The 57,671-nt window shown below is 53.0% G+C and carries 49 protein-coding genes (1 of these 49 only partly in view); 6 read left to right on the top strand and 43 right to left on the bottom strand.

Annotated features, from left to right (window positions below; genetic code table 11):
- Positions 1 to 49 precede the first annotated feature (49 nt).
- Positions 50 to 1,105: a phage recombination protein Bet gene (gene bet, locus ACW73I_RS00500; protein ID WP_458027232.1), complete on the bottom strand. Its 1,056-nt coding sequence runs from the start codon at positions 1,103 to 1,105 to the stop codon at positions 50 to 52.
- A 144-nt stretch (positions 1,106 to 1,249) separates the two neighbouring features.
- Complete coding sequence (gene ssb / locus ACW73I_RS00495) at positions 1,250 to 1,678, bottom strand: single-stranded DNA-binding protein (RefSeq protein ID WP_458027231.1); 429 nt, start codon at positions 1,676 to 1,678, stop codon at positions 1,250 to 1,252.
- Positions 1,679 to 2,089: 411 nt separating this feature from the next.
- On the opposite strand from ssb, the gene ACW73I_RS00490 reads away from it, so the two are divergent.
- Positions 2,090 to 2,758, top strand: coding sequence for a hypothetical protein (locus ACW73I_RS00490; protein WP_458027230.1), 669 nt, complete (start codon positions 2,090 to 2,092; stop codon positions 2,756 to 2,758).
- Positions 2,759 to 2,935: 177 nt separating this feature from the next.
- Here the strand turns inward: ACW73I_RS00490 and ACW73I_RS00485 are convergent, their stop codons facing one another.
- The 28 genes from ACW73I_RS00485 to ACW73I_RS00350 all read right to left on the bottom strand — a co-directional run bounded on the left by ACW73I_RS00485 (position 2,936) and on the right by ACW73I_RS00350 (position 37,140).
- On the bottom strand, positions 2,936 to 4,771 hold the full coding sequence (locus ACW73I_RS00485; RefSeq protein WP_458027229.1) for a DUF262 domain-containing protein: 1,836 nt from the start codon (positions 4,769 to 4,771) through the stop codon (positions 2,936 to 2,938).
- 41 nt (positions 4,772 to 4,812) lie between these two features.
- Positions 4,813 to 6,114 (bottom strand): hypothetical protein, encoded by a 1,302-nt coding sequence (locus ACW73I_RS00480; protein WP_458027228.1) that lies wholly within the window; start codon positions 6,112 to 6,114, stop codon positions 4,813 to 4,815.
- Positions 6,114 to 8,897, bottom strand: a complete 2,784-nt coding sequence (locus ACW73I_RS00475; protein ID WP_458027227.1) for a DEAD/DEAH box helicase — start codon at positions 8,895 to 8,897, stop codon at positions 6,114 to 6,116. The genes ACW73I_RS00480 and ACW73I_RS00475 overlap by 1 nt, the downstream gene beginning before the upstream one ends.
- Positions 8,897 to 9,568 carry a DUF4276 family protein gene (locus tag ACW73I_RS00470; protein WP_458027226.1) on the bottom strand — a complete coding sequence of 224 codons (672 nt, stop codon included), beginning with the start codon at positions 9,566 to 9,568 and terminating at the stop codon, positions 8,897 to 8,899. The genes ACW73I_RS00475 and ACW73I_RS00470 overlap by 1 nt, the downstream gene beginning before the upstream one ends.
- A complete protein-coding gene (locus ACW73I_RS00465) occupies positions 9,565 to 10,635 on the bottom strand; it encodes an AAA family ATPase (protein WP_458027225.1) in 1,071 nt (356 codons plus the stop codon). Before ACW73I_RS00465 ends, ACW73I_RS00470 begins: the two co-directional genes overlap by 4 nt.
- A gap of 6 nt (positions 10,636 to 10,641) precedes the next feature.
- Positions 10,642 to 11,154 carry a hypothetical protein gene (locus ACW73I_RS00460; protein ID WP_458027224.1) on the bottom strand — a complete coding sequence of 171 codons (513 nt, stop codon included), beginning with the start codon at positions 11,152 to 11,154 and terminating at the stop codon, positions 10,642 to 10,644.
- Positions 11,154 to 14,363 carry a DUF1156 domain-containing protein gene (locus tag ACW73I_RS00455; RefSeq protein WP_458027223.1) on the bottom strand — a complete coding sequence of 1,070 codons (3,210 nt, stop codon included), beginning with the start codon at positions 14,361 to 14,363 and terminating at the stop codon, positions 11,154 to 11,156. The genes ACW73I_RS00460 and ACW73I_RS00455 overlap by 1 nt, the downstream gene beginning before the upstream one ends.
- Positions 14,363 to 16,993 (bottom strand): S8 family peptidase, encoded by a 2,631-nt coding sequence (locus ACW73I_RS00450; protein WP_458027222.1) that lies wholly within the window; start codon positions 16,991 to 16,993, stop codon positions 14,363 to 14,365. The genes ACW73I_RS00455 and ACW73I_RS00450 overlap by 1 nt, the downstream gene beginning before the upstream one ends.
- The gene (locus tag ACW73I_RS00445) at positions 16,993 to 18,009 is read right to left on the bottom strand and encodes an AAA family ATPase (RefSeq protein ID WP_458027221.1); all 1,017 of its coding nucleotides are present in this window, start codon (positions 18,007 to 18,009) and stop codon (positions 16,993 to 16,995) included. The genes ACW73I_RS00450 and ACW73I_RS00445 overlap by 1 nt, the downstream gene beginning before the upstream one ends.
- Positions 18,010 to 18,043: 34 nt before the next feature.
- The gene (locus ACW73I_RS00440) at positions 18,044 to 19,063 is read right to left on the bottom strand and encodes a hypothetical protein (RefSeq protein WP_458027220.1); all 1,020 of its coding nucleotides are present in this window, start codon (positions 19,061 to 19,063) and stop codon (positions 18,044 to 18,046) included.
- Positions 19,063 to 21,867 carry a DUF499 domain-containing protein gene (locus ACW73I_RS00435; RefSeq protein WP_458027219.1) on the bottom strand — a complete coding sequence of 935 codons (2,805 nt, stop codon included), beginning with the start codon at positions 21,865 to 21,867 and terminating at the stop codon, positions 19,063 to 19,065. Before ACW73I_RS00435 ends, ACW73I_RS00440 begins: the two co-directional genes overlap by 1 nt.
- Before the next feature lie 61 nt (positions 21,868 to 21,928).
- The gene (gene mads1 / locus ACW73I_RS00430) at positions 21,929 to 22,123 is read right to left on the bottom strand and encodes a methylation-associated defense system helix-turn-helix domain-containing protein MAD1 (RefSeq protein ID WP_255188580.1); all 195 of its coding nucleotides are present in this window, start codon (positions 22,121 to 22,123) and stop codon (positions 21,929 to 21,931) included.
- Between the two features lie 375 nt (positions 22,124 to 22,498).
- Positions 22,499 to 25,276, bottom strand: a complete 2,778-nt coding sequence (gene traN, locus ACW73I_RS00425; protein ID WP_458027218.1) for a conjugal transfer mating pair stabilization protein TraN — start codon at positions 25,274 to 25,276, stop codon at positions 22,499 to 22,501.
- A gap of 4 nt (positions 25,277 to 25,280) precedes the next feature.
- Positions 25,281 to 26,312: a TraU family protein gene (locus ACW73I_RS00420; RefSeq protein WP_458027217.1), complete on the bottom strand. Its 1,032-nt coding sequence runs from the start codon at positions 26,310 to 26,312 to the stop codon at positions 25,281 to 25,283.
- Positions 26,309 to 27,517, bottom strand: a complete 1,209-nt coding sequence (locus tag ACW73I_RS00415) for a TrbC family F-type conjugative pilus assembly protein (protein ID WP_458027216.1) — start codon at positions 27,515 to 27,517, stop codon at positions 26,309 to 26,311. The genes ACW73I_RS00420 and ACW73I_RS00415 overlap by 4 nt, the downstream gene beginning before the upstream one ends.
- Positions 27,504 to 28,049 carry a signal peptidase I gene (gene lepB / locus ACW73I_RS00410; RefSeq protein ID WP_458027215.1) on the bottom strand — a complete coding sequence of 182 codons (546 nt, stop codon included), beginning with the start codon at positions 28,047 to 28,049 and terminating at the stop codon, positions 27,504 to 27,506. Before lepB ends, ACW73I_RS00415 begins: the two co-directional genes overlap by 14 nt.
- Positions 28,027 to 28,344, bottom strand: a complete 318-nt coding sequence (locus tag ACW73I_RS00405) for a hypothetical protein (RefSeq protein WP_458027214.1) — start codon at positions 28,342 to 28,344, stop codon at positions 28,027 to 28,029. Before ACW73I_RS00405 ends, lepB begins: the two co-directional genes overlap by 23 nt.
- The gene (traC, locus tag ACW73I_RS00400; RefSeq protein ID WP_458027213.1) at positions 28,334 to 30,748 is read right to left on the bottom strand and encodes a type IV secretion system protein TraC; all 2,415 of its coding nucleotides are present in this window, start codon (positions 30,746 to 30,748) and stop codon (positions 28,334 to 28,336) included. Before traC ends, ACW73I_RS00405 begins: the two co-directional genes overlap by 11 nt.
- On the bottom strand, positions 30,745 to 31,002 hold the full coding sequence (locus tag ACW73I_RS00395) for an RRXRR domain-containing protein (protein WP_458027212.1): 258 nt from the start codon (positions 31,000 to 31,002) through the stop codon (positions 30,745 to 30,747). Before ACW73I_RS00395 ends, traC begins: the two co-directional genes overlap by 4 nt.
- A gap of 12 nt (positions 31,003 to 31,014) precedes the next feature.
- Positions 31,015 to 31,314 (bottom strand): TraA family conjugative transfer protein, encoded by a 300-nt coding sequence (traA, locus tag ACW73I_RS00390; RefSeq protein WP_458027211.1) that lies wholly within the window; start codon positions 31,312 to 31,314, stop codon positions 31,015 to 31,017.
- Between the two features lie 126 nt (positions 31,315 to 31,440).
- Entirely contained in the window at positions 31,441 to 31,941 is a 501-nt protein-coding gene (locus ACW73I_RS00385; protein WP_458027465.1) for a TraV family lipoprotein, read from the bottom strand.
- Positions 31,942 to 31,946: 5 nt separating this feature from the next.
- Positions 31,947 to 32,771, bottom strand: a complete 825-nt coding sequence (locus tag ACW73I_RS00380; RefSeq protein ID WP_458027210.1) for a DsbC family protein — start codon at positions 32,769 to 32,771, stop codon at positions 31,947 to 31,949.
- 27 nt (positions 32,772 to 32,798) lie between these two features.
- The gene (locus tag ACW73I_RS00375; RefSeq protein ID WP_458027209.1) at positions 32,799 to 34,178 is read right to left on the bottom strand and encodes a TraB/VirB10 family protein; all 1,380 of its coding nucleotides are present in this window, start codon (positions 34,176 to 34,178) and stop codon (positions 32,799 to 32,801) included.
- Positions 34,178 to 35,155: a TraK protein gene (locus ACW73I_RS00370; RefSeq protein WP_458027208.1), complete on the bottom strand. Its 978-nt coding sequence runs from the start codon at positions 35,153 to 35,155 to the stop codon at positions 34,178 to 34,180. Before ACW73I_RS00370 ends, ACW73I_RS00375 begins: the two co-directional genes overlap by 1 nt.
- Complete coding sequence (locus ACW73I_RS00365) at positions 35,152 to 35,763, bottom strand: TraE/TraK family type IV conjugative transfer system protein (protein WP_458027207.1); 612 nt, start codon at positions 35,761 to 35,763, stop codon at positions 35,152 to 35,154. Before ACW73I_RS00365 ends, ACW73I_RS00370 begins: the two co-directional genes overlap by 4 nt.
- Positions 35,760 to 36,041 carry a type IV conjugative transfer system protein TraL gene (traL, locus tag ACW73I_RS00360; protein ID WP_458027206.1) on the bottom strand — a complete coding sequence of 94 codons (282 nt, stop codon included), beginning with the start codon at positions 36,039 to 36,041 and terminating at the stop codon, positions 35,760 to 35,762. The genes ACW73I_RS00365 and traL overlap by 4 nt, the downstream gene beginning before the upstream one ends.
- Positions 36,042 to 36,241: 200 nt before the next feature.
- Positions 36,242 to 36,562: an integration host factor subunit beta gene (locus ACW73I_RS00355; protein ID WP_458027464.1), complete on the bottom strand. Its 321-nt coding sequence runs from the start codon at positions 36,560 to 36,562 to the stop codon at positions 36,242 to 36,244.
- A 44-nt stretch (positions 36,563 to 36,606) separates the two neighbouring features.
- Entirely contained in the window at positions 36,607 to 37,140 is a 534-nt protein-coding gene (locus ACW73I_RS00350; protein WP_458027205.1) for a hypothetical protein, read from the bottom strand.
- Between the two features lie 211 nt (positions 37,141 to 37,351).
- On the opposite strand from ACW73I_RS00350, the gene ACW73I_RS00345 reads away from it, so the two are divergent.
- The 3 genes from ACW73I_RS00345 (at position 37,352) to ACW73I_RS00335 (ending at position 40,845) form a co-directional block, all read left to right on the top strand.
- Entirely contained in the window at positions 37,352 to 37,900 is a 549-nt protein-coding gene (locus ACW73I_RS00345; protein WP_458027204.1) for a hypothetical protein, read from the top strand.
- A 6-nt stretch (positions 37,901 to 37,906) separates the two neighbouring features.
- Entirely contained in the window at positions 37,907 to 40,102 is a 2,196-nt protein-coding gene (recD2, locus tag ACW73I_RS00340) for an SF1B family DNA helicase RecD2 (protein WP_458027203.1), read from the top strand.
- Between the two features lie 458 nt (positions 40,103 to 40,560).
- Complete coding sequence (locus ACW73I_RS00335; RefSeq protein WP_458027202.1) at positions 40,561 to 40,845, top strand: hypothetical protein; 285 nt, start codon at positions 40,561 to 40,563, stop codon at positions 40,843 to 40,845.
- A gap of 123 nt (positions 40,846 to 40,968) precedes the next feature.
- Here the strand turns inward: ACW73I_RS00335 and ACW73I_RS00330 are convergent, their stop codons facing one another.
- The 11 genes from ACW73I_RS00330 to lexA form a co-directional block, all read right to left on the bottom strand.
- Positions 40,969 to 43,275 carry a heavy metal translocating P-type ATPase gene (locus ACW73I_RS00330; RefSeq protein WP_458027201.1) on the bottom strand — a complete coding sequence of 769 codons (2,307 nt, stop codon included), beginning with the start codon at positions 43,273 to 43,275 and terminating at the stop codon, positions 40,969 to 40,971.
- Positions 43,276 to 43,279: 4 nt separating this feature from the next.
- The gene (locus ACW73I_RS00325; RefSeq protein WP_458027463.1) at positions 43,280 to 46,414 is read right to left on the bottom strand and encodes an efflux RND transporter permease subunit; all 3,135 of its coding nucleotides are present in this window, start codon (positions 46,412 to 46,414) and stop codon (positions 43,280 to 43,282) included.
- 102 nt (positions 46,415 to 46,516) lie between these two features.
- Positions 46,517 to 46,852, bottom strand: a complete 336-nt coding sequence (locus ACW73I_RS00320) for a YnfA family protein (protein ID WP_350308558.1) — start codon at positions 46,850 to 46,852, stop codon at positions 46,517 to 46,519.
- An 86-nt stretch (positions 46,853 to 46,938) separates the two neighbouring features.
- Entirely contained in the window at positions 46,939 to 48,210 is a 1,272-nt protein-coding gene (locus ACW73I_RS00315; protein WP_458027200.1) for an efflux RND transporter periplasmic adaptor subunit, read from the bottom strand.
- Entirely contained in the window at positions 48,207 to 49,568 is a 1,362-nt protein-coding gene (locus ACW73I_RS00310) for a TolC family protein (protein WP_458027199.1), read from the bottom strand. Before ACW73I_RS00310 ends, ACW73I_RS00315 begins: the two co-directional genes overlap by 4 nt.
- A gap of 90 nt (positions 49,569 to 49,658) precedes the next feature.
- Entirely contained in the window at positions 49,659 to 50,114 is a 456-nt protein-coding gene (locus ACW73I_RS00305; protein WP_458027198.1) for a hypothetical protein, read from the bottom strand.
- A 491-nt stretch (positions 50,115 to 50,605) separates the two neighbouring features.
- Positions 50,606 to 50,914 carry a hypothetical protein gene (locus tag ACW73I_RS00300; RefSeq protein ID WP_458027197.1) on the bottom strand — a complete coding sequence of 103 codons (309 nt, stop codon included), beginning with the start codon at positions 50,912 to 50,914 and terminating at the stop codon, positions 50,606 to 50,608.
- 108 nt (positions 50,915 to 51,022) lie between these two features.
- Positions 51,023 to 51,652: an SOS response-associated peptidase gene (locus ACW73I_RS00295; RefSeq protein WP_458027196.1), complete on the bottom strand. Its 630-nt coding sequence runs from the start codon at positions 51,650 to 51,652 to the stop codon at positions 51,023 to 51,025.
- A gap of 58 nt (positions 51,653 to 51,710) precedes the next feature.
- Positions 51,711 to 51,947 (bottom strand): TIGR02450 family Trp-rich protein, encoded by a 237-nt coding sequence (locus ACW73I_RS00290; protein WP_458027195.1) that lies wholly within the window; start codon positions 51,945 to 51,947, stop codon positions 51,711 to 51,713.
- Complete coding sequence (locus ACW73I_RS00285) at positions 51,940 to 53,346, bottom strand: exonuclease domain-containing protein (RefSeq protein WP_458027194.1); 1,407 nt, start codon at positions 53,344 to 53,346, stop codon at positions 51,940 to 51,942. The genes ACW73I_RS00290 and ACW73I_RS00285 overlap by 8 nt, the downstream gene beginning before the upstream one ends.
- 9 nt (positions 53,347 to 53,355) lie before the next feature.
- Positions 53,356 to 53,982, bottom strand: coding sequence for a transcriptional repressor LexA (gene lexA / locus ACW73I_RS00280; RefSeq protein ID WP_458027193.1), 627 nt, complete (start codon positions 53,980 to 53,982; stop codon positions 53,356 to 53,358).
- Between the two features lie 106 nt (positions 53,983 to 54,088).
- Here lexA and ACW73I_RS00275 point away from each other — a divergent pair, with 106 nt between their 5' ends.
- Together ACW73I_RS00275 and ACW73I_RS00270 are read left to right on the top strand one after the other, a co-directional pair.
- Positions 54,089 to 54,574 carry a LexA family protein gene (locus ACW73I_RS00275; protein ID WP_458027192.1) on the top strand — a complete coding sequence of 162 codons (486 nt, stop codon included), beginning with the start codon at positions 54,089 to 54,091 and terminating at the stop codon, positions 54,572 to 54,574.
- A 2-nt stretch (positions 54,575 to 54,576) separates the two neighbouring features.
- Complete coding sequence (locus ACW73I_RS00270) at positions 54,577 to 55,866, top strand: Y-family DNA polymerase (protein ID WP_458027191.1); 1,290 nt, start codon at positions 54,577 to 54,579, stop codon at positions 55,864 to 55,866.
- 9 nt (positions 55,867 to 55,875) lie between these two features.
- Here ACW73I_RS00270 and ACW73I_RS00265 read toward each other — a convergent pair whose 3' ends face one another.
- The gene (locus ACW73I_RS00265; RefSeq protein ID WP_458027190.1) at positions 55,876 to 57,024 is read right to left on the bottom strand and encodes a hypothetical protein; all 1,149 of its coding nucleotides are present in this window, start codon (positions 57,022 to 57,024) and stop codon (positions 55,876 to 55,878) included.
- Between the two features lie 112 nt (positions 57,025 to 57,136).
- Positions 57,137 to 57,671, bottom strand: the 3' portion of a protein-coding gene (locus ACW73I_RS00260; RefSeq protein WP_458027189.1) for a DUF4400 domain-containing protein. It continues 98 nt past the right edge of the window; 535 of the gene's 633 nt are visible here — the last part of the coding sequence; its start codon lies beyond the right edge, outside the window; it ends in the stop codon at positions 57,137 to 57,139.

Raw genomic sequence — 57,671 nt, 5'->3', positions numbered from 1 at the left:
AATCATGACGCCCTAGCGGGTGGTTAGGAAAATTGAGATTGCAAAGCCACTAGGCGGCGTTACCCAAGGTTTGACGGGCCTGATTCATGGCCATTTCTTTGGGTGACAATGGCGGCATACCGGTACTGTCGGTTTGGCTCAAGGCTGCCGTTGCTCTGGGGTCGACCTCCGATACCTTGTCCAACTCGGCCAAGGCAAAGGTTAGATCGATGCCTTTGAACTTCTGGTTGGCATAGTCGTAGGCCGCTTTCCAGGCACCAGCTGCCGCAGTCCGTCTAACCAGTTCAGCGACTGCTTTTTGTACCTTGGGATGGATTTGCGACAGATCGATGACGCGGTTTGCATTACCGTCTGAAACATCTCCCAAAACATACTCGTCACTGCCAAATTCGGCTGCATTCACAACACTGGCACTGCCATCGATCACACGACCGTCTGCAATGTCGTCTAAGGTTTTGCCATCCATTTCTTCTGCGGCATAACCGCATTCCTCCGGAAAAGCTGCCCTGAGCGACGCCGCTTTACCGCATTTGGCCAATTGCCCCTTAGGGCGTTTGATCCACATCGCGGTCGGCACTTGAGAGTTTTTTCCACCGGCGGTGCTGTAGGCTTCGAGCCAATAGACTTCCTCGGTAAAGGCACAACGTTTGCCGGCGACAATCCGATAAACAGTAACCGCCACCCATTCGGGAAAAGTCACGGTGACACTGGATTCTTGCCATTGCTCGTTATCGTCCTTGTAGCGACCGGTAAAGGTCTTGGTGACATCCGGGCCCCAGGCAGGCCTATCCATGCCGGCCCAAACACCGGTCCGAGACGCGGTCGTCTGAATTTCCATAATGGACGGCCAGACGGTTTCGACATTGCGGCCCAAGGCGGCACTCCACATCGGCACGATATGCACCGGCTTTTTGAAGATGTCTAGCTTGCGGGCCTTGCAATAATCCAGCGCCATCAGAATGGCTTCCGGGGTTTTCGCCGTGGGAAAGGTGACTTCGGTCAGTACCTTCCAGGATTGCTCAGAAATGCCATAGCCTTGTTGGGCTGCCATCGGCATGGGTAAGTCGCGAGACTTCGCAGGATAATTTCGATTTTGATTGCTCATGGGTGATCTCCTTAATAAATGGGAACGCCATGGCCCCAACGGGGATAGTCGTCCCCTTTGGGTTGGAAAGCCGAAATAGCAAAAGCTGGTCGGCAGTAAGTTAAAATTTATCCGCGGTTGCGGCCGTTCATTTATCGCCTGGGTTTAGTTGAGCGGCATGTCGGCATACTCGTTATCCCAATCGCCGTCATCCGTTACCGGGCTCGATGATGAACCATTTACAGATGCAGGCGCTGTTGGGCGATCGAGCAGTTGCAAGTCATGCACCACCACTTCCGTGCGGTAACGCTTTTCGCCGTTCTTATCCCATTGCTGGGTACGAAGACAGCCTTCCACATAGATCTTGCTGCCTTTGCTGAGATACTGCTCGGCGGTATCGGCCAATTTTTTGAAAAACACGACCCGATGCCATTCGGTACGTTCCTGTTTGGCGTTTTTGGCATCTTTCCAAATCTCACTGGTTGCCAAACGCACCGCCACGACTTTGCCGCCGTTGTTCGGCATGAAGCGAACATCCGGATCGGCACCGAGATGGCCCAGCAAGATGACTTTGTTTACACCACGACTGGCCATGATGATGTCCTCCAATCGGCCGCGCCCGACTCAACGATAACAATACCCAGCGGCGCGGCGATGGGCACGCCGGCCGTCGAACCCCGACTGGGAATCGAGACGCCCGGCAGGGTTAAAAAATAAAAAACTCACATCAGGCTTGACGCACCTAACACGCCGATGGAACACCACCGTCGCCGCTTAAAAGCGGAACGCCGACCGAAGTCGGATCAAGGCGATCATGAAAAATCAGCCGAGAAAGTATGAGAAGAAGCGAAAGGCCGATGACCAACCGATTCCGTTGGTGGGTATTGAAGCAAAGATTTTTTGAAGTGATCTTGCAATAAAGGACGAATTCGACCTTTATTGCAGAAATGTCGAAAAAAAATTGGCATACGATCATGAACCATTCGTCCACATCAGGAAACGGTCATGTCCGAAACAGCTCCACAGCCCAAACCAGCCCAGCGTCGCGCCATTAGTCGCCCGATATTTGAGCGTACGTTTAGCATCAACAGCGAACAAGCCATTCGGGTCATCCGTGATAGCTATCATCGACTGATGGTGTCCTTGTATGCGATCGACGTGATACTGCGCATCATCGGCCGGGAGGAAACGGTCGATGAAATCGAAAGCATCGTCAGTCAAATGATTACCGAATGCGCTGAGCAACTGCAGCAGGAAAAGAGTCGGCTAGAAAAACTCAAGGCTGACAACGGCATCAATGAAACGCCGACCTACACGCATCCCAGGGAATTCGTGGCGAAGATTGCCTCGCCGCAGATTGCGCAATTCGTCGAGTTGATTCGTTTGCTGGATCAGCTGATGATCGTGATGGACACCTTGTGGCTGTGCCAGGTCATCTCCAACAAACATTGCATTGCAGCACGCCTAGAGTGGCAGCAGCGGTTACAACGGCTGGCGAATAAAATTGTGACGATGGAACGGCATGCGCATCAGGCGGCTTATGAGCAGGGGCATGGGGAGGAAGTGCGACTGGCCCGGCAGGAATCAGGACTGTTAGATGAGCCAACGAAGCATTCCGAGGATGAGGAATCATTGGTTGATGAGACCGACTCGGATAAGGCTGGTGACCAATGAGCGTTCATCTGGATGAAATATCAGTGGACCCCAATTATCGAAGTGACTTTCCGACTATCCCTATACTTTAGATTGGCATACGGTTTGGCGCTTCGAGAAGCACCAACCAGAGATTTTGCAATCTGCACACATTGAGATAGGGGGCTCTGTGCTTGCCATCTTGATCGACCTTTCTTGTCAGACATCAATTGGATTAGTTTTCCAAACATCCAGAGCCAAAGCGATGAGCATGCCGTGCCGCTTTTCAATAGCTGCCGCATTCCATGCAGGGAAAGCCTCAAGCTTTGAGTTGATCCGCGAGATGGACGTGTTTTGCCCAACATTGGTCAGCGCCACCAGACTGCGAGTCAGGTAGTTACCGCTCTTGCTGTACTCTACCTTCTTGACCGAGTAATAATCGTTCCCCGCGACAATGTTGATGGGCTTCTCCAGCAAGGTCAGATTGCCCAACCGGTTCTTGAAGTCTTCGTAAACCATTCCCGGATTCTCGGTGGCCCAATTGGTGCGAAGATCGTCCTCTGGCTTGTTGGGCAGAATGTGCTCGATTTCTAGATTAGTGAATGGCTCCAGATTGCCCGGCACCTTCAGTCCGCTGAAGGCCATCTCGACGTGTTGCGTCAGCCGTGCCAGCAGGTAACGTGTTCGGTACTGCTGCATCGAATACAAGGTGAAGCGTTTGAGGGCATCGGCCAGTTCCTGTGACTTGCCCGACATGTTGTTCTCGAAACGGTCGGTGACAAATGCGTTGAGCTGAACCTTCTGTTTCACTGGATCTGTGGTCCCTGCAATTGCGCGTAGCTCGTCGGCCCATTGCGAGAAGCTGCGCTCCAGATCCTTGGTCGGGGTCTTGGTGAAGATGTAGTAGAAGAGGAAGCTCTCCAGCTGCGCTACGAAATGGTCGAACAACGGCTTGGGAAAGTTGGCCGCCGCCAGCAGTAGAACGTAATGCAAGCTGAACGCGCCACCGGCCAGACGCTTGAGACTGTCCATTACCAGGCTAGGCTTGCCGTCATTACCCAGCCCATTGGCAAAGGCAAGGTAGTGCTCAACATTACGGATCACTTTGCGGACGAACTCGAAGGGCTTGTTCGCATAATCGCACAAGGCGGCGTTGTCTTTGGCCACGAACCAATCGTAAATTTCGTCCTCGCGAACCACCGAGTCACTGCGATCGTTTTTGATGACGTAGTTGGCCATCAGGAAGTAGCGCAGGAAACGCAGCGGCTTTTCCTTCTCCTTCTCCAGCGGCTTGGTGATCTTCTTCCACTCGTCCTTGAGCTGAGTGAACTGGGCTTGTTTGACCTGCGTGAACAGCAGGTTCTTGAGCAGGTCCATCGGGTTCAAACCGACACCACGCTCGTTGATGGTCTCAAAGATCTTCAGCGCGCTACTAACGTCAGTGGAGATCTGAATGAACACCACGTTGTTGGCCAGGTAGCCCCAATACTTCTTGAGATTAGCGATGTCGTCGTAGTTGTCCTTCAGATAGCGATACAGCGTGCCGTAGGCGTTGACCAGATTTTCGAGCGAGCCAAAGCTGGCGATGCCCGCTGACTGGATGCCCGTGCGCACGGTCTGTGGATCGGCATCCAATTCCACCAACTTGGCCATCACTTCGCCCGCATTCTCGTAGCGAGGCTCTAACTTTAGGTTGGTGCGCACCTCACCGTCGCTATCCACATAGCTGGTCGAGATCAACCCAGAAATCATCTGCCGTTGCGGCTCACCCTGGAACAGATGCTTCAATGCACAGAGCAGCAAGAAGAATGTGGTAAGGCGCTGCTGGCCATCGATGACCTCGTAATGATTCTTCTGGTCGGTTGGTGACACCAGCACAGTGCCAATGAAATATTCTCGTGTCGTGCCCGCATCGATCTGCTCACCGATGTCTTCCAGCAGCTGATGCACTTCCTTATCTGTCCAGACGTACTCGCGCTGGTAGTCCGGAACGATATAGAAGCATTCCCTGAACGCTTCCTCGATGCTGTATTTGTGGTTTTCGATGCGAGCCATGCTTGTCTTGTTCCTGTCTCGTTCTTTGTCGTGCTACGGCTTCAGCCGAGGTTACGATTGAATACTTGGTATTCGGTTAAATCTGCTGCCGGGTTTATCTCCAGCACACGGGCGCGAAGATCTCGGTGGTCTATATAGGCTCCGCGTCGCTCCCACGTCTGACCGTTTTGTTCGATGCAGCGAATCAGCTCGATGCATTCGTCCAGATCAAATACCGGAAGCAACGGCCGGATTGCCTCATTGAAGCGTCTGTCCGCGGTGTTGTAGCTGGGGCTTGCCGTGTAGTACGCGCTTGCAAGCCGCACTACGGATTTCTCCCATTCCAGAGAGTCCGATATTTCCAGCAAAGCATCCCAGGTTTCGCGACCGACCTCCGGATATGCATCGCCAACAATCCAAGCTTGTAGCTGCTGGGCATGCTCCGGTAAGGACGCTGCCGTAAACCAAGCCAAGCATCGGGACGACACGTCGTTATCGACGACGTGCTGAATCGCGGTTTTGGCGTGATCAGCCAACAACTCGTAGATCGCGCCTGACCGCGATAGAAAGTGGATCAGGCAGACCAGCGCTGTGCCGCCAGTCGCTATTGTGCTGAAGTAATCCTTGTCGGCTTCGATCTGCGCCCGAAATTGGCCGGGGTTGCGGCTATGGAGTAGTGCCAGCGCACTGTAGTTGATGGGACGATTCTTCTCGCATTTTTCGTCCGTCAGCCGGAACACGAATTTCCAGAGGGCTCTGAATACGGCTTTTTCAACCTCCGGATTGAAGCGCGAGAAATACTTGCTCTGCAAGTATGCCTTCAGCTTCTTATCATCGATCAGAATGCCGGATGCCTGTTCAAGGTCTTCGACCAGATCACCCACAATCTGCTTCGACAGGATCGGGGCCTTCGTGAGGAGACCGTCAAGTGCGTTGCGGATCAGGGCACGGGCAGTGTCACGATTCGGGCGATGCAACTGAAAGTTCGCGTTGACTACCGGGTGTGCTGCAAGATGACGCTGCCGTTGCAGGTGGAGCAGATTCTCACGTTCGGCAATATCCAGTAACTGAGTCTGCTCAGCCACCGATTCCACCAGTTTCGTTTCCCACACCGGCGACCGTTCGTTATCTTGCTGCATCTGCCCAATCTCGGCCAGAATACCTTTGGCCTTGTCATCCCCGTAGAGATCAACCAAGTGCTGGAGCTTAAACAGCAGATCGCAAACCACGACGGACCAGAGCATCACGACCGCTGACCGATGGTTGCCTGCCGAATAGCAGCTCAACACCTCGAAAAAATATTCTTTGGTTCGTGCATCGAAAATTTGCGTTGCGCGCTGCTCAATTGAATACTCGTCCAGCATCAATCCACCTGATTAATAATCTCTACATAGCCGATCAGCTCCGCCGAATAGCTGCCATCCCCATTCGCTGCGCCCTTGTGCTTCAGTTCCCGCTGCAGTGTCGGCTCAACCACATGCGAGAACAGTTCCTGCCGTTGTTCTGGAGTAAACCTAGGAGACGTTGCTGGTGCCTGTAGGTATTGCTCAGCCTGACGCTCGACTACCGGAACCCGTGTACCATCCTGCTTGACGGCAATGGGTTGAACGACGACACGGCGTTCGCCGTTGCCTGCGGACGCCTCAACAATCCAGAGAGAAAGCAGAACTGGCGCGTCTACGTCCCCTGAAACCGCAATTCCAATATCCTCGGGCGGAACGCTGCGCCAGCGTCCAAGCTCTTCCTGTATCAGTGGATGATCCAGGCCCATCAGTTCGACGTTATCACTGCTCGTAGCCGTATTGCGGCTCAAGGTAAATCGTGCCCGACGTGCGCCATCAACAGTCACGAGGTCGTAGGTTTCGTTGTCGATCTTGACCAAGCGCTGCTGACGATCCACTACCGCTGCCGACAGGAAACGTACTAGCCGATCCAAACTGGATGACACGTCGGAAAAAGGCTTATAGTCATCGAGACTGAAGCCTTCGAGGTCTTGGAACAGATCGAACACCACCTGCCGCGCTTCGCGTGAATTCGAGAGCGCCGCTTCCAACTCCACCTGTGTGCGTTTCAATTCAGGGTCGGACAAAGCCTCCTGGTACAAGCGATCGTAATTGAGCCGCTCGGATAGCTGACCAAGAATCTGTGCACGCAGGTCTTCAGCGACGTTGCCTTGGTCATCGACCTTGCCGACCGTCTTGGCAATTTCCGTCAGCTTCTCATCCAGCATCAGGAAAATTCGCCCTTCGATGGTGTCAGACAATACGAGGTTGTACACCTGGGCAGTGTGATTCTGTCCATAGCGGTGGATACGCCCGATGCGTTGTTCCACATCCATCGGATTCCACGGTAAATCGAAATTGAACAGGATTCGTGCAAATTGCAGGTTTAAGCCTTCGCGGCCAGCTGCTGTACACACCAGAACACGAGGCCCGTCTTTTAGGCGGAATTTGCGTTCAGCCGCCAGCTTGGCACCGTGATCACCGCCACGCAGCACCACCACACCCTGGCCGGGATATGCCCGCTCAATCTCTCCAGCAATCAGGTCGACCGTGCCGAGGTAGGTGGCGAAGATGACGATCTTCTCGCTTGAATTTTGTCGCCACAGATAACCCAATCCATCCAGCAACTTCTGTGCCTTGGTCTCCCGTTGCTGTGGGAATACCTTTAATAGATCACCAATTCGTAAGCGCTCTTCTGGCAAATGGATTTCCACGACTGCAGAAGCAGCCTCTTCTGCATGGCTTGCAGAATATTCGCTGCCGTATGGATCTGATGCCAATTCCAATGCTTCTTCATCTAATCGTTTGACCAAACGGTACTTAAGGTCGGCGAGCACACGATCAACTTCGCTACGCCCAATACTGTCATAAGCTAGTCCGTATTGTTCATGGATTAGCTCTCTAGCTTCCTCAGTGAGGCGCTCCCTGCCTTCGATGTCGAGCTCCTTATCACGCAGAAGGGCCTCATGCAGTGTTAGCATCAACAATCGGCGCTTCAATGTCCGCCGAACAGCAGCAAAGCTTGATGCAGCGATTTTTTGGAAGATCGCCATAAGGAAACCAAGCGCACGCCCTTTATTACCTTGTCGGCGAGCGAGATCGAAGCCGTCTTCTAAATATTCGCGCAGCTTTTCATAGAACAGTCTCTCTTCTGGATTCATCAGAAAAGATTCTGTATGTACCCAACGACGTGCAAACAGCGGTGAACCATCAGGCTGACAAGCGTCGGCTTTAGTGCGCCGGAACATCACCGTGTTCAGGCGATGACGGTTGTCCAGCATTTCTTCGGGGCTATCAAATAAGGTCGGGTTTAGCAATCGAGCCAGCATCCAAAACTGGAAATGATTACCTTGGTGAGGAGTGGCAGACAGTAGCAGCAGATCACGCGAATGATCCTTTAGAGCTTCAGCTAGCTTATAGTTCTCTGTCTTTCTGACCTTGCCACCAGTACGATGGGCGGTCAGGTGGTGTGCCTCGTCGAAGACCACCAAATCCCAGCGTGGCGCATCCAGCATACGCCGAATCCGCGCAGGTCTCTTGAGCGTGTCGATGCTCGCGATCAGCCGGTCGTGCTTGGCGAAAGCATTAGTCTTGCGGTCGGTAATGTCGCCCTCGGAGCCGAACACCTCAAAATCGAGGTTAAACACTTGGTTCAGTTCGCGGTGCCAGTTATTCACCAGACCGGCAGGCACCACCATCAGCGCGCGGTTCAATTCACCCCGACTAGCCAACTCGCGCAAGATCAACGCGGTTTCGATGGTCTTGCCCAAACCCACCTCGTCTGCAATCAGATAGCGCCGAGGAGATGCGGTGGCAATGCGATGGGTTAGCACTACCTGATGCGGCAGCAGGTCGATTTTGGCGGAGGTCAGCGACGATGCGCTTTCCATCACAGGCAGCGCATGAGCCTCGTAAGATAGCCATGCCTTGCGTGCTCGTTCAATTCCTCCATCCACCGCTCGCAGAATGCTCTCGGTGCGCGATAGCTGGCGACGTACCGCGCCAACTGGCACACGGCGCTCACCAACGCCGAAGAAGGCGCGCAAGTAGCCATCACGCGCCGGGTCAAGAACGACGCCTTGGCCGAATTCGTAGTGGGTGATTCGGTCGCCTGGAGCAAAGCTGATGCCGATGTCTTCCAGCATCAAACCTCCAGCGCCAGTGCTTCGAGCCGATCTAGCCAACCAGCAAAATGCGGACAGGATGCACGGATGGCAGGGATACCGATTTTGTCCATCAAGGTTGGGCCGTCGGAGGTTTCCTTGTAACCTCCGACCATCGACATCAAACGCGCTTTGGGGTGAGTGGTTTCCCCGTGATTGATAAGTTCTGGTTCACCGGCTAGGGCGATGGCCTGCTGCACCTTTTGCTCCAGGATTGCCCGATCAAAATGCTTGGCTACGACATCCGGGGCACAAAAAACCCATGCTTCAAATTCATGCAGGGCCAGAAAGGGAATAAACCTTGGGTGGTTGATCTCAGCGCTCAACCGTTCTTGAACTGCAACTACATTGTCGCGAGGATTCCCCGAGCCGCGCGCTTCCTGATAACCGGGTACATCCTCCGGCAAACCGTAGAAATCGAGCAGCGTTGTAACCCAAGCGTTGCCATCCCGGGTCAGTGGTAGCAGACTGTCTTGAATTTTTTTCCAACTAGATACGCCGCCGCGATAACCGCCGCCACTCGGCAAGCGTTTAGTCCACAACACAATCGGCCCTTCGATAAAGATACCCCGCTCCGCAAGGTAAGGCTTCAAGGTTCGATTAACAAAAATCTCCTCCGACTGGCCTTCTACCAGCATTAGAAGCCGCGTCATGGACGGCCTCCCAACACATTCTTCTCCCACAGCTCGCCGATGCTAAATTCATCCAGCCAGTGCTTGAGTTTCTCCTCGTCCAACCGATTAAACGTGGTCTTAAGGCCATCGTTTTCGGCCACAATCACACTTTTGGGCTCGAAGTTATTTAGCAACGTGACTGATTGAGTTGCCAGAATCACCTGTACGCGCTTTGACGCGGCCTCGATCATTTCGGCCAGGATGCGAATGGCAAATGGATGCAGGCCAAGCTCGGGCTCATCCATCAAAATCAGTGCAGGTGGGCTGGGTTGTAACAACAATGTTGCCAGACAAATAAAGCGGATGGTGCCGTCCGACAGCGAATAGGCATCGAAATAGGCATCCGAGCCTTTTTGTCGCCATTCAAGCTTGATTTTCTGTTCGTTCAGGCGAGAAGGCGCGAGCTCGAAACGATCAAAGAACGGGGCCACTAACCGAATATGTTCTTCGATATGGCGCAACTGCACCGGGTGTTTCTCCTGCAACCAGTACAGGTAAGCCGGTAAATTGGCTGCATCGGGACGGAAGTTGCGGTTATCCGACACGTCACAGGTTTGTTTGGCCGGAGAGGTGTCCGAGGTGTCATGGAAGTGATACACGACCAGATTGCGGACCTTGGGGAATACAAATTGCGGAATCTTGTTATGGTACGACTTCGCCGCTTCCTCGAGCTTGCTTTCCTTGTGCCCCGTAGCAATTGGCTCGCCATAGTTCCAAAAACCGCTGTATTCCACGCGCTCGTACTCAAAGATTAGGGTGTCTTGCGCGGCCTTGAGCCTGAAGCCATAAGAGTTCTGGTCAAGGGCAAAGTCGAGTGCCAGCGCGGGCGTGGTTTTGCGCCCGTGGTGTAAAAACCGATCCGGCTCGCTCGCCACATACACTTGTAGGTTGTGCGACAGCACGCGCTCAAGGAGGCGGAACACGCCGATCAGATTCGATTTCCCTGATCCATTCGCACCGATGACCACATTGAGGTCACCCAACTTCAGCTCCGCGCTGGCGATGGATTTGAAGCCCTCGATTTTGACCTTGCGTAAGGTTTTCATCGCATCCTAGGTGATTCGCAAATGGAAGAGGCCCGCCGCTTTTGCGCTATTGCGCAGCATAATTTCCTGCGGGTATTCGTTGGCCTCGCCCCATAACAGGCGACCAAAGTCGAGTAGGCTGCCACGGTGCGGCGCTTCGCACAACCACGACACCGCATCAGTGGACGTCTGCACCTTGAGACGACTATCTCCTTGTGGCAACCAGAAGATCAGCGCAGCCTCGCCTGCATAGGCGTCCTGGAACGAGAGGATGGCGCGTTTGATCGTGTCTCCCAACCAGATTTCGCCCTGATCGGGAGCAAGAAGATCCAAGCTGCCTTCCAGGCCGGCCACCACCAGCGTCTGGTTGTCGTTACTGGGTAGGTCTTCTGGCCACCCATTTCCATTTGGCGCGGCGGCCAGTAAGAACTGCCTCAAACTCCACACCTCGCTAGCCTTACACACCGTATTACGTGCTTCCTCATCCCACAGCCAACTGGTTCCGCGCCGTTGCCACACCGTATCAAGCACTTGCCTCATTACGCATACTCTCCATCGTCATCGAACAGCGAAGCCTGCACAGGCTGGGGTCCCTGGCTAGCTTTCCATGAGTTGAAGATCGACACTGCACGCGATGCTGCGTTGCGAGTAGTTTGATCCGGCCCATTTTTCTGTAACCACTCCAGCAGCGGCTTGAGCGCCACGTGCGGCTTAAAGTTTTCGTTCTTCAATGTATCCAAGGCATTGATACCACTGCCATCGACGCATGCACCAATTAGCACCAGTGCCTGATCGAGATCGGATGTGAGTTTGCGTTTGTGCTTGCCGGACCAATCGCGGGCAAAGTCGAGCGGATTGGTGCGCGTGAACACCTTCTTAACCTCAGCGCACCAGCCACGCTGCACGAATTCGTCCGGCGTGGTGATGGTGCCGCGCAGGAACTTCTGCAACTGATCGCGCTTCATCTCGGTAGCCGTACCGAAAGTGCGCAAAAACTGGCGCGTCATCGGCTCGGCATTCACTGGTGGTGGCTCATTGCCCTTGTCGGCGTCTTCGTCGATGAGTTGGTTGATGCCGACCAGCGCATCCCTGACCGAAATCGTGCGCCCATCATCGACATAGACCTTGCCGTAGTGGCGAGAGAAGTATTCCAGCGCCTTGCCGCGCCGAATCACCTGGAGGTCGGCCGCGGGCAGGCCCTCCTTGGCGTGATTTTCCAGCATCGCCTGTAGTTGGCGTACGTCAGCCATCACTTCGCGGCGCATCCTTCCCCAGCTCACTGGTTTGGGTTCTTCCGTACGCTTACGACAGACGTGGATGATGTCGTACTCGATGGTCTTGGAGCCGAACTCGCCTTCGCCCTTGGTCTCGTCGGAGCGGATCGGATACGTCGCTTCGAGGTAGTACCCGGCGTCGAACAACGACTCCAGTACTGCCACCCACGGTTCGTCCTCGCTGTGGTGAAAGGTGAAGGCCAGGATGCCGCTGGGCTTCAAGAGGCGATGCGCCTCGCGCCAGCACTGGGTGAGTAGGCGCTGGTAGAAACCATCCGGATCTTCCGGCTCGCGAGCGCGGTTGGCCACTGCCTCCAGTGATTTGGGCGTGTATTCCGTCCCGAAAATCTGCGGGTACTGACCCTTGAGCGCCAGACGCAGCCAGACATAGAAGAAGTCAGACAGTTCCGAGTAGTGCAGCAAACCGCCGAACGGAGGATCGGTGATCACCAGATCGAGGCTGCTGCTTTCAAGCTGTGCCAGATCAGTGGATGAGCCCTGATGCACGGCCACATCCAGCACAGGATCGCCAGGGAAAACCTTTTCGCTCTTGCCACTCAGTTGGTCGGCCAATGCGGGATCACGACGCTTCAACGCTTCGATGCTGACCGAATCCCACGGTTGAGCTGCCCATTCGCGGCCTTCATTGATCCCATCCGTGCAAGAAGCCCAATTGCCACGTCCCAACACCGAAAAAACGCAGTTTTCAACGACATTGTTCTTCGGGTGATAGTTGTTGTTGCTCATGTGAGGCACGAGCTTGTCGTAACCACTGTCCCAGAAACAGAACAGGTTTTGATTGCGCAAATACTGCTGAAAGGCCCCGACTACAAACTCACGCACTTTCCAGTCGTAGTTCCCGACTTCGACTATAGCCTTGAGCAGTTGCGCGTGCACCAGCAACTGGCGTGGATTGAACATCGTCCACCAATGCGTGAAGCCGTGGTTCGGGACGCCACCTTGCAGGTGGTGGGTCATGAAGCCGTAGGGAAGTTCAGAACGCGGCCAGTAGTCCTTGAGGTCGTCATCCTTGCGCGCTTCCCATTCGGCGAACGCGGTGTCGTACTGCCGCGTGTGCGCTGTGCCATAGGCCGCGAAGAAGCGACCGCTGTACGGTTTGCCCGCCGCATCGCGCTTGGGCGCGTAGCCTTGCACCGCGTAGGCAGCCATCGGCCCGGTTTTGCCGGTGGCCTTGATAGTGGTCAACACATCCTGCACCGTGCCGCAGGCTGCGCAGGCGTAGTGCGATTTTTTCGGCACCGTTCCGTTTTCCGGTGCGAAGGTGATTTTCGTTTCTGGGCACTTCACCTCTTCCGGCAGTGCTCCACGCACCTCCAGCAGCCGAATCTTGGATGCGCGCTCACTGTCCCAACGCGTGGTCGCGGCCACATTGTCCTGCGCGGAGCCGCCGTAGGGCTGGCCTTCCGCATCCTGCTTGGGCGAACCCGCCAGCCATTGCGGATGCACTAGCAGACTGAATTCGACCTTCTTGTTCTTGCCCTTGCCGAGGTTGACCATCGCCGAATGACCACAATGCGGGCAAATAACACCCTTCCTTTGGTCGAGCACGGAGAATGGGAGTTCGGAAGGTCCTACATACAACGGCGCATCCGGGGCCATTCGGGCGGCGTTCTCCTCAACATGGAATTCGCCGCCGCATTTGCCGCAGGTGTGTTCCCAGTGCTTGACGCTGATTGTCTTCACTGCCATCACCGGACTGGTCATAATTGGTGTGCGGTGGCCGCAACCAGTAACCTGACAAGGGCCGTGTTTGGCCCAGAAGGTGTAGATGATCTCCGGTCCTTCGTAACGGTAGTCCTTGCGCTCGTCGCGCGGGATGGTCAGCGGGTCGAAATCGGCGGGCATCACCTTCCTGGTCGGCAAGTGCGTCCACGTCCCTTTCTCGCCTTCCGGGCCGTCGCAGTAGTAGTAGGGCATGATCTGCGGCTTGACTTCCGCCTCGATGTCAGAGAGCAGATTCTTCACTTCCTCAAGATCAACGTTGGCCAGCTCCTGCTTGACCACAAACCATGCGACCGGGTTGAGGTCGTTGCCGACCATCTGCATGCCGAGGCGCGAGCCTTCGACTAGTGTGGTGCCACCGCCCATGAAGATGTCGGCCACCTTCAGGTGCTTGAATGCGCCTTTCTTCTGGTGGTTGGCGTAGTAGTTGTCCCACACCAGCTTGGCGGCGTGCGATTTGTCCTCCGGGGCCTTGGTGGCCGCCGCGATCAACATCGAGCGGAACACACTAGAACGCCGCCGCGCCCACCATTTCGACATCTGATAAATCGGCTTGCCCGCATTGCCTTCGATAATCGCCACCTGATTGACCGGCAAGATCGGGAAATCGACCTCCAGGCAGGTCTTGGGGCGATCTGGGTCGTTGAAGTCAACGGTTTCAAGAGCAACGGCCTTGCCAGCGCCGACGGCCTTGGCGACTTCCTGAGCGAGTATTTGTTTTTTTGTTGCCATTAACGTGTTCTCCCAACTGCACCGACCGCTATTTGCGGCTGGAGTCTGGTGCGAAGTTGTTCGTAAATTGGTATCGAGATGTCTTCGGCCACCTCCAGGGTAACCGCAAGGCCATAAGGGATGGCGTCGTCAAGCCTTGCCGTTGCATCTTTTTTGCAAGCGATCTGTAACGAAATACTGTCGCCATCCTGATATGCGGTGATCTGCTTTGTGCCTTCAACCACCTCGTGTTGCACTGTGCCGCGCAACACTTGGTTGTGGTCTGCATCTTGGCGAGCTAGTTTAAGGGGCAAATCGCCCCAACCACCGACCGGGGAAAGTTCCAGTTTCGCTTCGCGGAAGTTCCGGTGGTCTGGATTGACAGGGCTGAACCATGCCAATGTCACCACCATTCGACGCCATACCTGGCTGCTGGAAAGCCCGGGAGGTAGCGGAAGCCGATACTCGTGAATTTCATTCTCACGAATTTCGCTACACCCCAGTACCGTGGCGCGCTGTTCAGTACACGCCAAGACTCGTTCAATTTCAACAGAGCCATAGCCAAGATATCGAGCCACCACTTCTTTGATCTTGCGTGAGTTTTCGGGGGTTTTCAGTGCGGCAGTGATTGCATTGCAAGCGTCCTCATCTTGCTTCGCACCATGTACCAACAAAGCCTTTATGAGTACTGAAATCAGCCCTTGCGGAATGTCCTCACCATGCTCTGTGCGGAGCGCATCAAGCACTTCGTAAATGCGTGCAGCGCTTCGTGTTGCCAAAGCAGCAGCGTTGCTGGTGCCCCGCAAATAAACGGTTTTTGAAATATCACCGGGCTGACTGCTATCCCAAGCTACTTTTTGCCCTGGGGCGCTGTAGCTTTTATCAATGTTGTAAACCGAATCTCGGTCGATCCGAGGTGTTGAATATAGTTGCCGACCGCCCGGCATAAGTATCTCTGGCTTGACCGAACGACGAAAACCGTGTCCAAGCCTTGCAGAAGGACTAAATAAAGATGTGCTTGGCAACAAGTCTGTACGCTGCCCTTGGTAATAGTTTCCGCTGTTGTCCGAATGCGTTGCGCCAACCGAGATGGCATTGATGGACTCTGCTGGAGACAGGATTCGCCGCCCAGACAAATCGGCCTGAATACATTTCAATACGTGCTCGACCTGCTGTTCGTTGGTCAGAGCACGAAAATCAGGCACGGACAGGCCTATATCAATTCGTTCCGGATAATTCCCGGCACTTACGCAGAAAAGCACCCGGTATTTCCATGAAAGCCAGTCAAGCAGCCTCGCCCAAGGGCTAGGGGTGTGAATAAAAGGGCGTGCAGGATCGCCGATGGACAAATTGATGACGCAAACACCAGGCGCTTGTGCGGGTACTGCACCTTCACCCTCAAACATCCGCCTGACCGCGCGTGCGATGCGGTCCTCAAAGAAAACCTCGTCGGGAACGTGTTCGCTCCGATTGCTTGGATCAGAGTGGGGGTCTGGCTGCATGATGGGCAGCACATAAACTAGGCGCGGCAAAGGATCAGACTGGCCGTCCACCATCTCACCATGCACTACTAAAGATGCCATTGCCGTGCCGTGCTTTCTCTCACCCGGCTGATACTGCGCGGAAAGATTATCCGGGTCGTCAAACAACAAACGCCCCTTCAGCGCCTGATGCTGCAAATTGGGAGCGCCATCAAGAATGGCCGCAACCGGCGGTAGCTCAACCATACCCCCGGAAATTTCAGTTTCAACACCATCATCAGCTTCTGTTGCAGCAAGACTTTGCCCAGTAGGTCGGAAGTACATAACACCATGAAATTTGAAGAGCTGGATGTCCGTGTCGTGGGTGTCTGAATTCAGATCTATCAATAGCTGCTGGATACGTTCTGCTGGTAATTCAGCCTTTACCGCGTGAAACGCAATTTCCGGCATGTCGATAAAACTACCCAACGCCCGGCCGCCGGCAGCTTCTAGCAACGAAGCTACGTTGTGCTCAGCTTGCGAACGCCTCTCTGCTGATTTGTGATAAAACAGCTCAATCTGACAATGGATCGGCTGTCTGGGATTGATGGGGTCAAGCAAATCCCGCCAGCGATCTAACATGCCCGTCTCGCGCAGTGTTTCTTCGATACCCCAGCGACGGATTTGTACCATCTGGTTGAACACATCTCGCCATTTGGTTTTGCCAGTTGGCAGAGTCTGGTTGTTCTTCCATTGATCCCATAGCGACAAGAGTTCCCTCATTCCTGCTTCATTGCTAAGCGACAGGAATATTCGGCCCTTTACGGTTTTTCCTGTCGGCTCCCCTTTGGTATTGCGCTCGAAGAAATCTTCATTGGGAGGAATGTCGTCAACATCCCATTCACCCAACCATTCCAGACCAATGGCTTCTAAGGCCTGTCGGAAATCGTTAACGTTGCCTGCTATTTCAATCACCAGAACAGTTTCCGGTTCTAGCCCAGCTACTGAACCACTGACATTGGCTTTGTAGCGGTCGAACTCCTGCTGTAGAGACGTCAGTTGCGCGCCGAGACGAACCACCTGTTTTCCGTGTCCGGGAACATTGGGCTGGCTTGATGGAAAGCCATTGCCCTTGGGCGGAGCTATCGTTTTTGCCTGCGGGAATACCAGAAGGGGAAGAGAATTTGCCATCAGCGATCTGCCCCTTCTTTGGCCGTTGCCGTGCTCTCATCTCCGGTTGGCTTCAATCGGCTTTTCCACTGCTCTAGCTTGAGTTTGGTTACTTGCTGGGCATTTTCTGCTTTCATGTCGAGCACAGCTCGGCGAACAACGCCAAGACAGAACTCTTCGGTTTCGGCAAAATTCAGTCCGAGCAGATGTTTTGCCAAGGTTGCTGGCTCATACCCAAAATTCACATTGCACCGCTGACCAATCGAAGTGATGTATTGCGTCAGTTGCTCGCGTGTCGGAGTTGGCAGCGCAATGCGCAATTGGAAGCGTCGCCAGACGGCTCTATCCAGAAGCTCAGGATGATTACTGGCTGCGACCACAACCACGTAGTCAGGCATTTCGTCCAGCTGCAACAGCAATGTACTGACAACGCGTTTTATCTCCCCCGTTTCATGGGTATCACCGCGCTCTTTTCCCAAAGTTTCAAACTCATCAAAGAACAAGACGCAACGCTGCGTCCTTGCATAATCCAGCACACTCTTCAATCGGCTGGAGGTTTCGCCAAGATAGCTTCCAACCAAGGTTTCATAGCGAATGACGATGAGAGGGTACATCAGCTCAAACGCCAGCGCCTCAGCCAAAGTTGTTTTGCCATTTCCCGGCGGGCCAGCGAGCAAAATTCGGTTTCTTGCCCGCAGATTGTGAGCATGCAGCAGCTCTGCACGATGCTGCTCTTCGACAAGCTCTTGTACCTGATTCCTGATTTTCTCGGGCAGCACCAGGCTGCTTAGATTGCGCTCTGGCGTAATTTCGTAGAATAAATCTTTACTTGCGCTGCTATCGTTTGTTCTTGCGGCGGGAGGTCTCACAGGTTGAACTGCGCTAGTTTGCAACGCTTTTGTCAGCCGCTCAGCCAGTAATCGATGCCCTTTTTGTTTTTCTTCTTGGATCAGAGCTTCAGCCGCTTTCCGAAACGCAAGCAGATCTCCGCTGGTCGCGGTTTTAAGCAGGTCAACCAATAAATCAGCTTGTGCCATTAGATGTAGCTCCAAAAAATACGCAAGCAACTACTCATTTGCTTATTTCAACAAACGGCGACAGCACCTCCAGCAGCGAGAGGCCACCGTGTGTCAGCGTCGGGTACCCGCCCTGGCTGCGCCACTTTCTGCGACCCAGAGCCAACAGGTGTGGCCCGTGCGGGCTGTCGATTTGCAATGCGACCGGTGGAATGAAAGGGCCTGCATCACCATTACCTGCCTTGCTGCGCCCGCTGGAAAAAGTCTGCTTGAGGTGAGCGGCAACCTCACCATCGGCATCGGGAAAGTACCCTGTGGCAGCGTAACCGTGATCCGAGGTGATAACTAGGCGTCGCCCGGTGGCGAGACGCTCAATAAAAGCCCAAAAATCGTCACTGGAAAGATTCTGCGCAGCATCTTTGGTCAGCAGCTCCAAACCCTGGCCTGCACTGTAGTCATGCAGCTTAGCGTCCGGCCAGTGGTGCCAAAATACCCAGTTCTTCGCTCCCGAGGCACTGCCCACCAGGCTTTCACAGTCCTTCCACGGCAGATCGATGGTTTCGGTCTGCGCTGGTTGCAGTTTGTGAACCAAACCGCCGCTGTTGGCCTGCAACTGGCTACGGCTGGCCCAGCCCAGTGCTCGGGCAAATTCGTTGGTTTCACCGGGCAATTCGGAGGCTGTGGCAGTGACGCTGTTCAAGGTAAAGCCACGTTGTTTGGCTCCCTGCAATATCCAGGGCAATTCGCGTAGGCTCAATGCATCTAGAATCAGCACGGCGCGAGCAGCGCTATTGCCATAACTTGGTTCGTTCCACCAGTGCGCAAGACGGTCGGAGGTGCGTTCCACACCGCTGATGTCTGGCTGGCCGAAGCTTTGCCATAAATCCCAGCCGCTCGAGGCAAGAAACAGATCGAGTTCGCCGATTTCGCGCTCGCGCTTGACTACCTCTCCAGGGGCATTGCCCTCCGCTAATGGTCTTGCTGCAATTTCGAATGTACGTTCGATGATGAAACGCCACGCATCTATAGTGGAGCACTGAGTCAGGTGCTGTAATATTCCTGCATCGAGTGCCATCAGTTTTCTTCCTTCTCAAGGCTCAGCTCGAAAGTCATGCCGTCGGGCAGTTTCTTGAGCAGTTCCTTTAGCTGCGCGCCGGTAGCAGCAGACACCTTGATCGTGATCTCACTGTTGGCTTCGCCAACGAATTTCAAGGCGTCCACCAGGCGACTATTTGTACTCCCAATTGAGGCAAGTCGAATCTCGTGTATCGGGGAAGCAGGGCCTATACCCCAGCCTTCAAGCTTACCGATCAGGTTGAGCGGTGAAGTTGGCGGGTTAGAAAGTGGGATGCGTGGTTTTGTGGTAGCACTTGCACCTCCGAAAATACCGCTCGGCGAGGGTGAAGTGCCGGGCTGGGGCTCGTTTACGCCAGGGATAGGAACTGTGCCACCGCCAACTATGACTTCGCCGTTTCCACTCACAGGCGGCTGTGGCGTAGCTGGGGTGGTGCCACCGGTTGCAGGCACCGCCGATGGTTCCATCAGAAACACTTCATCAAGCTGACGCCCAGTGTAGGAGAGTTTGGGTCGCAAGCGTCGCCACGCGGATTCTTCGTCTTCGCCTGCGTGGGTTTGCAGGTGTTCCAGATTTCGCAGGTTGATAGCAATCTTGCCGCGTGCGCACAAACGCAAGATACGTTCTTTCATCGCGGTTTCACCTAGCCAGGGGATACAATCCTGACCTGCCGGGCGTGGCTCCTGCAGTTCGCGCAACAGCTTGCCGAGGGGTGCGTTCTCCGAAGCAGCTTCAAGCACGAGGTCTTCGAAGTCTTCGGGAACGAAGAGATCGTTGGTCAGCGTTTCCTCAATACCTTCAGGGATTTGAGCCCCTTGCTTTTTGATGTGTTCAACACTGAAAAGGGACTGCTGTGGATTCTGGTGGTCGTAACGGTGCAGGACGGCGAACCGGTCAAATCGTTTCTTCAGGTTATCACGCAGGGTGCCTTCGAATTCTTTGTGCAGCTTTTTGTATTCCGGGTTCTGGCCACTCCATTCATGCGCCTTCATTTCAGCGCGGGCGAGGATGAGCAGGTCGCGATCCAGGAATGCATTGGTGGAACCAGATCGAGGCAGTAAGAAGCGAATGGTGTTGCGGCGCTTTTGCAGGTGATCTTTGAGCCAACGACCCAACGTCTGGTCGATTTTTTCTGGTTCCTCCGGCAGTACCAGTACCGGCAAACGCTCATCCCAGCGCTCTGGCTGCTCTGTTTCGTCGAGCGATTTCCATGGATCTGTTTGCCACGTCTTAGGCAATGGAATGACGCGGAATTTACCAGCGGCATCTTCGCTGCCGCCAATGATGTAGCGAACCTGCTTGGCAAGCTGGGCCTGATCAGACCCGTCGGTGAACAGCTTGTCATTGCGGGCACATGCCATCAATTTGGCACGTGGGTTTTCTTCCTCTCGGAAGACTAGGCGGAGGCCCTCTTGATGGATGTTGAAGCTGTTCTCAACAATAGTTGCCAGCTCGACCTGAAAGGCGTTGCTGTCCACTGGTTTGTTGCGGGTAATGTCCACCTGCAAAGTAGCGGGATCGGCCCCTGCGAGGTTGCCGACGGCAATCGACCGCAGCCACAGTGCGCCAACGATCTCTTGCAAGTGTGGCGCAAGGTTGGCATGGTCGTATACCGCTTCGGTCACCGAAATAATGTTGTGCTGTGCCTTTTCACGCAGGGTGCGATGATGCTCGTTGGATACCGAATCCAGTAGCGCGCCAATGCCCGAGGTATCGTCATCCAGCCGGAAATCGGCTGCCGTAAGTACGGGCACAGCTTCGCCTTGACTCTTGTAAAGATTGGCCAAGATGCGAATCATGTCCCGCGTTTCCTGCGCGTCTGTAGCGATCAGCACCTGTTCCTCAAGCAGACGCAGCAGGTGTGGTGCGTAAGGCCAGGATTCGGTGAACTCGCGGCGCTTGCGATCTTGCTCTGCTGGCGGCACATCAAGCAGGCGGAAGTACTCTGAGACGTGCTGGGCGACCAGTGATTCAATGGTGCTGTCTGCAATCTGCAGACGGTTGTCGAACAGACGGTGCAACAGCATTCGCCTCCGGTCCTGCTGGATACGCTCGGCATTGCCACCCGCCTTGAAATCAATCGCCACCGGATTGACGCGGTGCACCTGCTGGTAGGCGTCGCTGCCGCCATTTCGAACGGAGATAACCAGAACCAACAGATCAGGCCGCTCTTTGGCAATCTCCGAAAGGATCTGGATAAAATTAAATGCCCAATTCTTCCAAGGGTACTGCTTTGTGTTGGTCAGGCCGTCGAACCAAGTCTGGAATTCATCAAGCAACAGCATCGTTGGTGTGTGCTCAAGGAGCTCGACGATGAGCTTGTCGGAGGGGATGTCAGTCTTGGCTGCTCCCATACCTTCCCACTTACCCTTGATGAATTCACCGCGAGGATGACGTTCAAAAAGCAAGTCCCATAGGAATTTGTAGCGCTGGCGGTGCAGGCTCTCACCAATGACCAGCATTTCATTGCGCAAGGCAATCTTGCCGATATTGGCGTCTCCCAACGTGGTAGCCCAAGAATTCAGCCATGCGCTGGTCGATTTGGCATCGCTGACGGCGTGATACAATGCAGCCATCAAGTGAGACTTACCCAGGCCACGCTCACCGATCACAACCACCGGACGCCCCTGATTGGGGCCGACGGCCTCAATGCCCTTCAAAAGGTCATGGGTCGGATACGTGATCTCCAAGAACTGCTGTGAGGCAATCTGTGTCGCACCGGTGTTGGAGTCGTTGGAGAGCTCAATGGCGGTCCCTTTGAGGCGCTTGCCTCGAAATTCTTCTCGTAGGGTCAATCCAAGCATTTACTTTCGATCTCCATTGTTCGGTTTGGCCTCAGGCATTACTATCGTGTTCACGGCTTGTTTAAAGTCTATCCATCGACTGCTGCTTGATCCAGCTATCGATTTCGGCTCGCGAAAAGCGCCAGCTCCCACCAACTTTGAAAGCGGGAATTTGCTTTGCAGCCGCCAGTCTATAGATCGTTCGCTCCGTGACCTTCAGGTAGTCGGCGACCTGCTTGATAGTGAGGATTTCGCCCTCGCTGGTACTTGATGACATATTGATGGCCAAATTAGGACAAACTTTGACAGGATAGTGCAAAATTTTCAATGCATCAATTATAGGCGCATGAATTCTCTTCAAACTTTTGTGTGAGAGATACTAGAAATGGTGTATTGGGTTTGATTTAGATGTATGTGCTTGGAGAATGATCCAGTCAGATCAGCACATCTTCATTTGCCAATGAAACTGTCTCATTGACTATTATGGTTAAAGTAAGACTCCTCGGATTCATTTAGGACGCATAGCATTTGGCCCTTAATGCTATCTCTGTAACCTCGTATCAGTAGTCTGCATCGTCTAAATTACCTGTTTCCAAAGTCGGCAAAGGTCTAAAAGCAGTAGTTCAGCGTGGATCAGCATGGTCTAGGCCGCTCATTGCGGCCCCATACCCCAGCCTTCAAGTTCCGATTGCCGTTTGACCGTAGGCACATCCAGATCGGTCATCCTGCCTTGGGTGCGGGTCAAAGTGTCTTGGCGACCGCTGGAGAATGCGCCGTATTTCTGGGGATTGAGTCGGCTGCCGGTGCCGGTGAGTTGATCGAGATTGAGCATCGACGCGGCGTTGGCAGCGGTCGGCAAATGCCCGGTCTGAGCCAGAATTGCCAACCACTCGTCCAGATTGACTTGGGTCCAGTCCACACGATCCAAGTCACCAACTTTGATGCCGGTACAACTGGGACTTTCCGGCGTACCGAAATCCATGCCCAACTGCGGTTTGATTTGTTCGTTGAGAATGCGTGCTAGCGGCGAGTTATAGCAGCAATAACTTTCCTTGCGCACCCAACACACGCCAGCCACCTTGCTTTCGCAAAAGGTACCGAGGTCCGTGCAGACTTTAAGCTGTTTTTTGGCGGCGAGTTCGTATTCCGGTTCTTCGCAGGAGTAGACGATCTGGATGATCATGATGATGATCATCACTACCGTATACGCAGTCATCAGGGTGCTGAGCAGTTCGCCGGCGACCGCGGCACCACCACCCAGCTCAACGCCGCCCGACTGTGCAGCCGGGGTCAAGTTGCCCGCCGAGTCGAAGGCCGCCTGGCCACCGGCGCTGAACAAGGCATTGCCGGCCGCTTCGCCAAAGGTCTGGCCAATCCATTCCGCCACGGACTTCATCAATTCGCCTTTCAGCGAGTCGAGCAAGCCTTGCGAGGCAATATCACTGGTACTGAGCATGTCGGTGCCGACCAGGTCATTCACTGTCGAGGCAAAGTCCGCCTGAAAACTGTTCCAGGCATCGCCGGCCAGCGTAAACGGGGTGCGCATGGTTTCCCAGGCGCCTCGAATGGCCGAAGTGCTATCCATGGCCATGACGGCACTATCCATCTGACTGGTTGCCAACAGTAAATCGATATACCGTCCCAAACCCATGGCTCCCTCCGGCGTTTCGCAGCAATCGACCAGACTCAACGCGCCGCCGACCATCTTGCAACTGGCCGGTTTGCCTTGGAATACCTCACAGGTGGTCGGATCCTTTTGCTGCAGGTCGGCATTGGCATAGTCACAATGTAAATCCATCGCCATTTGCTGAGCGCTGTTGAGTAACGCGACCGCCTTGCTGAAATCCTGGCTCTGGGTGCGATTCACGGTAATGCAATCTTCGCCCATGCAGCGAATCGGCCCGGCACACTGCTGCTGGGTATGGCTTTGGATCGCGGGAATACCCACCGTTTGCCCGCAGTCGTAGGTATCGACGCTGTCCCAGCAAGTGCCGGAGGCCAATACACTGGTACATTGGCTTTTGATGAACGAGCAGCCTTGGGTTTCCAACGAATCACAGGTTTTGTTGGGTATACCGTTCGCTGGCGGCTCCAAACAGTGTGTGCCGGCGGTATCGGTCCAGCATTGGCCGTACTGATTCAGATCGCAGTTCCCAGCAGCCTGGATGTTCATACAGGTATTGCTTATCCCACTTGAGCTGGCCACCGGGGCTTGGGCCAAGTCCGAGCCGCAGACCATGACTTGCGAAGTCGGATCGACGTAACAACCTGAAGCGTTGGCGGGATCGTTCGTGCAACTCATTTGGCTGCCGGCTTGGCAAATACCATCGGTAATTGCGTTGGCCAGATTCTGACAATTTGGCCCACTCCAGCTCCATTCGTCCTGGGTGATCAGTTTCGACAGGTCATAGCGCAGCCGAATTCGCGAATAACCTTCGCCGCGTCCGGAAACGCGGGTTTCTTCTTTGAACACCTTGATGCCGCTACTGTTGAAGGCATACAGCACATTAGTGTTGGGATATTCGTTCCAACTGGTGTAAAGCTCGCAATCCCCAAACCAGCCGCTGGCACCGGTATAGATCAATTGATTATCGTAATAGACCCGAGTGTGGTCATCGTACTTGACGTATTCCAGCGTGGCGCTGGTGATGGCCTCAGGATGCAAAACCTCGTATTGGACCTGCCAAGTAAACAAGCCGCAATCCGATTCCCAGTAATCGTCACCGACTCGGCCGACATACAAATCCATACAGCCTGGCCCGCAACTGGAAAACCCACCATCGCCACTGACGAAGCGGATCAAGGGTTCGACATTGACTTGGTGAGTGGAGGTACAGCTTTGCGGTACCGTCGGTTGCCTGAGACAGAGCTGGTAATCCGGGATCCGCACCGCTTGCTGGGTTTCGGTTTGAGTCGTCGTGGTCGTGCAGTCCGCGAACGACTGTGCCCACGGGGTGAAATCGCTGAACACCTGATCGCCGGCTTGCCAGAGTGAGTCAGCCTGTAAGTCCGGGTGTGACTGGTGAGCATTGTCCATCAGGGTACGATAGGCTTCGCCGGTGAAGCTGGTTTCGCCGTTCAAGACGGTCTGTGCATCCAGACCCGCAGCCAGTGTGCCGGGATTGTTGCCGTAGAGATTGGCAAAGTCGCTGGTTGTGGTGGAAGTGCTATTTGTATCCGGAAACAAGGTACCGATCGAAATGGCGCTTTCCTGAGCCGTCCCTGGATTCAAGGTCAGCGTGCCGTTGCCGGTATCGAGCGGAAACGCAAAGCCGCCGAGGACTTGCTGCCCCAATTGTTGACCATCGCGTCCGGCCGCCTGAATCGCATCCGCCCAGGAGACGCCAAAAGGCGTCCAGGCCAGCGTAACGCACAGTATCGCTGACAGGCTTTGCGTGACAAATGCGTGGGGTTCAAAAAATTCTCTCATCGTCTTATAAACCAACACAACAGTCACGCCAAGACCAAAGCAGATATAGATGATCTTCGCCCGGCCCTGGATAAGTGCGGCCTGCACCCCATTTGAATGTGGTTTCGCCAATGGCGTGATTGGATTCAGTTTCCGCCACTGGATAAAACATCGATAGCCGGTATTGCGATTTGGGAATGAAGGGATAGATAGTGCCGCCGCATAATGCATCGTTACCGGAGGTTTTCCAGGCTAGCCCGCGCCGGTGCAAGGAGGCCGTGGCGCGTGTGGCTAATAAACTGGTAATTCTGGGATCGGTGCCGTAGCTGGTCGGGGAAATGCCGGACAAAGGATACATATGCCCCCAAGCACCGGCACACCAGAACAAAGCGTCCAACGGATTGCCGGTGGCCGCTGCGGCCGCATCGGCGACACAGGCCGATATCGCCACCGGATTGGCAAACAACGCCGTTTCCGGACTGGTAAAAAACGCCAGCAAGTCGCTATTCCAGGTCGGATCCAGTTCCGAAACGTACAACAAATCGAAATCCCGATAGCCATCGCTGTTGCAGCGGTCATCCCAAAACAGGTCCAGCAGGATGGTCAGCGGGAAGGCAAAGTAGTGGTAATTGAAAAACGACATCTCGCTGGCATCGAAGTCGGCCTTGCCGGTAGTGGCAATCAAGCGCACATTCGAAGCACTGAACTTATGGCCGCCCAGTGCCGGTGAGCACCAGGGATTGCGGACGATCTCGATTAGCCGGGCCGGATTCCATAGGCCCATGGTCATGCCCAATTCAGGAATACCCATTGGATCGGTACAGAAGCAAAACTTCTCGTCGGTCGCGATACTCGGCACGTTGCCACCACCCAACGATGCCCCGGCAGCGCGAATCGGAAACAGACAGCTCCAGCAAATATCGGTAATTAGTTTGCCGGACCACAATTCGGCGTCCGAGCACAACGGATCAACGCTATTGGTGGTGGTTTCGGCATAGACCGGGGTCGCCAAAGTCACCAAACCTCCCAACGCCCAAGGTAAAATCCATTGCTTCATGACCGTTCTCCTGTTGAGGCAGGCAATTTTCGTTCACGAACCACTAACTGGTTGCCGGATTGTTCGACGACAGACGGCGCATGCTGTAACTGAAAACGACGGCGCACATCCGGTGTCAATAAGTACACCGGTGCCTGAAGTTCAGTTTCCAAACGCTGTAAGTTGTCCCACCCGGACTGACGCGGCAGCGACGTGGCCAAATACATCACGCGAGCCTGTTTATCCTGGCAGGATTGATGCCGAATCAGCTCGACTTGAGCAGGCACCGTGGCATCGAACACCATCAGGCATAAACCAAACGGCATATTGTCCAGCGGATTGACGGTTTGTCCGGCCCGGATGATCAATTGGCCATTGGGTGCAGTCAGATCGCGCGGGGCGGTGATGGTCAGATCCACGGTCCGGTCGCGATTCTCCTGAGCCGTGGGTAAGTCTTCAAATTTCTGCAGTGCCCAGAACCGAGCAATCGCCTGCTGCTGCTTTTGCTTCCAGTCGATGGCTGCCATCCGGCGTTTGATCTCTTCGAGCAAGTCGATTTCGGCAATCTCGCCGACATCACCCAAGGTTCCCAAATCACCTTGTTTGCCGGCTTTGATCTGCTCGTCCAGCCAAGACAGGCTGCTGACACCCCGAACATGTAGCGGGAGTTTCCCATCCTGTTCGACAACGATGTCTGGCACCAATATCACCGACCATTGTTGAAAACGGGTGGGATCGATGATGATGTTGGGCACCGGCTCGATGCCTTTCAGCAATCGTTTGAGGTCAGCCATCAATGCCGGTAGCTTTTGGCCTGGCTTGGGGCCGCGAAACACCAGCAACACATCGCCCCGGTCTGAGGCCTCTTCAAAGATGTCTTTCAGCGCGGACTCACCCAGCGAGAAGGACACAAATAACAGTGTGAGTGCTTTGTTCGAAGGGGTTGCCGGTAGCCCACTTTCCAATTTTGTGGTTCTTGTTGATAGCGCATCTGCGCGAATCGATTGTGAGGCTTCCAAGGCTTGTTGAGCCTGACGCTTGATGTCCAACTGTTCAGCTTGTCCATTCAACCAGTCGGGTCGAGGCTGGCTTTCCAACGCTTGCATGATGGCCTGAGAACGTTGCAGCCAGGCTTCCTCCGCCTGGACCGCCTGCACACTGAACCAACAGAATAAACAGACCACCGATTGCCGCCAAGGATGTTGAGACCTATCAAAACAACGCATAGGCCCGTCCAATCACTTGATGGTCGTAGACATAGCCCCAATAGCGCGAGTCGAAGCTTTTGTCGGTTTGCCCTGTCACCCAATAGGCAGCGGGTGGAATGGTTTCATGACGTTTGAATTGGGTCGCCGGCTTTTTGAGTTTCTCTGTCAAGGGCAGTCCGTCGATGATCCGTTCACCGTTGATCGTGGTGTGCTGCGGGTCGACGTGAATGGTGTCGCCCGTGACGCCGGCAGCGATTTTGACGATGATCTGTCCATCCTTGAAAAAGGGCGCCATGCGTTCGGCGCGAAAGGCGATCAAATCGCCGCGCCAGATGTCTTTATTGTGGGTATCGATCAGGTAAATCCATTTGTCCGGCAGACAACGGTCGACCTGGTCGTCGCCGCCGATCAGAAAGCGTTGGCCGATATAGCGTTCCGCAGCTAACACCAGCAACAAGATCGGTACCGCCTTGAGCAGAAACTGTCCTAAACGCGGCCGAGAACGGAACCGCGGTTTAATCCTACGTTTAGTGTCCGGCCTGTCTAACATAGACATCCTCCGGAGCAGCCACCACCGCCGTCGAATCGATCACCAGATAACCCGCATCACTGAGTTTCTGGGCCTGACCCTGCCAATCCTCGACGATCTTGGCCATGTGTTCCTGGCTCGCATTGGGTGGAATGCTTTGAATCAGTTTGACGCGATCGAGCACGAACACAGGTGTGACCAGATTCAGGCGCGCCAAGGGTTGTTGTAGCTGCTGTTGTGTCGCCAGCCAACCGCTGACGCCGCCCAGACAGGCTGCGACTAAAACGGTGCTGAGCCATTGCGATTTAGGATCCATAACTATTTTCCCTGGGTTTGCTGCTGCGGTTGTCGATGAGTTGTTGAATGGCATCACCCAAACTCAAGCCTTGCCGGCGGAGCTGCTTCAAGGCGTTGACGTCTTCGGGCTTGGTGGAGAACAGAATGCGTTTGAACGGATCAACGATCAGGCGGCCAATACCGGAACCCATTTCGGTGATGAAGAAAATCTCGGAATAGGCGCCGGGCAAGGTATGCACGGTTTTGAGCAATTCATAGCCGCCATCCGATAGTGGCAATCGCCGATCCTGTTTCATGCCTTCGATGACTTCTGCTTTTTGACCGAGCAAGTACATATTGGCCGAGTTCTCGACGATGGCACGGCCTGCAGCATTGCGGTATAAATCGTTCACCGACTGGGTAATCGTCACCGCCGCGCCGCCATATTTTCGAAACCGCCTGTAGCCGTGCTCCATGAACTTGGCGACATCGCCTTCGGTGAGCAGATCCCAGGCTTCGTCGATGATGACGATCTTGGGCCGGTTGCGTTCGCCAAGATACATTTCCTGCTGGATTTGGTAGATCAGCTGCAGCAACACAACCTGTTGCAGATGCTTGCGGCCCTTGAGTTCTTCGAGTTCCAGCACCGTAAAGTCGTTGGCAAATTTGGCGTTGTTGCGGCCATTGAAGTAGCGACCGTATTCGCCTCGAGTAGTAAAGGGAAACAGCTGCTCGCCAACATCTTTTAAGCGTTGATCGGTTTCTGCACACAGTTGCTTGGCAATGTCGTCCACGGACATGGCCTGTGCTTTTTCGGTCCACAGTTGCTTGAGAATACGTTTCAGACCGGCGGTTTGAAAATCGGTCAGTTTCTCGGTCGGTGCCGCCATCTGGCTGACCAATCCCGCTAACATATCGGCTTCTTCCTCGAAGTTTTGCACGATCTCGAAGGGGTTCATGCAGATGTTGGAACCGTGGGTGAATTTCACGAAATCGCCTTCCAGAACTTCGCAAAGGTTTTCATAGGAGCGGCCAACATCGATCGCCCAGATTTGAGCACCTTCGGTCAGGTAACTGACGATGATCTCGTTGGTCAGAAAGGATTTGCCTTTGCCGGATTCGGCGGCAATGCAGAGGTTGTAGTTACCGGTGGTATCGAACAGCGATACGGCCATGTGTTCGCCGTTACGGGAAACGAAATTCAAGGTCGGCGTACCGGTGCCCGCCCAATCACCAAATAGCGGCAATAACGGAATCGCATGCCGGGTAGCCAGGGTGCGGTAGCGTTTCAGGTCGGCAATCGCCGAACGCTCGGGACCAAAGGGCAAACAGTTCAGGAAAAACGGCAGGCAGAAATACTTGTCTTCCAACAGCTGAAAACCCAGCTCCCGAAAATACACTCGGGCATTGGACACCGCCGCCGCTTCTTCTTGTTCGTCGCAAAACAGCAACACACCGAAATAGGCCCTGATTGGCCGGTCGCCGTCACGGTAGGCATCGAACAACACGTCGAAATGGTGTTTACGCTGCACCAACACCGGCAAAAACCGGGCGATTGGTGTATTGACCTGGTTGGTAATGAATTGCCGCACACCTTCCTGCCGGGTACGGGTTGATTCGGCATCGGGATAATGCAGGGTCAGACTGAGCAAAGCATTCTGGCGAATGCCACGCGTGCCTGAGAGAATGTCGCCCAAGTAACTTTTGGCGCTGCCAAAGTAAAAATGATCGGGTGTGCGTTTTGCGGACAGCGTCTTGACGCGTTTTGAGCCAAGCCAAATCCCTTTTTCGTCGGTCTGTAAGGCGTTGTCGTAATCCAGCAATTGGTCGCGGATCAGTTGGGTCGGATCGCACTCGGGTACGACGCGGTCTTTCCAGCCGGCATCGGGCTGCCAGTTGAGAATTGTGTTCAGGATGCGTACGTACTGATCGGCACCCAATAGTTCCGGATACAAACCGATAGTCGCCAGTGATTGCTGGGTGGCCATTTGCAATTCGCTGGCTCGACGGATGTCTTGTTCACTGGGTCTGGGATAGGCCATCGGCAGTTTGACCGTGACCAGAATGTGGCTGCGTCGAAGGCGTGCCCCCGAAATCGCTTCCGGGGCTTTGGTTGTGCCGCGCCGCAAGAAATCGATACTGGCCTGAGTCATGGTTTTATAGGTCGGCTTTTGTTGTTTCAATCGCCGGGTCTGCATGATGGCCAGCGATTCCTCGATGTCCGGCGAAGTCCACAGTGACACTTGTAATAACGTTTCGGGCGGCCAGTCCTGGTTCAGTAACACATTGACCCGCGCGGACACACTCGCATCGGCGCCGGTCATGGGACGACACAGAAAACCGAAGCCAAGGCTACTATCGGCCAGTAAGAACAGATGATGCTCGTACTCATAAGCCAGTACCGTGAATAACTGATCGGCACGAGGGCGATGCGCAGTGGTCATGGGGTATGATCCTCTAGGTTCAGTTGTTGCAGGGGTTCGACTTGACGCTCACTACGCAGGCGAATCGTAAAGGGATGCCGGCAAACCCGAATCGCGCATTTTTTGCGTAATAATTCCCGTGCTCTGGCCGGATGGCAGGGATTGAGCGGGTGGCCGTTGGCCGCTTGAACCCGAACGGATTTGCCGTCTTTACAGTCGCGCGAGTGGCGACGGTTGCCCATCGTGGTCTCGGTATCGGATGATTGACCGGTCATGGTGAACGATCCTTAAATCGTCGCGGTGACGATGTTGGTAATGATGGTCGGCGCTGCAAACAGGCCGACCCCGCTGGCAACGCCCAGGACAAAGCCCATGATGCTGCCGCGCACGACACCGGCGACCAGACCGACGATGACGAACACGATGGCGATGATGCGGCCGAGCAAACCTTCGACCCAACCGGTCAACAAGGTCCAGACGTTGCTGAACTCGGTACCGCCGGTACCGGCCATGGCGTCGGATGCCATCAACATAAAAAATAACGATGCCAGGGCCAGCAAGACCCCAGTTCGAGTGGACGACTTCATTCAAACGACCTCAAGTGTTAAGAAATAGACGGTTGCCCGTCGAATCTCGGAAGATCAATTCCGGCGTTTGTAAAGCGGTCGCCCGCTGAGTCTCGCAAGGGGTGTGGCCTGCGGTAAAGTGGAGGGTTACTTTGGCTCCAGTCGAGATAACGGGCTGTCATCGTCATTAACATCGACAGTCGGCCGTTTCTCGGGTAAGCGTTGTTCGACTTGTAAAGGAATCAACGACGAACTGGCGGTCGGTGCCGGCTTGCCGATCATCCAACGCCGCGGTTCCAGTTCGGTGTAAACATAGTTGGAGACCATCAAATCGCCGTCGGCATCTTCCCAAGGCGCGATCCAGATACGCATGACCTGCGAGGGCGTGCGAATCGGCGTGGGATCTTCGATCTTGGGTACGGGTTGTTGTAACGGCGGTGCGAATGTCGGTAATGAAGTTGACTCCGAACTCGAGCTATTTTCCGGAGGCGTTTCCGGTAAGGCCGTATTGGTGACCTGATAGGCCTGCGTCGTCGACAGACAGCTGGGTTCGTCAGGCATGCCTTTGCAGGCGTATTCGGTGGTGGCGCAGCCGGTGGTTAACACCATCAGCAACAGACTGATGAAAATCAGGGAATTTGGGTGCATGGGTTTCAAGGCTGTTTCTCCGGTGCGTTGGCGTTTTGGGCGTTTGTAGCGGGTGTTGTTGCCACACTAGGCGATGGTTTCGGTTTGTCGGCCAACCAATCGGCTAACACTTCGGGTGCGCCACTGTGGGTGCGGCCGTCCGGGGCGATCAGAAACGGCACGCCCTTCAAATCTAACAGCTTGGCGGTGACCACGGCTTTTTGCAGCGGCTCTTTATTGCACTGAGTGGGCGGTTCGGTTGGCAAGCCGGTGTAATCCTGTTTCAACAGTCGATCTCGAACGGTATCTTTGGTTTTGGCATCGCTCGCGCCAAGCTGACAGGCCAATTGCACGACGAGGTTTTGCGATTCGGGGCCGAGGATGGGGACCATTACCAGCTTGAAGGTGTATTGGTCTTGCAAGGCTTGCAGGTCATTCATGACCTTGCCGCAGTATGGGCAGCGCGGATCGATGAATACCAGGACTTGGCCTTTGCCGTGACCGACGCTCACCGCGCCCAGATCGTCGGCTTTGAGTTTCATCCGCGACAGATCGATGCGGTTGGCAATCTTGTCGATGTCCGCTAGCTCCTTGATTTCCTGCTGGGTCCAGATGTCCATCAATTTGCCGCCATAAAAGGCAAAGCGGCCGTTGCTGGAAATAAACACGGTTTGGTCTCCGGATTTGACCATCTTCAGACCTGAGATCGGCAAGTCCTGCATGCCGTCGATCTTGATAGACAACAGGCCTGCGGCAATGTCCGAGACCGGCGGTTTGGGTGGATTAGCGGCCAGGGCCATGGTGGCACTAAATAGCGAGGCCAGAAATAATGAAATGTGGCGTAGCGTCATAACGACCTTTGGGTTTGGATTGAGGAATCAGCTCGGCGACTTCAGCTTCAGCGCCGTGCCTTTTTGCACGATGAAGTTGACCTGGCGGGTGGCATCGACTTCGATGACGGGGTAAATCTCCTCGGCCATGTCCATGTAAAAATGCGATAAGCGTTCCATGGCATAGCCCGCGCCTTTCAATGCACCACCTTCCATCGATTGCGAGGAAAAGGCACTTTGGAACGGTGTGGTACCGGATAAGGCACCTATGCCGCCGGTCATCAGTACCGGAATCTGGTTACGGCCGAAGGCATCGGAAAAGCCGCGTAAAAAGCCGGCCATCATGGATTGGGCGAGCAATGCGCCTTGCTTCGACACCACGCGGCCACGCACCCCATTTTTGCCGTCTTCGCCGGTGGCATAGGCATTCATCGGCACTTCGATCACGCCGCCGTCCTGGCGCACACAGGAAAAGGTCTCGCCGCGAAAGTAGGCGCGCTCGGCACTCAAATCGCCAAAGCCCGCGGCCAGCAGAAAGCACTCGCGGACATCGGCGTGGAAACGGTTGGGCAGAATGGCTTCCTTCTTGATCCGGAACAGCACCGGCATGGGTTCTTTCTTGGCTTTGCGACCGGTCGGTGCATCAAGACCATTCAGCAATACGCCGGTTAAAATGCTGCCGGCCGGGATGAAAGCATCGCTGTTGGCGTGTGCTGGCTGTGAATTGCCGTGAGCATTGTTCGGAACAGCGTCTTTGTCTTTACTGTTTGACTGCTCGGCACCTTCTCGAATGACGCGAATCTGCATCGCTGCCGGCGCTTGGCTATTGGCTCGTCCTCCCGAGACGCCGGTATTGCCCTGTGTCGGTCCAGGAATAGCCGCTTGTTCGAATACACGGTTGAGATCGTCCTGGCTGTTATCGAACGGCGTGTTGCTCCGACGAAGGTTTGATGGTCTTCCGGGTGGAGGCTGACCCAATGATGGTTGGTTGATGTCGCCTGTGGCGCCAATCGTTGACGGTGTGGATGCTTTGTTCTTCAACGACTCGACTTCACCAGTAACGGCTTGCAGCTTGGCTTCATAGGCTTCTCGCTCCGCTGCAGTCCATTGTTTGAAACGCAGTTCGTCGGATTGCTGTTCACGCCGCTGCTGTTCTTCAATCGCGGCCAGTCGGCGGGCTTGCTCGTCGTTTTTCTGCAGAAGATCCCGCAATTGCGCGGAAATGCCGTCGATGCCCAGCGAGCGTGGATCGCTATCGGTCAATATATGTTGAATGGTGGCCTGTTTGCTGAGCGGCTTGCTGACTTCCGGGGTGACGGTGGCTAACGCGATGATGACGGCCAACAGCACAGTACCGATACCACCGACGGCCAGATTGCGTTTAGCAGCCGGGCTCAAGCGGGTCCACCAGGTATCGACGCTGGCCATCAGGGTTGTCCTCCACTCAGTAACGAAGGTCGCAAGGTGGACAATGCCTCAGGCGATTGTCGGATCACGACATACAATTCGGTGGCTTCATGGGGTTTCAACACCACATTGGGCCAAACCGACACGGCGAGCACGTCTTGTTGGGTGGTCGCGCAACTGCGTTCGTCGAATTCGAGTATCTCGCCGCCGGTATTCTGGGCAAGCCCCACCAGAATCAGCCGATCCTGCCCCTCCAGAACTTGGCCGGTTTTAATCTGCACGGGGTCTTGCAGGCAGCGAATTTGCTCCTGTGGCTTGGGTTCGCGTAGCGAATAACCGGCTGGGGTCTTTTGCAAACCCAAATCCCGAAACAAGGTTTTCAGTTGGCTAATGTAAGCTTGTTCCTGTTGACCTGAATTGCGGTTGTCGGCATCAGAGCGTTGCCATTGGTTCAGTAATTGGTAGCTGTCTTTATCCAGATCAAGGTGAATTTCTCGGGCCGGAATACGTTTGGGAATCAAGGTCAGCGACAAGGCAATGTCCTGGTTGTCGCCGGGGGTGATATATAACGTCACCGGCGTTTCATCCGCGGTGGCGACATAGACGATTTTTCCTTTGGTACTGGTAGTCGCCTGGCTGGTGGTCGTGACCACTGGATGTTCGAACGGCGTGACCAGACGATTCAAGTGGCCAACGGCAATCGGCATCAGTTCGTTGATGCCGGGTTTGACCGCAATATGCTGTGGACCGAGCGAAGTGGCGGATGCTGAGTTTGCAGCCTTCGCTTGCTGCTTGGCGGCTTTCAAGATGCTGGCATCGACTGGTGGTAACTCGATGCCTAAATCGGGCTGCGATGAGGCAACTGACTGTGATGGCGATGCGGATGACTCTTCGGCCTCGGTGGTTATTGGTGGCAATACCGTTACGGGTAGGTCATCGACGGCCCATGCCGAACAGGCAATCCAAAATAATAGCCAGACAGGTAATACAGGTTTCATGGTTGAGCCTCATGCGGTTGGCCTTGGGTAGCTTGCAAACGGGCCAATGTTCTAGGGGAATCGGGATATACGTCGATGTATTCCAGGCGGGGCCGATAGTTTTTGATAGCGATGATGAATTCGTAGGTACGGGGTTTGACGTCCGGTTTGGAGCTGGGACCCTGGCTTTTGAGTTCGCCGCTGACGAAGACCTTGTTGGTCTCGGCTTCGTAGTCGACATGACGCGGGGTGAAACTGATTGCGACCCGGTCCATTTTGATGGCCTTGATTTGATCGCTCATGGCATCCAGGACACTGCGGTAAATATCCGGCGCCAATAACGGCTCAACCGCGGTTTTCAGAAAGTCGGCATTGGCTGGGGTGGTATTGCCCAACAGTTCCGCCAGGAACAAGCCCCAGGACTCCTTGAACTCGCTGGATGCCTGGCTACGGGTGACTTCGACTTCCTGGGTCAAGGTCGGCGGCACCAGGATAATGCTGCGCTCGGTGCGCCAAGCGGCCAGCGAAGTGATCACGCAAACTACGAGCAGGCCGATGATGACGACGCGGCTAAACCGGTTCTCGGTCTCGTGCCCGTCCCAAGTTTGCAGAAACTCCGACCATCTCATGGCAGAAATCGACGGATATAGGGATTGGGAATGCTCTGCGCGCGACTCGGTAACAGACCCAGCCAATACAATGTATGCAAGGTGTAGCCGTCAGGCCGGTTATCGCGGAATCGACGATAGAATTTGACCGCAATGAATCCCAGCACTAAGCCTGGAATAAATTGATCGATCAACATGCCGGTCAGCATGCTGACCATGAAGGGTACAATCTCGTCCGCGCTCCACAATAAAATGTGGATCGGATCGTCGATTGATTGGGGGATGGCAACGGGTTCCATAATGACCTCCGGTTGGGATGGTCATTATTTTGCAAATGATTTTAGGCGAGTTGCCTGCAATAAAGGTCAAATACGACTTTTATTGCACGAGTGAAGATTTTTTTTTAAAAAACGGACTGAATGGAATCAAGAGACTGGGTAATTTGCCTTTAACTGCAAATTACCAGGGTTGCTTTTAGGTATCACGGAGGGTGTTATATTTAATCATCAGTGATGGGAAACTCGGTTCTTGACAGTTCGACGCGCTCACGCAAATCCAAGCCGGGTTTGAAATGAGTCGCGTGTCGAATAGGCAAACTCACTTGTTCGCCTGTTTTCGGGTTACGCCCCATGCGGGCAGCTCGCTGATTGACTGAAAATCCGCCGAATCCCCGGATTTCAATACGTTCGCCTTGTGCCAGATGATGGGTCATCGCATCAATTGTGATATTGATGGCCATTTCGACATCGCGTTGCAACAAGTGTGGCAATTTAAGACTGATGCGTTCGATAAGTTCAGACTTCGTCATTCTAGGGTGTATGTCCAATCGGTGATTTGTAACAGTGGGTGTTGGTGATTAGATCATTACAGCGCTGGCAATGTCTTGCCACCCTGTTCGACGATAACGGCCTGCTTGAGCAAATCACTGGCAGCGGGATATTGATCGTACAGACTGCCAATTGCTTGATAATAGGCCCTCGTATCGAATGGCTCTGCGGCTTGTTTTCGGATCAACTCAGCCAGTCTTGATCTGAAGTGCGGTGAAACGGTCACCATGCGTAGGCCTTTGACAATTTTGGTTTCTGGTTCCACCAAGACCAGATTAAAAGGCAAGTAGGCGTCACCGTCATCGATGCTCTCATCGCCTGCAAGATGAATGTTAAACGCCAAGTCCGACCAATCCAGAAAGCCTTCAATTTTAAACAAAAAGAACAGATGGTTTTGTTCGGCAAATAACGCGAACGAGGCGGTGCCATTCAGAAAGGCTTGGATTTCGCCCGGCGAAACTGAAAAATTAAAAGTCAATAACGGCGCACCATTAGCCAAAACGATACTCATCCCTTCTTCCGGCATGTCATGATCGAAGCGCTCGCCCACGCATAGTTTTATAAAGTCCATAGATACTGCTTAGATTAATCGCCCTGGTAAATGCTCTGTCCGCCAACCCAGTATAGTGGACTGGATACCGTTTGTACTCGTCTTCTATCCTGGGTGACACTGGGAATCGAAAAAACGAGGCGACTCTGTATGTTACCCGATGCCTGGCACTATTTTGGCGATATAAAAGCCGGTAATATCACGGTAAAACCGTTAACTGGGGACGTCAGCAATGGACTACACAGCAATTCTTGAAGCGCTCAATAAAGCATCACTGTTTGATTTACATCGACTACAGCCTGCTATTTATCAGGAGCTCATCAATCCGGTTCGGGTAGAACAGGTAAAGGCGCAATTGAATGTCGGCCAATCGATTAGCTATTTCGACCCGCAAGCCAACGGCTTGATCGATGCGGTGATCTTGAAGATTCAAAAGACCCGTTGCCTGGTGGGAAACGTCAAAGACCAAAAAAATTGGAATATCCCTTTTTATTACCTCAATCTGGATGACGTTGACACAGCGATTCAACCCAAACCGCATACGACCGGGATTCCCAAAAGTGCATTGCAAGTCGGTACACGTGTAGGATTCAGGGGCCGGGACAAGCAGGAACTGTTCGGCGAAGTCATCCGGCTGAACCCCAAAACGGCCACTGTCAAGATCAGTGAGCAGCATACTTGGCTGGTGCCTTATTCACGTTTGTTTCCTGTCATCGATGGCACGTCCTATGAGGCGAATCCCTCGCAAGCGTCCTTGTTTATCGAACATGACGAGGTTTAGTAGCCCATGACGCTACAGGCTGCGCCAGCGCACGCGGATAATCCAGTCGAAAAACTGCACGGCTCCATCGAGCGCGTGACGTTCCATAGCGAGGCATCGGGGTTTTGCGTGTTGCGGGTCAAGGTAAAAGGTTATCGGGAATTGATTACCGTGATCGGTTCGGCTGCCAGCGTCACGGCGGGTGAATACATCGAATGCCTGGGTTGCTGGGTCAATGATCGCCAACACGGCCAGCAATTCAAAACCATCTCGTTAAAAATCGTGCCGCCGACCACGTTGGATGGTATCGAGAAATACCTGGGTTCCGGCATGGTCAAAGGCATCGGCCCCCATTTTGCCAAGAAACTGGTCAAGGCCTTCGGTGAGCGGGTGTTCGATGTGATTGAGCAGACACCCGAGCGTCTGTTGGAATTACAAGGAATTGGTAAAAAACGTCAGGAACGTGTGACCAGCGCCTGGGCAGAACAGAAAGTGATTCGGGAGATCATGGTCTTTCTGCAATCGCATGGTGTCGGCACCTCGCGTTCGGTGCGAATTTATAAAACCTACGGCGAGCAGGCCATCGAGAAAGTACGCGAAAATCCGTATCGTCTAGCGCTAGACATCCACGGCGTCGGCTTTAAAACCGCGGATACCCTGGCACAGAAACTGGGTATCGGTCCACAGTCCTTGATGCGTGCTCAAGCGGGCGTCCGTCATGTCTTGCAGGAATGGTCCGGCGAAGGTCACTGCGCCGCTATTCGCAGCAAGCTTTGTGAAATGGCGGCGAAATTACTGGAAATTCCGTTGCCGATCATCGACCAAGCTATCGCGGCGGAATTAACCGAAGGCAATTTGATTGCCGAAATCGACGGCAGCGACGAATTCATTTTTCTGACGCCTTTGCATCGCGCTGAAATCGGCTGTGCCGCCAACCTGAACCGATTAAATCAAGGTGATGCGCCCTGGGGTGTGATTGAAGCGGATAAAGCCATTCCCTGGGTGGAAGAGCAAACCGGCATGACCCTGTCGCAGTCGCAAGCGGCTGCTGTTCGCTTGGTACTTCAGCATAAAATCTCAGTCATCACCGGTGGCCCCGGTGTTGGTAAAACCACCCTAGTCAACAGTCTACTCAAGATTCTCAAAGCCAAACGCGTTCGGATTGGTTTGTGCGCGCCAACGGGGCGAGCGGCAAAACGTTTAACTGAATCGACCGGCATGGAAGCGAAAACCGTTCATCGTCTGCTGGAGTTTGATCCGACGCAGTTCGCGTTCAAGCATAATGACGAAAACCCGCTGGACCTCGATTGCTTGGTGATCGATGAGTCGTCGATGATGGATGTGGTGTTAATGAATCAGTTGCTAAAAGCCATACCGACGGAGGCCGCGGTTTTAATCGTCGGTGACGTTGATCAATTACCCTCCGTCGGCCCCGGATCTGTGCTGGCCGACATGATTGATTCCGGGCAAATTGCCACCGTGCGACTGACCGAGATTTTTCGCCAGGCCAGTACTTCCAAAATCATCACGAATGCTCACCGGATTAACCACGGGCAAATGCCGGTAATGGATAAGTCTGAAGCTCTTAGCGATTTTTATTGCCTATATGCTGAAACACCTGAGGAGATTTTCGCTAAATTGATGCAAATCGTTCTCGAACGGATTCCGCAGCGCTTCCACTTTCATCCGGTTAACGACGTGCAAATCCTGACGCCCATGAATCGCGGTGGTTTAGGTGCTCGATCGTTGAACATCGAATTGCAAGCTCGCTTAAACGGACACAGCGAACCAAAGATTACCCGTTTCGGGAATACCTATGCGCCTGGCGATAAAATCATTCAGCGGATCAACAACTACGACAAGGAAATCTTCAATGGCGACATTGGTGTGATTAAAGCCATCGATCTTGAGGAAAGCCAGGTCAAGATCCTATTCGACGATCGAGAGGTCGAATACGAATTCAGCGATCTGGATGAAATTACGCTCGCTTATGCCACCAGTGTGCACAAATCGCAAGGCTCGGAATATCCCGTGGTCGTTATTCCGATGGCTATGCAGCACTTTATGCTGCTGGAACGCAATCTGCTGTATACCGGCGTCACGCGAGGCAAACAATTGGTCGTGGTGATTGCCCAGCCCAAAGCGCTGGCGATGGCTGTCAAGAGTCAGCAATCGCAGCGCAGGATCACTCATTTGGCGGCTAGGTTGAACGAAAATACGTGACTATTGTTATGTTATGCCGTTCTAGTCGAGAACGGCCAGCAAGAGACATTCGATCCACCCAAAATCGCGTTGATGACTGGCCGGAGTTCTTCATATTGCGGACAGAAGAAGACACCAGTTTAACCTCACAACTTAGTGAGCGCCGTCGCTGCTTTTATGAAAAAGGTAAAAATAGAGCTGGAGCCCATGTAAGTTTTTAAAGTATCTATGAATAACTTCCAGTTGCCGCCAAATATCACCACCAAAGCCGCCAGACGCGAGAAAACAATAATAGCTAAGTGAATGGAACTATGGGTAATACTGTATTTGTCCTGATTGTGCAGTTACTGAAATCGTGATATATGAAAAAATCCAAAGAAGGAGTTTGATATGAGGCAGTTATCTATCCTAAGGCCTTAGACTCGACAGTCGTAGTCATTTCAATTCACAGTCCTTATCAGTTCGTTAGGAGAAATATCATGAAAATATCTGCTCTATTCATAATTGCTCTGATAGCATTGAGCAGTCCTATTGCTTTTGCTGCTGAAGAGCAACAGAAACCAATGTCCGAAAAGGAAATGCAGGACCAACTGAAGAAGATGGAAAAGGAAATAGCCGAAATACGCAAGACTAAGAACCCAGAGAAGCGCAAGGAAATGATGGATCAACACATGGAGCACATGGGGCACATGCACGATATGATGAATGACATGGGATGCTGTGCGGGAGACCAGCACATGATGGATCATGGGCCGAAGCAATAGCGCGGCTTCATAGTTAGAATTGGCATCAGTAGAGCCCTCTATTGTTTTGCTATGAAGCACAGTGGACAATGTAGCGTTGCCCACCAACTTTGTGACATCTCAAGCCAGGCAGCAAGCACAATCCTACTTAGTATGTAGCAGTCTCAAACCGTTGGCCACGACCAATAACGAAGCCCCCATGTCGGCGGCAATGGCTTCCCATAAGGTCGCCACGCCGGCAAAGGCTAAGATTGCAAAAGCGGCCTTGATCGTCAGCGCAAAAGTAATATTTTGCCGGATGATCGCCAGTGTTCTTTTGGAATGTCCAATCAGCCAAGGCAACTTGGAAAGGTCGTCGCCCATCAAGGCGATATCCGCTATTTCGATCGCCGCATCCGAACCCAACACTCCCATGGCAATGCCCAGATTGGCCCGACCCAGCGCAGGGGCGTCGTTGACACCATCACCGATCATCGCTACCAGCCTGTATTTCTCGACCATTTGACTGACGATCTCCACTTTATCGGCAGGCAACAATTCAGCGTGTACCTCATCGATGCCAATTTGGGCCGCGATGTTAGTGGCCGTCACCCGATTGTCGCCGGTCAACATGGCTAAATGTTGGATTCCATTTTGTCTCAGCGCTTGCAAAATCGATTTGATTTCAGCGCGAGGCTGATCGGCAACGGCAATGAGGCCGCAGATATGCCGATCATTGCCAATGGCAATCACGGTTTGACCGGTCTGTTCAAGGGCAATCGCTTTTTCACTGATTTCCGGTATTTCCTGACTACGTTCCAATAAATAGCGACGTGATCCCAACCAGTAGTCCGTGCCTTTAAATAGCCCGGTTACCCCCTTACCGGGCAAGACCGTCACATTCTCTGCGCTGGCCACGTTGATACCAAGTTTTTCCGTATAACGTAAAATGGCTTTTGCCAACGGATGATTGCTGCGAGCTTCCAATGCGGCAGCACGGCTTAACAATTCTTCTTCGCTATGACTATTAAACGGGTAAACACCGGTGACGATCGGCTCGCCACAAGTCAGCGTACCGGTTTTATCAAAAGCAATCGCATTCAGATGGGCCGGTGCTTCAATATAAATGCCGCCTTTGATCAGAATCCCTTGCCGGGCGGCGCTGGCCAATGCCGCGACAATACTGACCGGCGTTGAAATGACCAAGGCACAGGGGCAGGCAATCACCAATAATACTAAGGCACGATAGATCCACTCGTTCCAAATGCCTCCTAAGAACAGCGGCGGAACGACACAGACGGCCAGGGCTAAGATCATTACTACTGGAGTATAAATGCGGGCAAACTTATCCACCCATTGCTCGGCTTCCGCCCGTTTGCTATGGGCTTCTCCAACCAGACGTGTGATCTGTGCCAGGGTGGTATCCGTGACAAGTTTGCTTGATCGGATTTCCAGTGTCCCTTCACCATTGATACTGCCGGCAAACACTTGATCACCGACTTGCTTGGCAACCGGCATGCTTTCGCCGGTAATCGGTGCCTGGTTGACCGAACTGAAGCCGGCAATCACCTCGCCATCCAACGGGATTTTATCGCCAGGCGCTAAAATGAAACGGGTGCCTATACTAACTTCGCCGGCAGATACCACGCGTTCTTTTCCGGTTTCATCCTTGACTGTCACCGTCGATGGCGCTAAATCCAGCAATGCTTCAACGGCATGACGAGCACGGCCAATACTCCAGCTTTCAATCGCGAGGGACAGGGCAAATAGAAAACTCACGGTGGCCGCTTCAAACCATTCATTAATGAACATGGCGCCGATAACGGCCACCGTCATCAATAAATTCATATCGGCACGCAATCGTTTTAGCGCATAAAAAGCTTTAACAACCACATGCCGGCCGCCGAAGATCACCGCTAGGCCAAAGGCGATTTTTTCAGGCAAAGGCATGGCTTGCTGAGTATGTGCGTTAAATAAGCTAGTGAGGTAGTCAGTGATAACCTCCCAATTTAGAGGCCACTTATCAGGATGGCTGAGAAAAGTTTGCGTTTCACTAAAGCCACCTGCGATAACGATATGCATCAACATGCCGACCACGATAAATAAACCGCTGAGTGTGGTATACACGGTCTTCGAACGGTGCAGTTGTTTGACATCGGCATCGGTCTGACCGGACTGCCAACGAGCCGCCTGCATGCCCGTTGCAGCAACGGCTTTGATGATGGTTTTTTCTGCAACAGGCTCGGCATCAGGCAAAAGCGTCATGCGTCCGTTTAATACATCAAAAGCCAATTTGTCACTGCCGCCCACTAGCGGCCCTATCGCGCTCTTTAATGTGGCAACTTCTTCAGCACAATCCAAACCCTCGATCTTGAACGTGGTACCTGAGGAAGGTAGCGGCGTCGGCTGGTCGCTATCCGGTTTTTCGCCAGGGCAACAACAGGTTTTTTCTGATTGATTACATGAACTCATTTTTTCAATCCTCATTAAAAGCTATCTGTGTGCGTGTTGGCATTGCCGTTCCGGCCTGCTCATCCTTGCGATGCGCAAGACAATAAAGAATTGGCAATACCAACAACGTCAGCATCGTTGATGACAGGATACCCCCAATGACTACGGTGGCTAGCGGACGCTGAACCTCGGCGCCGGTGCCGGTGGCAATAGCCATCGGTATAAAACCAAACGAGGCCACCAATGCTGTCATCAATACAGGACGCAATCGTGTCAAAGCACCCTGTACAATTGCCTTATCCAGCGACATGCCTTCATCGCGCAGGCTGCGGATAAAGGCAATCATCACCAGACCATTCAGCACAGCGACCCCAGACAAGGCGATAAATCCCACCGCCGCCGAAATCGACATCGGAATATCGCGCAACCAGAGGGCAACCAAACCACCGGTCAATGCAAACGGAATGCCGCTGAAAACCAACAGCCCGTCCTTGGCATTTCCAAACATCATGAACAACAGTGTAAAAACCAATATCAGGGATATTGGCACCACAAGCTCCAGGCGCTGTGTGGCCGATTGCAGTTGCTCGAACTGTCCACCCCAGGTAGTCCAGTAACCCGGTGGTATCTTGATTTGTTGTTCAAGATGTCTCTGTGCATCGGCGACAAACGAACCGATGTCACGGCCACGCACATTGGTGCTTACCACGATCCGACGCTTGCCGTTTTCACGGCTGATCTGATTGGGTCCTGGCGCCAACTCCAGTTTGGCAACTTCGGCCAGCGGGATATAAGTCGTTCGTCCGGCAATGCCTTGGCCGAGTGACAAAGCAATTGGCAAACGCTTGATAGCTTCGATATCGCTACGTAAATGCTCTGGTAGACGAACGATGATGTCGAAACGGCGGTCGCCTTGAAACACCGTACCGGCCTCTTTTCCACCAATCGCAATAGCCACGGCATCCTGCACATCCCCCACATTCAAGCCATAGCGTGAAGTTTTGTCCCGGTCAATATTGACCGTCAACACAGGCAAGCCCGTCGTTTGCTCGACTTTCACCTCGGATGCGCCAGGAATGTTGGTCATGACCGATGCAATTTTTGTGGCCGTGTCATTCAACACCTTCATATCATCCCCAAACACCTTGACCGCAACATCGCTACGCACGCCTGAAATCAGTTCGTTTACGCGCAGTTGAATGGGCTGAGAAAATTCGTACAGGTTACCCGGGTGTTTTTTGACTTCCGCCTGTATTGCCGCTAGCAGTTCGTCCCTTGATTTTCGGGGTTCAGGCCACTGCTCTTCAGGCTTGAGCATGATATAACCATCCGAGATATTCGGCGGCATCGGGTCGGAAGCGATCTCGGCTGTGCCGGTTCGCGAAAAAACGCGCTCGATTTCCGGGAACTGCTGCATCAGGGTTTCTTCGATATGCTGCTGCATGGCGACGGATTGCGACAAACTGGTACCGGGAGTGCGTGCCACGCCAATCGAGAAATCGCCTTCATTCAAGCTAGGTACAAATTCACTACCCATCCGTGTACCTAAAAGGCCAGACAAAATCACCGCAACAATCGCAAAAGTTAAAACCACGGGTTTGTTGGCCATCACTTTATCCAGTGCGGGTGCATAACAGCGTTTGGCTGTTTGCATCAGGATATTTTCTTTTTCGGCAACTCTATCGCCGATAAAGAGCGCCACGGCCGCAGGAATAAATGTGACTGAAAGAATCATAGCACCCACTAAGGCAATAACGACCGTGAAAGCCATTGGATGGAACATCTTTCCTTCCACGCCGGTCAGGGCGAAAATCGGCAAATACACGACCATGATAATGACCTGACCGAACAACAACGGACGCCGCGCTTCTTTGGAGGCGGTAAATACCTCATCAAAGCGCTCGTCGCGGGTCAGAGCACGGCCTTGCTGCTCCTGGGCATGGGCAAGCCGCCGCACGCAGTTTTCCACGATCACGACAGCACCATCAATGATGATCCCAAAATCGAGCGCTCCCAGACTCATCAAGTTGGCGCTCACCTGATAGGTCACCATGCCGGTAAACGTGAATAGCATGGACAACGGTATGACCATTGCGGTGATGATGGCCGCGCGGATGTTGCCAAGGAACATGAACAGAATCGTGATGACCAGAATAGCGCCTTCAATTAAGTTCTTTTTGACCGTGTCGATGGCTTTATCGACCAATACCGTCCGGTCATAGACAGTCACGGCCTGCACTCCTTCGGGCAACGTGCGGTTGATTTCCGCCATTTTTTTATCCACCGCTTGCGAGACGGCTCGACTGTTCTGACCGATCAGCATAAAGACTGTACCCAGCACGACCTCACGGCCATTTTCGGTGGCGGCTCCGGTGCGCAATTCTTGGCCAATCCCGACTTCGCCAACATCTCGAATACGGATAGGCACGCCCTGCACATTACCGAGAATGATATTACCAATATCCTCAATCGAACTAACCTGACCCGGCACACGGATCAAATACTGTTCGCCGTGCTTCTCAATGTAACCTGCGCCGACATTGTTGTTGTTGCGATCCAAGGCGGTCACGATGTCCTGTAAAGCCAGACCGTAGGACGCGAGTTTTTCCGGAATCGGTGCAACCTGATATTGCTTAGCGTAACCGCCAATGGAATTGATTTCGGTGACACCCGGTACATTGCGCAATTGCGGCTTGATGATCCAATCCTGGATTTCACGCAAATCAGTTGCGGTATAAGTTGTGCCGTCTGGCTTTCTGGCATCGTCTTTAGCTTCGACAGTCCAGAGGTAAATCTCCCCTAAACCTGTGGCAATGGGACCCATCGCCGGCGTAACGCCGGTAGGCAGTCTATCCTTGGCTTGCTGGATGCGCTGATTGACCAGTTGCCTTGCGAAATAGATGTCGGTACCGTCTTTGAAAATCACCGTGATCTGAGACAGGCCATAGCGCGATAACGATCGCGTCTGCTCCAAATTAGGCAGGCCCGCCATGACCGTCTCCATCGGATAGGTAATGCGCTGCTCGGTTTCCAATGGTGAATAACCGGGCGCCGTCGTATTAATCTGCACCTGAACATTGGTAATGTCCGGCACCGCATCAATGGGGAGTTTTTGAAAGTTGTAGACACCCAGCGCGGCCATGCCGAATATGCACAGCATGATCAACCAGCGATGGTCTATGGCGATACGAATGAGTCGTTCAAACATGATGGGCGGCCTCCTGCACTGTGGTTTTCCTTACGAAATCAATAAAATCATGCGCTAAACTCCGCTGCGCCAGCCCAGCACAATGATTGCCATTCCGAACAAAGCGATTCCCGCACCCACCCAATCCAATATGGATAACTTTTCTCCATCCACTACTCTCAGCCAAACCAGAGCGGTAGCCACATAAACACCGCCATAAGCAGCGTAAATACGGCCGCTGGCGGCCGGATGTAATGTGAGCAGCCATACGAACAGCGACAGGCTGAGCACTGCCGGTAGCAGCAACCATGGGGAGCCGCTCTTGCGGAGCCACAGATAGGGCAGAAAACAACCGATGATTTCGGCAAGGGCGGTAACGAGGAAAAGAGCGGTGGTTTTTAGTATCAACATAATTCTCTCCAGTGCGTATAAATAATTGCCCGGCATCGACTATCCCGAGTAGTGGCAGGTCCAAGCGAGTAGAACCGGCTATTGCATTAATCCTCATCTGAGGCTCCTTTACCCTGTTCGGATTTGAGTAAGAAGCTGCCATTGACGGCGTATTCGGTGCCGGGTTTGAGTCCGGTCATGATCTCCGTAACTTTGCCATCGGATAGTCCGGTCGTGACCGGTTGAGCAATAAAGCCCCCCTGCACGCGAATAAAAATCGCCGGCTTGTCGTTAATGGTCTGGATGGCATCGGCCGATACAGCGACTGGCACTTCGGTTTCTTTGGCTATCAAGTCAACCGTGATGAACAAGCCCGGTCGCCAGACCATGTCAGGGTTGTCGAGTGTTACGCGTGCCGTGGCGGTTCGGGTTTGCTCGCCCATCAGTGCGCCAACGTAGGACACGGTACCGGAGGCGGTAGAGTCGAGAGCAGTTGCTTTGATCGAGACCTTGGCACCGACCCGAACCAGATTGAGATCGTTTGCGGATACGATGATGTCGGCCCAAACGGTCGATAAGTCAGAAATGGTAAAGATACTGGCATCTTCCTTGACGGCCTCTCCCTGCGCAACATGCTTCTCAACGACCATGCCATCGAACGGCGCACGAATTTCATAGCGGTTGAGTGCGCCATTACTGGCTGATACCGTCGGACTTGCGCCAAGTGCTATCAATTTCTGCTGGGCATTTTGAACGGCGATTTCCATTTCCCGCATCGCCTGCTGGGCTTGCAGGTAATCCTGCTCCGCAGAGATCTTCGCCTCCCACAAGTGCTTTTCCCGAGCAAAGGTGGCACGCGCTAATTCCAGCCGTTTTTGTGCCGACAATAACTCGCTACGCTGTTCGGACAGCGCGGTACTGGCAATCACCGCGATAACCTGCCCTTTTTTGACTTGTTGTCCCAAGTTGGCGTAAACATGCTCGACCACGCCGGCAAGGCGCGGTACGACATGCGTCGTTTTATCTTCATTGAAGCGAATTTCACCAGGAAGGGTTGTCAGGCTTTTGATATGGGCTGCGCCTGCGGTTTGAATTGAAATACCCGTTTCGGCGATTTGCTGATCGGTCAGTGCTACAAATTCGCCCTCGTGCAACACTTCCCCACCACCCGAATCTTGAGTCTGCTTTGTTTCATCGGCAAGCTCAGGATTATCATCGCCTTGGGTAATCTGCGCTTTAACTTCCGCGTGGCTTTCTTCGACCTGTTCGTCAGCTTCCGTTTTCGTCTTATCAATGCCCAGAATGAGGATGCTGAGCACTACCCCCAGGAGAATTATGGAAGCAATAGCGATAAGTTGTTTCTTGGTGATGTTACTCATGGGGATACCTCTGGCTGGCTATTTGCCAACGTCTCGTTCATGCCGCTGCCGACTAGGCGTTCCACGTTGGCCACGGACTTGTGATATTCGGCCAAGGCCAGTAAATACTGATTTTTAGCGCCAAACAGCGTGCGTTGCGCATCGAGCACGTCCAGAAATCCGAACTTACCCAAACGATAACCTTCATAAGCGGCGTCATAAGCACTTTGGGCACCGGGCAAAATGTCTTGCCGCAAAGTCAGGACTTCGGAGTGGGCGGCATCCAAGGCCTGATAGGCGGTGTTCAATGCAGTGGCAATGCGTATCTCGGCACTCCGATATTCTTCCTCCGCTTTGGTCAAACGATGCTCGGCTTCTTGAATACGGCCTTGATTGCGGTCAAATACCGGCAATGGCACCGAAAATCCGACCACTAAGGCGTAATCACCCGGCATCAGATATTTACTGGCACCGACTGTCGCGGTGACATCTGGAATGGCTTTGGATTTTTCCATCGTGATGAGTGCCTGACGTTGGGTGATTTCGGTGGCCCAACGGGCTAAATCGGGATTTTTGGAGAGGCGTTGCACCAATGAGTCCAGAGAAGCTGGTACCTGGATGTTTTCCAAATTACCGCTCACCGTCTCAAAACGCGGTGTCGTACTGCCCCAACCAGCGGCTAAACGTTTGCGGGCGGCTTCCAGTTCCTTCTGGGCTCGCATCAGCTCAATTTGCACCGAAGCGCGAGCAAGTTTGGCCTTGGTTTCTTCAACGGGCGATACCTTGCCTGCCTGCACTCGCGCAGAGGTCGTTACAGTTGTCTGATTGGCCAATTCATGAATTTGCTGTGTTAGCGCCAAGCGCTGTTGAGCTGCCAGCACATCAACAAAGGCCTGAGAGACCTGAGTGAGTACATCGGCTCGCTTGGTTTCGTAATCCCAATCGGCTAATTGTTTGGTTAGCGATGCCGCTTCGATGCGGGCGGTGCGCTTACCGCCCAATTCGATCAATTGACTGAGTTCCAAGGTGACGACATCGCCATCGAACCCCGTGATTACTTTATTACCAAAGTTCGCTGCATTGGCATTGAAGGTGGGATTGGGGAACAATCCGGCTTGTAAGGTGGCGGCTTCTTGGGCTCTGCTCTCCCAAGAAAAGGCTGAGAGTTCGGGGCTTTGGGTTAGTGCTAAAGCCAAGACTTGAGACAAAACCAGGGAGCCGGTCGGTTCCTCAACGGTTTGCCGACTGGAACCGTTTGTCCCCTGATCGCCCGATTGAGCCGGCAATAGCGTGTTGTCTGCCGGACTCGCATCGACCGAGCCGGCAGTGATAATTAAACACAGTGCAATGCCAAGTGGCCGCACATAATTTGAGAACATGGAAAATTTCTCCGTAGCATAGAAGTAACGTCAGCACAGGCACAGGTAATCCTGAGCCTTTGGCTGGTGAGTTGCGGCTAGGAGAGGTGGCTAAATCAGTAAAACAGTGCTGCGCAGGGCAAGCAGTCGGGAATCGGTAAACGGCGGGTCGAAAAATGTAGGCTGCCGAATAACGACTTTGGCATAAAGAACTAGAAGTGAGATCAGGAAAAATACCGGCAAAAGCCCAATATCAATCGCTATTTTTGACAAGTTCGTCAATTGTAGGGGAATGTGGTCATCGCCATCGATAGGGATGTCAGTGCAGGGCGACGGGCAGGGATCACCGTCATCGCTCGTAAGAGCATTGGTCTCATCATTGAAACGAGCGATAGCATTGATACTAGCGAATTGGTCGCTTCCAATCTTCTCTACAGCAACATGACCATCAGCCCCAAAACACAACACAAAGGCCGACACATCTCGATGGCCCAGGCCAAAATGACCGAGCACAGCGAGTATCAGCACAATAGAGAGCCATGTTTTAGAGTGTCGCAAAGCATTCATTTTTTAAAGCTACACCAAATGAATCTAAATGACAATGACTTAACTGTTTTTTAGTATTTCTTGATTTTGAGACCTAACAGCCTGTTGAAGAACGCCTGTATATTTCAAGCTGAGGCAGAAATTTTCAGAGGCGATGCAAAAAATGAGGCATTCGAATTCGTTGAAGGTTGCCACTGTTGGATGCTTTGCTGTGGGCAATCTTCCAAAAGAAAGTAGGGATTTGATTTAGCAAGCTGAGGATTGTTTCTACCCGGCTTAGGTGGCTACATTTAACCGATCCAGGTTTGCACAATACGTATAGCGCACTTGAGCGCTATACGCTCAGAACCAAGGGCTATCCGTCTCAAGAACATGGAGTCTGTACTTGATCTAACTTGTTGAAGGTCAGCTAAGAAGCAGAATCCAGACAAAAACGGCCGATAATAGCGACTGACTCCTTGGGGTCGATAGCGTCGATTCTGATCATTCAAAGCAATATCACCAAACCCGTTTCATTTTTTTACTGCTCGCCGCTCTTGTAGTAATTTATCACGCTGTTCTGCCCAAAAAATGCTGGCCTCATGCTCGGATATGTTTCCATTGGCCGCCAATTGGCAAAGCCCTATGAAATAGGCGTAGAGCTTGATAATCTCCTCGTCTTTCGGGTATTGACTCAAGAGGTTTTTATGTTTTTGTCGAGCATCGTCATTGCAAAACTCATTGGGGAGAGGTGCGAAATCGATGTTGTCACCGCTACCAATCGCTGCTGTGGCGGATTCGGCCAGGATTATTAGCAAACAGAAAATTACCCTTTTCGTCACGGACTGCTCCTCGGATCAACTTGTCATTTCATTCTGCATTGAAGCGTTAGAAGCATAGCCTCTGTTAAAGCAAAATCTCTCATATTTTGAAAAGCGGCTCATAATTTTCTACTTCACTTTTGGCTCAATACATCGTACATCGTCATGTTTAGGATTATTCACCCAATCGCCGACAGGCGTTGTAGCCATATTGGCGTAAGCTGAGTTTTCAAGTAAGTCATAGGCGCCATCGGTAGTAGAGGTTATATTGAGCCAGTCGTGATAACACCCTTCCGGCATGATCACTGGCATGCGCTCATGAATGGGTTGCATTAGCTCATTGGCTGCCGTGGTAATGATCGTGCAGGAATACAGCGTTTCGGTCTCGTGCTGCCACTGTTCCCACACCCCGGCAAAGGCAAATAACTGATTGTCTTGACGATGAATACGGAAAGCCTGTTTTCCGGATTCCAACTTTTGCCACTCGTAAAATCCTTGTGTAACGATCAGGCAACGCCGTTTTTGAAATGCGGCCCGGAAGGATGGTTTTTCGCGAATGGTTTCGGCACGCGCATTGATCAGGTGATGGCTGTTTTTGGTGTCTTTGGACCAAGACGGCACCAAGCCCCAGAATAAATTGACTGCCTTCAGCGATTTGTCTTCCAGTTCGACAATGCAGAGGATTTTCCGCGCCGGTGCGATGTTGTAGCTGGGCTGGTATTTTGGCAGGCGTGAGAGTTGGAAATGTTCGGCAATCATCTTCAGATGAGGCTGTTAGCTGAAATCGTCCGCACATGATTTTCTATTCCGATCTGCCTTACTGCCAACCTTGTAACCATTGCCTTGTATCCGTCAGGTCTCGCCAAGGTACGATGAAGCTGGGGCGCGAATACACCGCTTCCAGCTCGATGTGTTCGACAGGTGCATCCGGCCATTCGGGCTTGATCAGGCGGGTGACCAGAAAATGCTTTTCCTTGTTTTTGGGCCGTGCGGCGGTCCACTTACTCAACAGCAATTTGTTCGGATTCAAGCGACGTACAGTTAAATCAGGCATCGGAATGTCTCCTGCGGATGGATTCATGGGGTGGCTTCGAGCGTAAATGCACGACCTGCGTTTTCTTTAACGCCTTGACCAAGGTCATATAGGTATCGCGATCGAATGCCGGTCTGCTTTGCTCCAGCAATGCGTGGACTTCGTCGTCACTGTGCGCCGTGCCGAGATAACACCAATGATCAATGACGTGCAAATCCTCTGTCTCGCGAATACCAATGGCGCCGGGATAAGGCCAACTGCTCAGTTTGAGTTTGCTCATGGCGGTCAGTAATCGGGCAGCATGTTCCAGACCGGATTCCTTGCCGACGCAGGCGCCACAACAGCGTTTGAGTTGGTGTGCAAAGCAGGGTTTGCCACTGCCGATTTTTTCAAGACCCAGTACACCCAGACAGAGCTGATGTTGTTCCGCCAAACTGCGAAGTGCCTTTTCGGCATCACGTTTGTTATTGTACAAGCCATATAAATTATCCTGCGCGCCAAAATCCAGCTCGTTGGCCCAAGTCAAACGCGGCAACAACTGCTCCTGCTTCTGCTCCAGTTGCCAGGCGCACAGTGCATTTTTACGCCGCAGCCGTTGGTTATGCACGGGCGTCATTTGTTTGATCAGCTTGGCCTCGGTCAATAATGCGCCCAGTTCACCCCCGGTTTCGATCCACTCGATACGCTTGGTTTGCTGCGACAAACTCATTTCCTTATTGTGGCGATGATCGGCGGCGAAATGCGAAAGCACCCGCTGGCGAATATTGACGCTTTTGCCGATATACAGCGGCAAGTCGTTTTCGCCATAGAACAGATAAACACCGGGACCTTCCGGCAATTCATGAACCAAATTCGGATCAAGCTGCGACGGCAGGCTGGAGCGTTGCATCAGATTTTTGACCGTGGCTTCGATGGCGTCCGCGGAAAACTGCTGATGAACATGCTGCCAGAACTGATGAATCAATTGGGCATCGGCTAACGCACGGTGGCGTTCCTTGGCTGTCAGTTGATGGCGTTCGATCAAGCTATCGAGATTGTGCCGGTGATACTGCGGATACAGTGCCCGCGACAACTTGACGGTGCACAGTACTTGCGGTTTAAACATTAGGCCAACTCGTTTGAATTCATTTTTTAGGAACCCATAATCGAACCGAGCGTTGTGGGCAATGAACAGCCGGCCTTGCAATAAGGCATCGACTTCCTTGGCCAACTGTTTAAAGGTGGGTGCGTTTTCGACCATGGTGTTGCTGATGCCGGTCATCTGTTCGATGAATAACGGAATGCGCATTTGCGGATGAACCAGTTGGCTCCATTCCCGCACGCCATCGTCATCCACCAAGACAATGCCGATCTCGGTAATACGGTCTTTGGTGGCCGAACCGCCGGTGGTTTCCAGATCGACAAAGGCTAAGGGTTGCATGTTTATGTCCTAACGGTAACTGCGCATCTGGCCGACCAGTATGCCTTGAATGCTGACTTGCGACGGATGGAAACGCATGGCTTCCATGCTGGAATTGGCGGGAATCAATAACACCTCATCCGCTGTCTGCTCGATGTACTTCAATGTTGCCTCCTGGTTGTCGATTAGCGCGACCACAATTTCACCGTTCTGGGCGTGACTGCGTTGTTCGATGACGACCCAATCGCCATCCAGAATACCGGCTTCGATCATGGAATCCCCCTTAACTTTGAGCACATAGCACGACTGTGCGGTACGAAGTTGATCGGGGACATTGACCCATTCGGTATGCTCAATCGCCTCGACCGGTTTGCCGGCAGCAATACTGCCCACTAAAGGCAAAGCGTGGTGCAGCTGTTGGCCTGATTCACGCAAGGCCAAAGCCTTTTTCGTCAACCGAACTCCTCGATGCTTGTGCCCCATGGCTTCGACAAAACCGGCGTCGATCAATCCGCTTAGGGTCAAATGTAACGAGCCCCGCGACTTCAAGCCGAGTGCCTGGCACAGTTCATTCAACGATGGCGGCCGAGGAAACTGCGCCTGGTTGTCCAGCAAGAAATCCAAAATGGCCTGTTGTTTTCGGGTTAAGGCACTCATGCGGCAAATCAATACGGCTTAACTACATTGAGAACAATCATAGAACGTTTACGAATTCGATGGTAGTCTTATGTCGTTAAAATTTTTTTAGCTCACCGTGATACCCATGCCCGAATCATTGCCATTTTCGATCCTTAACCCCGCACAACCCTTACCCCCAATCCGGGATGGATTGGCTTGGTTTCATCTTGCTAAACCGAAAAAAAAACGACGATTGCCGCTGTTCATCAGCAAAGTAGCCGCGGGTTTTCCATCGCCGGCCGATGATTATGTGGAAAAGACCCTGGATCTCGAGGAATTACTGATTCAAAAACCGGCGGCGACTTTTTTTGTACGCGCCCAAGGCGATTCCATGCTCGGTGCCGGTATTCATCCCAATGATATTCTGGTGGTCGACCGTTCCAAGGAGCCGATGCCCGATAAGATCGTGATCTGCGCGGTCAACGGCGAGTTGACGGTGAAACGTCTGATCGTTGCCGATGGCCAATGGCGATTGAAAGCCGAAAACCCTGCGTATCCCGATATTCCCTTGACCGAGGACCTGGAAACCGTATTCTGGGGGACCGTCACGAATGTGATTCATCCGGTGTAAGCATGTCCGAACAACCGCGTATCGCGCTGGTGGACGCCAACAATTTTTACGTGAGTTGCGAGCGGGTGTTCCGGCCGGACCTCAATGACAAACCGGTCATGGTGCTCAGCAATAACGACGGTTGTGTGGTGGCGCGCAGCCAGCAGGTTAAAGATTTAGGCATCAAGATGGGTGTGCCGTTGTTCCAGGTTCAGCAACTAGTCAATCAGCACCAAATCCAACTGTTCTCGTCCAACTATACCTTGTACGCGGACATGTCGGCGCGGGTGATGAGTTTGCTGGAAGAATTTACGCCGCGTATGGAAGTGTATTCCATTGATGAAGCATTTTTGGATTTAACCGGCGTGTACCCTTGTTATCAAGATCCGATTGCCTATGGTCAACGCATCCGCAAGGCGATTGCTCGGCAAACCGGCATTCCGGTCTGTGTCGGTATGGGGCCGACCAAGACATTGGCCAAGCTGGCCAACTTTGCCGCCAAGAAATGGAAGCAAACCGGCGGCGTCCTCGATCTTACCGACCCCATCCGTCGGCAAAATCTGATGAAAATTGTCCCCGTCGATGAAGTCTGGGGGATTGGCCGGCAAACCACAAAGCGCCTTAATCAATTGGGCATTCAAACCGTCTGGGACTTGGCCATCCAGTCGCCTAAAACCATCCAGGCACAATTCAATGTAGTGGTCGCCCGTACGGTCATGGAGTTGAACGGTACGGCATGCCTCGATTTGGAAGACGTGGCCGCGGACAAGCAACAAATCGTCTGCTCACGGTCGTTCAGTCGTAAGTTGACGGAGTTAGACGAGTTAAGCCGGGCTTTGTCGGAATACTGTACCCGAGCGGCAGAAAAGCTACGTCGGCAACAGTCAGTGACCGGTTGCGTCAGTGTGTTTATTCGCACCAATCCGTTTGCGGTTCAAGATCCCCAGTACCAGCGATCGGCGACCGTTAAGTTGGATGCTGTCACCCAGGATACCCGCACGGTTATTCGCGTCGCGCTGTCGAGCTTAAAAGCCATTTACAAACCAGGCTTTAGTTATCAAAAATGCGGTGTCCAACTGAGCGCGATTCGACCTGCAGCATCACCCGCGCAGTTCGATCTTTTCGATTTAAGTTGCCAGGGTACGCCGCCCGATAACGCCATTCTCATGCGAACTCTGGACACCATCAATCGACGATTTCCCAAAGCGATCACGATCGCATCATCGGGCTTCGATAAAAGTTGGAAACCCAAAGCCGAACGCATTTCACAACGCTACACCACCGATTGGCGGGAATTAGCCGTCGTTCGCTAGTCAGAACACTTAGTGTATTGAGGCCGGTTGATGATCTTTTGTTAAAGCCAGTCGCATTAACTCAAAATATTTTTCGACGTTACCTTTGAATCCACTGGACGCGTTTATGGAGACAGACAAAGTGGATGAAATGTTTACTTTGTGCAGTGTATCCATAATGTCGCCTCGAACCTCATTCACTATATGCGGCATGAGTAAAGGCCAACCGTAAATTTTTAACAGTTCTTCATTATCAGTAAAAAAAGCGACTCTGATTTCGTTTGGCACGCCATCTATACCATGTTCACTGATGAGCGCTTTTGTAGCTTTATGAGCTACTGCTTCGTTTGCAGCGGTTAAATAAAAGTCAGTCGTACTCAAAAAGCGGATACCGAGTCCTAGTGAGGCGTAGTAGGCTTTAGGTGTTGCAACACCATAAAGCTCATGTTGAGTTTGTGTCATCATGTCCATTTTGAAGGCTTCAAACCAGCGATCGAACTTGGATGCATACGATTCAGATTCAGTGTCATCGCAAAAACAGGGCACGGATGGATTCACTGTCAGCACCGCACCAATAAGAAACCGTAATGCGATTGAGCCTTCTGATCCATTACTGCCGAACTTGCGATTTTTCAGTGTTGCGGCCTGTTTTGATGTTCGAAAACCCTGTTGCGCCATCCGAGTCAATTGGTGGTTGATGCGCCGAACTTGGCTAGGCAGCCAGGTCAGTTCTTCTAAAGTGAAAAGTTCATCATGAATGATCATAGGTTGTTGCGGACTGACAAAGTCGAATGTTTCGAAAAGGCCTGCAATACGTTCGGGATCACCTATGCGACCTGGCAATTTCTGATCTACTCGGGTGAAAAAGATCATAGGAATGGCAAAGAGTATCGATTCACTGTGCTGTTCCGAGGATAAATCCACTTTACTGCGTTCGGCCGCTCTATTAATGCTTTCACCCAAAAACTCAGCCGATGTCATGTCTTCCACGTCGAGCACTAACTGTACGGCCCCCGCTAAAATTTGGTCTTGGCCTTGTTCGACACATTGGTCGATTAGATCTAAAAAGCGTTGATTGAAATCCGTTGGTGATGGCTTTGTGGCCAATTCTTCTTCAAGTGCAATGATTGCTTGAATGAGTGGGTTCAAAGATTCATTAAAATCCGTCTGTTTTGGCATGGCATTACTCCTGGAACTTGAAGAGTTTAATTAATGGTGAAAGTAGGTTCGTGTAAGTGCTTTGCTAGCAGCGTAATTGAACGGAATACAAGAAAAGTGTGTACGGTCATGACTAAACCCGCTTTTGCGTATTGGCCAACAGCACGTTGACGGCGTAAGCCACGACAAAAACGCTTACCGGGACGGCTTGCGGTGGAATCGGAAACGGCAGTGTCAAACTGACCAACAACAGATACAGCGCGCCTAGAATCAGGTAAAGACTGTAGCGATGCGCCATGGGGCTGGGGTAATCGAAATTGGTCTGGCTGATCTTGCGCCGCACCAGTCCGTCGACGACAAACGGCAGTAAAGCGGCTGCCAGGTACGGTAACCAAATGCAGGCGGTGGTCAGGCGTTTGATCATCTGAAAGATCGTGTCCCACAGCACGTTGAGCCGGCTTTCGATGAAGGGAAACAAATCGTTACGCCCCACATCCTCGAAGCCTTTGGACATCTGCCGTTCGCGCTCGGTCGGGATGAAATAGCGGAACACGCTTTCTCGGATGCCGGTGCTGACGAACAAGCGATCAAACCAGCGCTGCGCGGTGTGGCTGATCTGCGATTCTTTAACGGCGCCAAAATAGCCGATCATCATTTGATCTTCGGCG

The sequence above is a fragment of the Methylomonas sp. MgM2 genome (assembly GCF_054172045.1).
Note: the sequence above shows the minus strand (reverse complement) of the source record. Positions and strands in the feature narration are given on the sequence as shown.

Bases quoted from the DNA above. Each gene is read 5' to 3' on its own strand.
- bet (WP_458027232.1), bottom strand. From the start codon at position 1,105: ATGAGCAATCAAAATCGAAATTATCCTGCGAAGTCTCGCGACTTACCC.
- ssb (WP_458027231.1), bottom strand. From the start codon at position 1,678: ATGGCCAGTCGTGGTGTAAACAAAGTCATCTTGCTGGGCCATCTCGGT.
- ACW73I_RS00490 (WP_458027230.1), top strand. From the start codon at position 2,090: ATGTCCGAAACAGCTCCACAGCCCAAACCAGCCCAGCGTCGCGCCATT.
- ACW73I_RS00485 (WP_458027229.1), bottom strand. From the start codon at position 4,771: ATGGCTCGCATCGAAAACCACAAATACAGCATCGAGGAAGCGTTCAGG.
- ACW73I_RS00480 (WP_458027228.1), bottom strand. From the start codon at position 6,114: ATGCTGGACGAGTATTCAATTGAGCAGCGCGCAACGCAAATTTTCGAT.
- ACW73I_RS00475 (WP_458027227.1), bottom strand. From the start codon at position 8,897: ATGCTGGAAGACATCGGCATCAGCTTTGCTCCAGGCGACCGAATCACC.
- ACW73I_RS00470 (WP_458027226.1), bottom strand. From the start codon at position 9,568: ATGACGCGGCTTCTAATGCTGGTAGAAGGCCAGTCGGAGGAGATTTTT.
- ACW73I_RS00465 (WP_458027225.1), bottom strand. From the start codon at position 10,635: ATGAAAACCTTACGCAAGGTCAAAATCGAGGGCTTCAAATCCATCGCC.
- ACW73I_RS00460 (WP_458027224.1), bottom strand. From the start codon at position 11,154: ATGAGGCAAGTGCTTGATACGGTGTGGCAACGGCGCGGAACCAGTTGG.
- ACW73I_RS00455 (WP_458027223.1), bottom strand. From the start codon at position 14,363: ATGGCAACAAAAAAACAAATACTCGCTCAGGAAGTCGCCAAGGCCGTC.
- ACW73I_RS00450 (WP_458027222.1), bottom strand. From the start codon at position 16,993: ATGGCAAATTCTCTTCCCCTTCTGGTATTCCCGCAGGCAAAAACGATA.
- ACW73I_RS00445 (WP_458027221.1), bottom strand. From the start codon at position 18,009: ATGGCACAAGCTGATTTATTGGTTGACCTGCTTAAAACCGCGACCAGC.
- ACW73I_RS00440 (WP_458027220.1), bottom strand. From the start codon at position 19,063: ATGGCACTCGATGCAGGAATATTACAGCACCTGACTCAGTGCTCCACT.
- ACW73I_RS00435 (WP_458027219.1), bottom strand. From the start codon at position 21,867: ATGCTTGGATTGACCCTACGAGAAGAATTTCGAGGCAAGCGCCTCAAA.
- mads1 (WP_255188580.1), bottom strand. From the start codon at position 22,123: ATGTCATCAAGTACCAGCGAGGGCGAAATCCTCACTATCAAGCAGGTC.
- traN (WP_458027218.1), bottom strand. From the start codon at position 25,276: ATGAGAGAATTTTTTGAACCCCACGCATTTGTCACGCAAAGCCTGTCA.
- ACW73I_RS00420 (WP_458027217.1), bottom strand. From the start codon at position 26,312: ATGAAGCAATGGATTTTACCTTGGGCGTTGGGAGGTTTGGTGACTTTG.
- ACW73I_RS00415 (WP_458027216.1), bottom strand. From the start codon at position 27,517: ATGCGTTGTTTTGATAGGTCTCAACATCCTTGGCGGCAATCGGTGGTC.
- lepB (WP_458027215.1), bottom strand. From the start codon at position 28,049: ATGTTAGACAGGCCGGACACTAAACGTAGGATTAAACCGCGGTTCCGT.
- ACW73I_RS00405 (WP_458027214.1), bottom strand. From the start codon at position 28,344: ATGGATCCTAAATCGCAATGGCTCAGCACCGTTTTAGTCGCAGCCTGT.
- traC (WP_458027213.1), bottom strand. From the start codon at position 30,748: ATGACCACTGCGCATCGCCCTCGTGCCGATCAGTTATTCACGGTACTG.
- ACW73I_RS00395 (WP_458027212.1), bottom strand. From the start codon at position 31,002: ATGACCGGTCAATCATCCGATACCGAGACCACGATGGGCAACCGTCGC.
- traA (WP_458027211.1), bottom strand. From the start codon at position 31,314: ATGAAGTCGTCCACTCGAACTGGGGTCTTGCTGGCCCTGGCATCGTTA.
- ACW73I_RS00385 (WP_458027465.1), bottom strand. From the start codon at position 31,941: ATGCACCCAAATTCCCTGATTTTCATCAGTCTGTTGCTGATGGTGTTA.
- ACW73I_RS00380 (WP_458027210.1), bottom strand. From the start codon at position 32,771: ATGACGCTACGCCACATTTCATTATTTCTGGCCTCGCTATTTAGTGCC.
- ACW73I_RS00375 (WP_458027209.1), bottom strand. From the start codon at position 34,178: ATGGCCAGCGTCGATACCTGGTGGACCCGCTTGAGCCCGGCTGCTAAA.
- ACW73I_RS00370 (WP_458027208.1), bottom strand. From the start codon at position 35,155: ATGAAACCTGTATTACCTGTCTGGCTATTATTTTGGATTGCCTGTTCG.
- ACW73I_RS00365 (WP_458027207.1), bottom strand. From the start codon at position 35,763: ATGAGATGGTCGGAGTTTCTGCAAACTTGGGACGGGCACGAGACCGAG.
- traL (WP_458027206.1), bottom strand. From the start codon at position 36,041: ATGGAACCCGTTGCCATCCCCCAATCAATCGACGATCCGATCCACATT.
- ACW73I_RS00350 (WP_458027205.1), bottom strand. From the start codon at position 37,140: ATGGACTTTATAAAACTATGCGTGGGCGAGCGCTTCGATCATGACATG.
- ACW73I_RS00345 (WP_458027204.1), top strand. From the start codon at position 37,352: ATGGACTACACAGCAATTCTTGAAGCGCTCAATAAAGCATCACTGTTT.
- recD2 (WP_458027203.1), top strand. From the start codon at position 37,907: ATGACGCTACAGGCTGCGCCAGCGCACGCGGATAATCCAGTCGAAAAA.
- ACW73I_RS00335 (WP_458027202.1), top strand. From the start codon at position 40,561: ATGAAAATATCTGCTCTATTCATAATTGCTCTGATAGCATTGAGCAGT.
- ACW73I_RS00330 (WP_458027201.1), bottom strand. From the start codon at position 43,275: ATGAGTTCATGTAATCAATCAGAAAAAACCTGTTGTTGCCCTGGCGAA.
- ACW73I_RS00325 (WP_458027463.1), bottom strand. From the start codon at position 46,414: ATGCTGTGCATATTCGGCATGGCCGCGCTGGGTGTCTACAACTTTCAA.
- ACW73I_RS00320 (WP_350308558.1), bottom strand. From the start codon at position 46,852: ATGTTGATACTAAAAACCACCGCTCTTTTCCTCGTTACCGCCCTTGCC.
- ACW73I_RS00315 (WP_458027200.1), bottom strand. From the start codon at position 48,210: ATGAGTAACATCACCAAGAAACAACTTATCGCTATTGCTTCCATAATT.
- ACW73I_RS00310 (WP_458027199.1), bottom strand. From the start codon at position 49,568: ATGTTCTCAAATTATGTGCGGCCACTTGGCATTGCACTGTGTTTAATT.
- ACW73I_RS00305 (WP_458027198.1), bottom strand. From the start codon at position 50,114: ATGAATGCTTTGCGACACTCTAAAACATGGCTCTCTATTGTGCTGATA.
- ACW73I_RS00295 (WP_458027196.1), bottom strand. From the start codon at position 51,652: ATGATTGCCGAACATTTCCAACTCTCACGCCTGCCAAAATACCAGCCC.
- ACW73I_RS00290 (WP_458027195.1), bottom strand. From the start codon at position 51,947: ATGCCTGATTTAACTGTACGTCGCTTGAATCCGAACAAATTGCTGTTG.
- ACW73I_RS00285 (WP_458027194.1), bottom strand. From the start codon at position 53,346: ATGCAACCCTTAGCCTTTGTCGATCTGGAAACCACCGGCGGTTCGGCC.
- lexA (WP_458027193.1), bottom strand. From the start codon at position 53,982: ATGAGTGCCTTAACCCGAAAACAACAGGCCATTTTGGATTTCTTGCTG.
- ACW73I_RS00275 (WP_458027192.1), top strand. From the start codon at position 54,089: ATGCCCGAATCATTGCCATTTTCGATCCTTAACCCCGCACAACCCTTA.
- ACW73I_RS00270 (WP_458027191.1), top strand. From the start codon at position 54,577: ATGTCCGAACAACCGCGTATCGCGCTGGTGGACGCCAACAATTTTTAC.
- ACW73I_RS00265 (WP_458027190.1), bottom strand. From the start codon at position 57,024: ATGCCAAAACAGACGGATTTTAATGAATCTTTGAACCCACTCATTCAA.